Consider the following 56,181-nt stretch of genomic DNA (forward strand, 5'->3'; position numbering starts at 1 on the left):
GGGGCGTTGTTCGTCAACCAATCGTCATACCAGCGCTGCAATGCGGATTTGACGACAGCATATTCACTGGCGCTCAGCCTTTGATCCGCGGCGCGCCGCATGCCGTCGGTGATGTTTTGAAGAATTTTCTTTTCGTCGCACTTTTTGGCTTCGCCGTGCGAAACGACCAGTTGTCCGCCGGAGAAGACGCTCTGGATGTCTGTGGATTTTGCCGAGCTGACCAACAGCTCAACCGGATCAATGCCGGGGTCTAACCAGGGACCTTCAAGACGGCCCAGGCGCAGGATCACAAAGTCGGCGCGTTTGCCGAAGGACAGGCTTCCGATGCTGTGATCCATACCCATCAAACGCGCGCCACCCAAAGTGGCCATGTCGAAAACATCCTTCGCGGTCAGGCTAGGGTTCGCCCGATCACTTGACCAATAAAGGCTTTGCGCCAGACGCATTTCGGCGAACATATCGTCATCGCCTGCCAGGCTGGTCCCATCCATCCCCAGTGCGAGGTTGATGCCCATCCGCTTCATCAATGGCGCGGGTGCAATGCCGGACCGCAGCCGCAAATTGGAGCTGGGATTGCACACGATATGCGCGCGCGCCTCGGCCACTCGCGCCAGATCTTTTTCGTCCGGCCAGACCATATGAGCCAAGGACAAGCCGTCAATGAGCAGGCCAGCTTTGCCCAATTCCGCGATGGCACCCTGAAAACTCCAGGCTGTAGCCGACAGGTGCTGCAGCCGAGACTCCTCGGCATGTGTGTGTACGCGCTGGCCGCTTTCACAGACCTCCCTGGCGATGTCGCTCAGAGTCTCTCGACCCGTCCAATGCGGTGCCGTGGGGCCAAACCACACATCAGCGCATTCAGAAGCCGCGTATTCGCCATGCATCCGGGACAGAAGCCGCACAAAGCTTTGCGGTTCAATACGTGTACGCGCAACGTGCTGGCGTTGCAGTTTACATCGCAGAACCTCGGGCAAGGTGGTTAGAAACGACTGGCTTTGCCCATATGGATGCACAAGCTGGTTGTGCCATCTCTCGCCCGGCGCGATAGCACAGGACATGCCAAGCCCATTATATACGGCGATTTTGTCCCTTATCTTCGCTTCGGCGATGGCCGCTGTCTGACCCGCGGTGCAGGCATCCACAACAGCCGTTACCCCATTCTTCAGCAAGCGTATTGCCGCGTATTCGGTGGCGAGGCGCGGCGCAATGTCGGCTGCGCCAGCGGAGGCGAAATTCCAAGGCTCTAACAGGTCATCCCGTATCCCTTGGTTGATCAGGTTCACCCCATAACAATGGTGATGCGCATTCACAAACCCGGGCAGGATCGCCGTGTTTGTGTCCGAGTGCACCCTTGCGCTGGGATAACGTGACTTCAATACGGCCAGAGGTGCTAAGCCACCTATTCTACCGTCTAAAACATAAAGAGCGAAGTCGTTGTGACTGTGAAAAGCATCTTCGATGATCCAGCGGGCAGAAAATATGTCGCCGCCATCAGCCGTCATGAACAACAAATTCCAGCGCGCTTGGCTTGCCTTCGTCCCCGTTGACTGGAGTGATATCTTGCGGGCAGGCCGACATCACGGCGTAGACTGGCATCTCAGCTTTGAAGGTTAAGCTGTCCCCCGGCTTTGACACTGGCGCAGCCCAGGCAAGGCTGCCATCGGGGTGAATTGGTACGTTCATCCACAGATTGAAGGGCGCGGGCACATGCGGTGCTTTTTTCCCAATAGCAAGCAAGGCCTGCCTCAAGTTGTCGGCGCAATTGTCGTGATAATCTGTGACGCCCAATTGCTTGTATCGGTTGGCATCGCAAGCCGCGATCGTTGTGTCATGAACACCCGGCGATGTGTCGTGGGTCAGCGTCAGAAGAGGATTGCGTAAATTGCTGACCAACCTGTCACCGACCTTTGGGAAAACAGACAGAAGATCCGTATGCACATGCGGCATAGACAAATACTCATGCAGCTTTGCCGCATTGAACGCCCAGAAATCGCAGACTTGCCAGCCGGTCAGGTTGGTGATGGTCAAAGTCTGCCCGATAGTCAAACGCACCGCGACACCGCAACGTGCTGGCACGGTATACCGTTCTGCAATGATCGGGACGCCGTCGGCAGAGACCGTGCTGTCCAGAGTTTGATTGAAACCATCGGGTTGGGAAGGGTCAAAACTTTGCATGCGCAAGAACTCCTGATTAGGGCTTCAGAAACGCATGCTTCTCGGCAATTTAGAAATGACAAAAATTCAAGCGACGGATTAGATCGTTGCGGGCGCGTTATTCTTCAAAAAACCTTTGACCGACGGCGCTGTCGCGAAACTCATCTGCTTGGTCCAATAGCCATTCCCGGAACACACGAACGCGTGCACGATTGGCGTAAGTCTCCGGGCAGACGAGAAAATAGCTCTTGTTCTTCAATGCCGTGTCAAAGGGGGCGACCAGCATATTACGTTCGAGAAAACGCGCGGCGGCCAAAAGGCTGACCAGGGCCACACCATGACCATCGCTAGCGGTCAGCAAGCAGATGTGTTCCTCGGAATAGGTGACATAGGGCTCGACATCAGCAGTTTGCAAGCCAGCCGCGTCCATCCAGCGCTCCCAACTCGGATCCACATCAGAAAACCCGCTCCATTGGTATTCAATCAGACGAGACTTCAGAAGATCTTCGGCGGAATTCAGTGACTTCGCCTTTTCCACGCTGCAGACAGGCGCTACCCAGTCATTCAAGACCCATGCCACATTGCTGTCAGGATAATCGCCAAAGCCATACCGAATGGCCACATCCACATCGCTGGACTTGAAATCCACCAGTTGATCGCTAGACAGAACCCTTACCGAGATCTCCGGGTATTTCTCGTAAAAGCCTCGCAGCCGCGGGCTAAGCCAGTTGGCGGCAAAAGACCCGGTGGTTGAGATTGTCAATGTGCCCGCAAGGTCGTCTTCCTCCAGCGCGAGAGAGGCGGCTTCGATGTTCTTGAAGGCCTCAATGATGTGGGGCGCGTAGTTGGCCCCATCCTCCGTCAGTTTCAAGGCGCGGGTCAGCCGGTGAAACAGGGGCACCCCAAGTTGATCCTCCAGCGATTTGATCTGATGGGAAATGGCAGTCGGAGTGACGCATAATTCATCGGCAGCATCCTTGAAACTCAGATGCCGGCAGGCTGCTTCGAAGGCCTGAATGCTTTTCAACGACGGTATCTTGGCCATGTCGCGCGGCTTTGCTCTCCTGATGCGACGCTATTTCGTCGCTCTACTCTAACCCGATTGCCAGTTCACATGTGGGCAAAATTCTCAGCTGTGAGGTGAAAACATCTAATTTGAGAAGATTGGGCATTCTCTCTTGAATTTGCGCGAGAGTTGGGAGGTTGTCTTGGATTCATTTTTGAAAGTCACCGGCATCGACAAGTCGTTTGGCCCCGTTCGTGCATTGCACAATGTCAATCTACTGGCCTCGAAGGGCGAGTGCATTGCGATTTTGGGCGAGAACGGTGCGGGGAAAACCACGTTCGCGAGTGTTCTGATTGGTCTGTATCAGCCCGATAGCGGTGAAATCAAATTGGGCGGAACACCTGTTTCGGTGGCCAGCCCAGCAAAAGCTATTGAGCATGGGATCGGCATGATCCACCAGCATTTCAGCCTGGTCGGCGCAATGACTGCCGAAGAGAACATTCTGATCGGCTTGCCCAGCACAAAGAGGGGTGCCGAAGCGCGGGCGCGCATTCGGCAGCTTTGCAGCGACTTTGACTTTAACGTCGATTTCGACATCCGCGTCACGGAAATGCCTGTGGGCATGAAGCAAAGGGTGGAAATCCTTAAGGCGTTGTTTCGCGATGTATCGATCCTGATCCTGGATGAACCCACCAGCGTTCTCGCCCCGACCGAAATCGCGCCGTTTCTCAAAGGGGTGCGCAAACTGGTCGCCAACGGCTGCCTCGTCTTTTTCATCAGCCACAAGCTCGATGAAATCCGCGAAATTGCCGATCGCGTCATGATAATGCGCCATGGGCGTGTCGAGGGTGTTCTTTCGGTTGCGACCACGCCCATGGCGCAGATGTCAGCGCTTATGATGGGAGAAAAACCGACCGGCGAAACGGTCGAGACGCCCAAGGCCCAAAAGGTGCGCAACGACACCAGCTCAGCACCGAACGCTCTGGTTGTATCTGATGTCTGCCTGATCGATCCAGGCGGCGCGGAAATCCTGCAGGATGTGTCCCTCTCCGTGAAGGCTGGCGAAATTTTCGGAATCGCCGGGATCGACGGCAATGGCCAGACGGAGTTGAGCGAGGTGATCACCGGCCTCAAAAGACAAACCAGCGGCGCCATACACCTTAATGGCACGGAGATATCAAGCGCCTCCATCGCTTCGCGCATTGCAGATGGCATAGGCTTCGTGCCCGAGGACCGCCATGCCGAGGGTTTGGTCCTGTCACTCAGTGTCGAAGAAAATACGGCCTTTCGATCCATTGGCGAAGACAGGTTCATGTCTGGCGGTCTGATTTCCCGGCGCGCGATGCACGAGATCGCAAGCGACGTGGTTACGGCCTTTGACATTAGGCCCCCTGACCCAAAACTGAACGCCTCGGCTTTGTCCGGTGGCAATCAACAAAAAATTGTTCTGGCCCGTGAAGTGGCCCGAGCGCGCAATCTTTTGGTCGTCGTACAGCCGACGAAAGGGCTTGATGTCGGCGCAACGGAATTTGTTCAGAACCAGATCCGAGCCGTCGCCCAAAGCGGTGTGGGGGTTCTCTATATCTCCACTGAACTTGAACATGTGCTCGACATCTCTGACCGCGTCGCCGTGATGGCCTTTGGTCGGATCACGGGTGTTGTCGATCCAGAAAACACAACTCTTCAAGACATCGGGCTCTTGATGACCGCAGCGCCGGAGGAGGTACAATGAACAGATTCACCATGCAACGCCGGATTGCGATTGCTTTACTTTTAGCGCTGAGCGTTGGCGGCGTGCTGATCCTGCTCGACGGGCACAACCCGTTTGAGGCCTATAAGATTCTGTTTCTGGAATCCTTCCTGAATTACTGGGGTTTCTCCAATACTTTGGTCAAAGCCTCGCCGATGCTTCTGGCCGGGCTGGCCGTGATCATCCCGATGCGCGCCGGTGTGTTCAACATCGGTGGCGAGGGACAGATCTATTTTGGTGGGTTGTTTGGCACTGTCTTTGCTTTGGCGATCCCCGATCTGCCCGGTCTATTGGGCGTGCCGCTGATATTTATCGCCGCCGCCGCCGGCGGGGCGTTCTGGGCGGCAATTCCTGCGTATCTCAAGGCCTATCGGGGCACGAATGAAGTCATTGTCACGCTGTTGATGAACTTCATTGCGATCCACATCGTCAGCTATGCCGTGGCTGGGCCGCTATTGGCTGAAGGCGCGCCATATCCTTATTCGGAGGAAGTCTCAGAAGCCTATCGCCTGCCTATTCTGATGCCGCGATCTGATACCCATGTGGGCTTTGTATTCGGGCTGGCCATGACGGTTATCTTGTATTTCTGGCTGCGTTTCACGCCGTCGGGCTTCCACTTGGACCTAGTGGGGCGCAATGCGCGCGCTGCGGCCTATGCCGGCGTGGACCAGAAAAGGACCATCATTCGCGCCATGTTGATTGGCGGCAGCCTTGCCGGTATGGCCGGCGCAATCGAGGTGATCGGGTTGAAGTACCGCCTGTTCCACCTGTTTAGCGATGGCTACGGCTATGACGGAATTGTCGTCGCCTTCCTTGCGGCTCTTAACCCAATTGTCGCGCCTTTGACCGCGCTGTTCCTTGCTGGGCTTTCTGCCGGCGCGGGAACGATGCAACGTGCCGTCGGTGTCGACAGTTCCGTCATCGAAGTGGTCGAGGGGCTCGTTGTGGTTCTGGTCGCCGCCGCCCTCGTGACACCGCGAACCAGGTCAAAATCCATACTGAAGTCACTATCAGAAAACCTGGGACTGCGCAGTCAAATACAACGACAAAAGAAAGAGGCATAGGCTATGATTGATCTTGTTTTGCTGGGCGACATCCTTGCCGGAACCGCCCGATTGGGCACGCCAATTGCATTTGCTGCCCTCGGCGGGGTGATCGCGGAACGTGGCGGACTATACAACATCGGCCTCGAAGGTCAGATCCTCGCCGGAGCGCTTGGCGCCGCTGCTGGTTCTTTCGCAACGGGCTCTGCCGCGATCGGGCTTGGATGCGGGATCGTTTGCGGCCTGATCTCTGGCCTGCTGCTTGGGTATATGTCGATCCGGCTGCGCATCAACCAGCTTGTTGGCGGTATCGCGCTCAACCTACTGCTGGCCGGACTCACAGCTTTTCTGTCTCGTCAGATATTCGGGGCTCAGGCCGGAGGGGCGCGGGTAGACGGGTTCTCGCAGATCAATATACCCTTCTTGTCAGATCTTCCCGTCGTTGGCCCGTCCCTGTTTTCCCAGGATCCGCTGTTCTACCTATTGATCGGATTGGCAATAGCCGCCTGGTTCTGGCTGATGAAATCCCACAAGGGTCTGGACCTTCGCGCCGTTGGCGAAAACCCGAAGGCCGCGGACTTGGCCGGGGTTCCTGTCTTTCGCATGCAATATCTCGCGATTGCAGTCAGCGGTGCGCTCGCGGCGCTGGCCGGAGTGCATCTGGTCTTGTCGCAAGTCTATGTGTTTGCGGAGGGCATGAGCGCGGGCAAAGGCTTCATTGCGCTTGCGGCAATCATCTTGGGACGTTGGTCGCCCATCGGCGCGATCTGCGCGGCGCTTTTCTTCGGCTTTTGTGATGCTGTGCAATTCAAACTGCAATTCACCTCGCCAGAGATTCCCTATCAGCTCTTTCTGATCTTGCCTTACCTCGCATCGCTCATCGCACTCGTGGTCCTCGGAGCCAAAGCCAGCGCACCTGCAAGCGTCGGACTGCCTTACGACCGAGAGCATCGATAAATCTCAGCCGTGACGTGAGAAACCATCGTTTTTCACGTCACGATCCTCCCGTCACCCTGACAACACATATCCAGTATGGGAGAACAACAATGCAATTGAAGTCCAAACTATTGGCGGGGCTTGCGGCACTGATGTTGGCCGGGCCTGCGACTGCTGACGGGATCGACCGCGCCGCGATCGTTATGCCCGGATCGATTTCTGACAATGGCTGGAACCAAGCCGGATTCGAAGGTCTCACCAAGGCAGGTGAAGCGCTTGGCTTTGAAGCCGCCTTTTCCGAAAGCGTGCATCAGCCGGAACAAATCGAAGTCCTGAGCGACTACGCACGCCGGGGGTATGACCTTGTGATCGGTCACGGCGGAGAATTCCAGGACGCCGTGGAACGTGTCGCTGCACGCTTCCCGGAAACCATGTTCATGGTGAACAACGGACTGGGCACCAAAGACAACATTGCCAACGCGGATTTCTATTTCAGCCAAATCGCTTATCTGATGGGCTACGTTGCAGGCTCCATGTCAGACACCGGCACCATCGGCATCATCGCGGCGCAGCAGTTCAAGTTCACGACCGACACGGTTGCTGGCTATGAAGCGGGTGCCAAAGCGGCCAATCCGGAGGTCAGAGTTCTGGTTACCTGGACCGGTGACTGGGATGACATCGCCAAGGGCAAAGAAGCTGCCTTGAACCAAATTTCCCAAGGCGCCGATGTCGTCTGGCCGACAATGGACAGTGCGACGCTGGGCTCCATGCAGGCCGTTCAGGAAAAAGGCGTCTATGGTATCGGCATTTATCGTGATGCGATCAACGAATGGCCGGAAATCCTGCAATCCGCTATTCTGGATGTCCGAGGCAACATGCGGTTCTACCTGGAACTGGCAGCTTCTGGAAAACTGGAAGGTGCACTCTACCGGGCGGATATGGGCAATGAGCTGGCCATGCGGATAGGGTCTTTCCACCCTGATATCCCGGTGGACGTTGTGGATGAAGTCAACAATCTGATCGACGCCATGAAGTCAGGCACTTTGGTTGTAGATCCACAATAATGCATCCCTGATAATCGCTCTTCCCCCTAAACTCGCCCCCAAGTCTGGGGGCTTTTTTGTCAGAGAAATCAATGATTGAAGCCTTTCGCTTGTACCGCGTGGGACTGTGTTTCCCTCGATTTCGTCGGAGCCGCTGTGCTTTCTATTGATGTTTTTTGTTTTGTAATGCCCGAAAATGAACAATTCCAGGACTGCCTAAGATCCAACCATGCAAAACGCTCAATCAACATCGTCCTTGCAACATCTGTGACCAGACATTCCTGCGCATTGCAGCATCGGTCGAACTGTGCTCACTCCGCGGTTTAGGGCAAGCGCAGCGTGCAGCGACCAGAAAAGTCTCGCTTCGATGAGACGGCCCAATCCAGCCGTTCAAGAATATCCGACTCTGCACTACAGCATTCCCCGAAGAAGACATTGCCGGACTGCCCCGCACTTTGGGTGTTCTTGGTCGGTCCAGGTTTAATGTTAGAGTATCATCGGCCCTTGTCCCTAAAGCGGACCTGCATCCAAATCCCAATAGGGTGCGTCGTGCCCGATGCGTTCCATGACGAAATCCAAGAACGCACGAACTTTCGCTGGCATGTGCTTTCGTTCAGGGAAGACTGCGTACAGCGCCTGTTCAGGCAGGCGATAGTCGGGCAGCACCCTGACCAGACGGCCACTGGTCAGATGAGCTCCGGCAATAAAGGTTGGCAGGCGACCGATGCCAAGCCCGTCAAGCAGCACGGTGCACAGGGCCTCACTGTTGTTTACGCGCAGAACGCCGGATGTCTGAACGCGCACGTCACCCGCGGGCCCGGCTAAGCGCCATTCCGAAGGGTCGCGCGAATAGGCGTAGTGAAGGCAGGAATGCGCCAGAAGATCCTCGGGTGTTTCTGGCGTTCCGAACTTCGCAAGATAGACCGGCGAGGCGACGATCACGCTGTGGATCGGGGCGAGTTTGCGTGCGATCAGAGCCGAGTTCGGCAACGTTCCGGCGCGTAAGGCCACGTCGATGCCCCCTTCGACGAGATCGACAAATTTGTCATCCATCGTCAGGTCAATTCTAATCCCCGGATATTGCCTTAGGAATGCAGCAATCATAGGCGCAACATGCAGTTGTCCAAAGGACATGGGTGTACTAAGCCTTAGTAATCCAACCGGTTGCCCCTGCAACGCCGCAACCGCGTCTTCGGCGTCCTGCGCTGCGCCAAGCGCCTGCGCCGCGTGGGCCAGATAGATTTCGCCCGCCTCAGTAAGGGAAATGGACCGCGTCGACCGATGAAATAGCTGCGTTCCCAGATGGGCCTCCAGCACACCGATCCGCTTGCTGACCGCCGATTTTGTAAGACCCAGATGCCGGGCGGCGGCTGCGAACCCGCCATGGTCCGCCACAGCAACAAAAACGGGGATGGCGCCAATTTCAGTCATGTTTTGCGATCCTTTGGGCGAATTATTCTCACCTATAAGTTTCAAATTCACACAATTATCATCAAATAGAAAGCCTAATAGTTATCTGCATGTCCTGTTAACGCCGGAGGCTGCCATGCCCAAGATGCTTATCAACGGAGTTCTGCGTGACAGACCGCTCGCCTCGGACGGTCGTTTTCACCGCCTGCAAAGCCCATTCACGAGCCACATCAGCGTGCAACCGGGCGCCCCGTTTCCGAACACGCCCGGCCGGTACCACCTTTACCTGTCCAAAGCCTGCCCCTGGTGTCATGGCGTCGATCTGATTCTAACTTTGAAAGGCTTACGCAATGCGTTCAGCATCACATGGATGGACCCGGTCATGTCGGAAAACGGCTGGGTCATCGACCAGACGCTATTCGACGACCAAAGCGGTGTCGAACGCACCCGCTTCCTCTACGAAGTCTATCAGCACGCCAAGCCGGATTACACGGGTCCGATCAGCGTGCCTGTGCTGCTGGACAAAGTGACGGACCGGATCGTCAGCACCGAGTCGGCCGAGATCATGCGCATGCTTCAGACGGCGTTTCCCGATGCCGCGGGACCCGATCTTCGCCCGTCCCATCTTTGCGATGAAATCGACCGGATTGCCGAACAAATTCAGTCACCGATCCGCGAAGGCGTCTATCGCGCCGGGTTTGCAACCAGCCAGATCGCGTATGGCGAGGCCGTAAGGGCGCTCTTTGCCTGCCTCGACGCGATTGAAGAAACGCTTGGCCAACGCCGGTTCCTAGCCGGAGACGTGCTGACAGAGGTTGACCTGAAGCTGTTTCCGACACTTCTGCGGTTTGACCCGGTCTATGTGACCCACTTCAAGACCGACTACAAACGCATCAGCGACTATGTTGCCCTGTCCCGCTATCTGGCCGACATCATGCGGTTGCCGGGCGTGGCTGACACTGTGGACATGGCCCATATCCGTCAGCACTACTTCCTCAGCCATCGGCACATCAACCCCAGCGGAATTATCCCGATCGGCCCGGCTTCTCTGCGCTTAACCGATGTGCCGGAAGTGGGGGCCGCGTGATGCCTGATATTGTCAGAAGATCCCCTGTATCCGCGCTGATCTTGGCCATCGGTGTCCTGGTGGGGGTCAGTTTCACTTTGTCCAAATTCGTCTCGATGGCAGGAATATCAGCTCTGACCGCTTTGTTCTGGCAGGTTTTGCTGGCCAGCATTGCGCTGTTGGCGTTGTGTTTGCTGTCGCAGAAGCGCGTGGCGCTCAACACGCGGCACATTCCCTATTATGTCGGCGCCGGAGTTTTCGGTGTCAGCGGCCCCGCTGTGATCGGGTTTCTGGTGCTGGAGCATGTGAGCCTTGGGTTCTATTCCGCCCTCGTCACGCTGTCACCGCTGTTTACCTTTGCGATAACGGCACTGATCGCGCGCAGGTTGCTGCCGTTGCACCGCCTGGTTGGTATTCTGATCGGCCTTGCCGGGGTCAGCCTTGCCACCATGGGTGGGTTTGACCTGTCGGGAGTCGAGCCGGCGTGGATTGCCCTGTCGCTTTTGGGGCCCTTGTTTCTGGCCTGCGGCAACGTCTTTCGCAGCTATGCCTACCCGCCCGGCGGCGATCCGTTGGGGCTGGCGACCGGAACGCTTCTGTCACAGCTGTTGCTGATTTCCGCCCTGATACTGGGACGCGGCACCACAATCAGCGACGTCTCGGTGCCCCCTGCCCTGCTTGGCGCAATCTTCGGCATCGGATCCATCACTGCGCTCAGCTATGCGCTGACCTTCGAAGTACAGCGGCGCACGGATGGCGTTGGGTTCGCCCAAGTCGGCTATTTTGCCACGCTTTCCGGCATCGCAATCGGGGCAATTGTCTTTCGGGAACCTCTTGGCCTTGGGCTGCTGGGGTCCCTCGCAATCCTGTTCCTTGGGCTAGCCGTCACCAACGGTCACCTGAAACTCCCGCCGGTCCTGCACCGACGGTCACAGGCCAACCAGACTTAGACCCACCGATAACTTTCAAACAGAAAAGGAAACCAAAACATGCAAATCACTGCCCCCACCACAGCGGCCCACGCGCCCCGGATCGCATCCCTTTACACCGCTGTTGACGCGCTGGACGAAGCCGGCGTTGTCGAGCATGTCACCGAAGACGTGCAGTTCCAGCTTGGCAATTTCGAACAGATTGACGGGCGCACAGCCGTGCAAGCCGCGAACGCAGGGTTCTTTGCCACGATCCAGGGTATGCAACATACCATCACCGGCATCTGGTCCAGCGGCGATACTGCGTTCTGCGACGGCACCGTTCACTATACGCGCAAGGACCAAAGCACGCACGACGTGCGCTTTGCTGCACGGTTCAACTTTCGCGAGGACAGGATCGCGGATTACCGGGTGTATGTGGATATCTCCGGTCTTTGACGCCTTTGGCCAGGGCTGCGCGCGTTGCCTGCCGCTCTGGCCGACACGGGCAGAAACGGCCATAATTGCGATCCAGCTTCGGAAGAGGGTTCGATGACCGATCGCAGCATTCTGGAACAGCTCATGACGATGTCCGACGACGTCTGGGACCGGCACACCAACCCGTGGAGCGGCTGGAGCCGCCTGAGCATCCCGCCCCTGTTCGTTCTGGCCGTCTGGAGCCGGGTTTGGCTGGGCTGGTGGTGCCTTGTTCCGGTCGTTGTTGTTGTATTCTGGACATGGTGGAACCCCCGCGCCTTCCGCAAAACGGGCAATCCGGAAAACTGGATGTCCAAAGGTGTACTTGGGGAACGGATCTGGCTTGCGCGCGCGAAATCGCCGATCCCTGCAAGGCACCGCCGGATGCCTCTTATTCTGGCCGCATTCAGCGCGGTCGGAATCGGCCCCTTGGTCTGGGGGCTTTGGCAGCTTCAATTCTGGCCGACGCTTCTGGGGTTGCTGCTGGTTATGGGTGGGAAGCTGTGGTTTCTGGACCGCATGGTCTGGCTGTTTGAAGACACTCGGGCAGCAAGCACCTGGCAAGTAAAATAGCGGCGCTGTGAAAACGGAAAGCAGGAGCATCAGATGCCCCTGCCATTCCGGGTCTGTCAGGACACGCTTAAGCTTGTGGACCCCCATGCGCCGAGGACCGCTGCGACAGCCCCAAAGACATCAGGGACACACCGGCGAATAACAGATTCAGGCCGGCAAGTACCCCCAGCAGAACAAGGGAAGAGCCATTGACGATACCGGTCAGGATCAGGCCGCCAAGCAAAATGGCCATCGCGCCAGACGCAATCATCAGCGCCATACGCCGCTCCTGACGCGACCGAATGGCAATTACGATCCGTAACACGCCTTCAGCCAGAAAGATCGTGCCAAGCGCAAGGGTCAGTGCCAGAACGCCGCCGAATGGATCAAGCATCAGGACAAGACCCGCAAGCACGTTCAGAATACCGGTGGCCAATAGCCAAAAGAACCCTTTCCACGCCTTTTCCGCAAATGCCTGAATCGCCGCAACAATGCCTCCAACCAGCAGGGCCGCGCCGATAAAGGCTTCGACGGCGAGCGTGGACATCAGCGGGAAGACGATGGCGCACAGCCCGACGCAGAGCATGGCGACGCCGAGCACGATCATCCAGACCGGTCGAGGCTGCCAACCGGCGGCCTCTTCCATCAGGGTGGGTCTCGGTGCGGTATCAGTAACTGTGTCAGTCATTTCGACCTCCGGGATCAGGATTCAGGCGACCGAATTGTCGAGGTGATCGCGATAGGCGGCAACTGCTGCGTGCAGGGCCTCCCAATGGTTCTTTGCCTGATCATGTGCATCCGTGACGGCGTCTTCGCCTTCTTGCTGGATGCGGTCAGCCAGGTCGGTGACCTTGTCTTTTGCCTCCTGCAGATCGGATTGCAGCTTTGTTACCTGCTCCTGGGTCCACTTGTCGGTCGCGTCGCCTGCGTCCTTGACCTTCTGTTCGAACGATTTCAGCTCGTCCTCGACACGGGCATAGTCGTCTTTGGCTTTCTGTACGAATTCGGAAAATGTTGTCATGGTTCTGTCCTTTCATGGGTCATATGTTTTCTGGGCTCGTTTGAGCGCCATGACCCGGACCCTCGCAAATCCCCGGCCCGCATCCGAGTGAGTCACGGTTAAACCGTCGCGCTGTCTTGTGGCGCGGCTCGTCATCGGACAAAGTTGAGCGACGGAGGGAAACATGCTTGCCGAAGTAAGCTCTGCCATCGATCCAAGCGCTATTCAGGAACAGCTGAAGCGCATCCTCGTCAGTCCGCATTTCGCGGAAACCACGCGCCTGAACCGCTTTCTGTCGCACATTGTCAACGAGGCGCTGGCCGGCCAGTCCGAGGCGCTGAAAGGCTACGCAATCGGCATTGACGTGTTCGACAAGCCCGAGGATTTCGACCCAACAATCGACACGATCGTCCGGGTTCAGGCCAATAAAATGCGCAGTCGACTGGATCTCTACTACGCACAGGAAGGGCGCGAAGACCCGGTGAGGATTCACATTCCCAAAGGTTCTTACGCGCCGGTGTTTGAGATCGCATTTGATCCCGAACGCCGGGCGGATACCAGCCCGCCCCCGGCGGCAACAGGCCGGGTTGCGGTGGCCGTGATGCCCTTTGACAACCTGAGCGGAGACCCGTCGCAGGAATATTTGGCCGACGGTTTTACCGAGGAAATCATCTCGGCCATCGCCCGGTTTCGCGAGGTGAGCGTGTTGTCCCGGCACGTCACCTTTCGCTTTCGCGGGCGCGGCCGCGATCCGCGCGCGGTCGGAAGCGAACTGGACGTCCATTATCTGGTTGAAGGCAGCGTGCGCCATTGGGACAACAAGCTGCGCGTGACCGCCCAGTTGATTGATGCGGAAACCGGTCAACAGGTTTCCGCCGACACTTATGACCGCGACCTGAGCGCGGACAGCCTGTTTGAAATTCAGGACGACATCGCCGCCCGGATCGCCACGGAAATCGCGGAACCCCACGGAGTGATCCATCGAACAGGTGCAGTGCAGCGCAGGGCACAGACGCACACGCTGGATGCCTATCAGTGCAGGTTGCTGGCCACCGAATACTGGCGTGAACCCACGGTCAAAAAACACAAGAAGGTCCGCGACCTGCTGGAGCGCGCCGTTGAGATTGATCCCGAATATGCCGGCGCCTGGGGGATGCTCGCGATTGTCTACGGCGACGAACTGCGCGGCGGGTTCAATTTTCGCAAGTCCCCCCCGCCCTTTGATCGCGCGCTGGAGGCCGCACAGCGGTCGGTCGCTCTGGATCCGCTGAACGCAACCGGCCAGCACGCGTTGTTTTTGACCCATTTTCATCGTGGAGAGTTCGAAAGCTTTGAAGAAGCGGCCGCTAAAGCATTGCGGGCCAATCCGAATTATCCAGACATGTTGGCCGATCTAGCGGCCTGCTTTGCGTTGCGCGGCGATCTTGAACAGGCCGCGAGACTGAGCGCCCGCGCGATCGAGCTGAGCCCCAACCCGCCTGGCTGGTACCACGCAAGCACGTTCCTGATCTGTTTCATGAAAGATGATTACAGCGGCGCGCGTTCAGCGGCGCGCAAAGTCGGTGGTGGCATGTGGAATGGTTCTGAAGTGCTTGAGCTTATGTGCATCCCATACACGGAACCGGACGCCGACCTGGATTCAACCCTGTTGGCCCTGAAGACCAACATTCCCGATGTTGACCGTTTTATCCAGACGCTCTACGCGATCTGGCATGTGCCATCTGACATCTCACAGAAAATGACCGAGGCGCTGCGCACAACCGGGGCGTTGGACTGAGGTTCGGCCGTCAGGGATTTAACGGTGACTCACTCTGCCCGTTCAACCGCTGTGCGTAGGTTGGTCCTGACATCACAACCAGACCCGGAAACGACCAATGCTAACTTTGCCACAGCGCCTTGATCTGATGAAACTCGCAACGGACATCGCCAAGACCAAAGCCGGTTGGTCGGAAGAAAAGCCGGCCAAACTGGAAGAAGACATCCTGTCCATTTATGAGAGGCTCAGGCCAAGTGTCGAAAGCGGCAGCGCCTTTGAGAACACCAGCATGTCTGATGTGAAAACCGCCGTTGATGTCGCCTCGACCATTGACGGTTTCCTGGAATAGCCGGTCCTTGTTTTCAAGGTCAAACAATGCCGTTTCGCATCAGGATGTTGCGTGCTCACAATTCTAACAACTATCAAGTGCAATCGCCCCGACCCGAACCTTAAGCATGGTTCTCGCACACTTCGCTAGCGGCACGCTTTCCTGTATTCGCTGCGATTGCGAAAGCTAGCACCAAGATCGGATTTGAGGTTTTTGGCCCACTTGAGGATGCCGTTATAAACAATGGACTGCGAACCTTACGACCGAGCATCAAATCTGGACGACACAGCACAATGCCCCAGTTGCATCGCAAACCAGACCCTTCTCAATAGTGTTCTTAGAATTCTGATGACGAGCAAACACCGAACCTGGGCCCGAGTTGATCTTGCTCAGTGCTTTTTCGAGAAATTGGACGCGAACACCCGGCGCCCACGCAACGTTGTTGTTGGGAGCTGCAGGTTCCGCTGCACATATCGCCAACACGTCCTTATTCAAACTAATCAGTCTTTGTGACGAAGGTACGTTTCTAGCAGGTGAGAGATTCCATCCGAACATTTGATGGTAGAAGTTGTCCGGGAATGCGCCGCCGCGAGATAGGTAGTGTTCGTGCGTAAACTGACGAGCGGGGACAGGATATTCGTGCCGCGAAACCGATACACCGAAGAATGCGCCAAGCGGATCACGTAAGAGGCAGTTCCGACCAACCCCAGGAACTTCAAAGGGCGGTTTCACTACTGATCCTTCAAGCTTGACGGCGAGTTTGGCGGCCTGATCTGCATCTTCGACTTCAATATAAGGAATCCAGCCTTCAAAGGACACCTGATTTTGAGAAACGACCCCGGCCCCTGCCTCTCCATCGAGAGTGGCGAGGACAAAATCTCGATGGCCGCCGCCCCATGCGAAATCTGTGGCGTGTTCGACAATATAGCTCCAACCTGCCACGCTTTCGTAAAATGACCTGGAAGCTTCCACATCAGGCGTGAAAAGATCGTGCCAGACAACTCGGCCAACTTTTTCTTTTGTCACCGCGACTTCATCCAAACTGTTTCCGTTCGCCATAACTCTCGTTTGCGGTCCAAATATTGATGCAGATCAATTTGCGCGGTTCTGGTCCGTGAAGTCACTTAATTCAGTGGCTCCGTTGGCGGTCAGCCATTCTGCAAATTTACCCATAGCATCCGTTGCGGGGCGATCCGAAGGCTAGGCGAAGCAATATTTACCAGCGTTAACGGCTTCACTGAAGGGTTGTATCAGGCGGCCGTGTTCGGTGTAGCGTTCGAACATGGGCACAGATAACAAGGCCGCCCCAGTACCAAAGGTGGCCAACTCGGCAAAGGCCACTGATCTGTCCAGAATTGGTCGCTTTACACGCGGGCAAATCGTTCCAACTGCTTCGAACCAACCTGGCCATCCGGCACCCTGAATTACGACGGTACCGCGTCGGCTGCATATTGAGACAGGAATTCCTCTGAGGGTGGGATCTGAGTGATAACATCAATCAGTACCCCGTTTGGATCGCGATATATCGCATGGCGTTGGCCAAACGGCTCGCTCACAAGTGACTTTGCCACCGGAACTCCTTCCGACCGAAGTCGTTCATCCACTTTGTCGACATCCTCGACTTCAAAATTGAGGATAATGCCCGTAGACGCACCGCGGGAAACCTCCGGGATCGTCTCGTGGTCCGACTGGACGATCGCGAGATTGACCGACGGATCCGCTTCACTTTGTAGATGCACATACCAATCCGCCTCGAACGCTGCGCGGAAGCCAAAGTGACGTTTATAGAACTCTGCCGTCTCAGAAACCGTTTCAGACTGAATGACCGGATAATATTGAGTGACACGCATTTTGATCTCCTTAACTTACATGCATTGTGTATGTATCATCAATTTGCAAATACATGCAAGATGTATGTAAGGTGCATGTAGTGATATTCGGAGCCGTTAAATTTGCCCCCAGAAAAACCCGCCCGACGCAGCCAGGCAGACCGACGCGCCGAAACGCGTGCCAAACTCGTAGAGGCTGCCCGCGAATTGTTTGTGGATTCGGGATTTGCCGATACTGCAACCCCAGACATCGTACGTAAGGCCAGCGTCACCCGCGGCGCGCTGTATCATCATTTCAAGGACAAGGCTGACCTTTTCCGCGCTGTCGCAGAAGAGGAGGCCAAAGCAATCTCACATCATATTGACCAGGAAACGCGCAATGTGGCCGATCCCGAACAGGCCATGGTGGCAGGATCGAATGCTTTTTTTAAAGCAATGTTGGTTCCAGGTCGAGTGCGCCTCCTGATGGAAGAGGCACCAGCTGTATTGGGACACAACGCTGCTGTCGCGTTAACCCGGGCCAATGGAACAGAAGAACTTCGTGAAGGACTTTCGCGGGCTGTTCCTGAACATTCATCAAATCAGGTCGATGCTTTGACAAATCTATTGTCGGCCGCGTTTGATCGCGCTGCCCTTGAGATCGCCTATGGTGGCGATCCTAACGTCTACAAAGAGGTTATGAACCATTTGATTCGTGAAGTGCTCAAGGGCAACTAGCAGACCTCGGAAGCCCCGCAGTATGGGTCCCTACCCTTTCTTCCGTGAGTTACTCGGCCCAATGCGGACCTCCACCACCCGGTCGAGATGCTGCGGCGCGGCCCGTTGAACCGACCATTCGCTGCGACCGCAAAATCTCGAATTCTGCGAAATCACAGGATGCGGACAATGCGGCCGCTCAATGGTCACCGGCGCAACGACCGCTTTCTTTCGAATGCAATCTTGGCGTTCTTTCCAACATAGATTGTCCAGACGGAGACTTTCCAAAAAATTGGGCCATGCCTCAGCGACCCGCTACAGTGGCCTGATAAGCGTCAAGCTCAGTGATCAGCTCAGTACCTATAGGCGCGTCGTTTCTGGCGCAAAATTCAGACCAAACCGCTCCGTAGGGTAGGTCCTTCAGTTCCTCTGTCACAACAAACCGGCTTGTGAAATCCAGCGCGTCCTCCGCTGCTCGCAAGCGATCCCAGGGCTTCAGAAGCGCCTGCAGAAGCGCCTTTTGCATGTTGCGCGTGCCGATCACCCAAGCGGCCGTGCGGCTGATCGTGGCGTCGAAGAAATCAAGCCCGATATGGGTCTTGCCCAACAGGTCGCCGCTGACCAGTTCATGCGCCATCGCCAGGATGTCATCGTTCAGCATGATCACATGGTCGCTGTCCCAACGCATAGGGCGCGACACGTGCAGCAGAAGCTCGTCCAGAGACAGGGCCACGGCGCTCAGTTTGTCGGCGATATTCTCGGTCGGGTGGAAGTGCCCCATGTCGAGGCACAGCAGTGTCTTGTTGCGGATCGCGTAGCCCATGTAGAACTCATGGCTGCCCACCGTGCAGGCCTCGACCCCGATGCCGAAAAGCTTGGATTCGACCGCATCCAGCATATCCGATTTCGCCTCGGCCAACATGGTGTCGAGCGAGGCCTCAAGCCGGGCCCGTGCCGCCATACGGTCGATAGGAAGGTCCTTGAAACCATCCGGAACCCAAATGTTGTTGATGCAAGGTGAACCAAGCGCGGCTCCCATCTGCGCCGCGATGTCCCGAGTGCGTTTCCCATGTTCGATCCAAAAGTCCCTGATGCCCTTGTCGGGGTGCGCCAACGTCAGGTTGTCGTCGGCCTTTTTATGGGCAAAAAAGGTCGGGTTGAAATCCAGCCCGATGCCGATGCCCTTGGCCCAGTCAACCCATGGCTCGAAATGGCGGTACTCAATCTCATCCCGGTCCGGGGTATCGTCTGTGTCCATATACATCGCGTGCAGGTTCAACCGATGTGACCCGGGGATATTTGCATAGGCAAACTCAAGATCCGCCCGCAGTTCTTCGGGGTTGCGGGCCCGGCCCGGATGGTTTCCGGTTGCCTGAATGCCTCCGCCCGAGGTGCCGGTCTGGTTTTCGAACCCGACCACGTCATCGCCTTGCCAACAGTGAATGGAAATCGGGATGTCTTTCAGAGCCTTGATCGCAGCGTCAGTGTCGACACCCCAGTCAGCGAATTGCGCTTTGGCGCTCTCATAACCCATGGACCGTCTCCCTATCGCGTGAAAGCCTGAACGTTACCTGCATCAACGTTCAGAATGTTGCCCGTGGATTTGGCCGACATCTCGGCGGCGAAGAAATAACAGGCCTCGGCGATATCTTCTGGCAGGACTGAGCGTTTCAGCATGGATCGGTTGCGGTACATCTCTTCCAGCCCCTCCTTGTCCGTGCCATAGGTCGCAGCCCGCTGATCCAGCCAATCGCCTTCCCAGATCTTGGAGCCCCGCAACACCGCATCCGGGTTCACAACGTTGACCCTGATCCCGGCCTCAGAACCTTCCAGCGCAAGGCAACGGGCCAAGTGGATTTCCGAGGCCTTCGCCGTGCAGTAAGCCGAGGCATTGGGCGAGGCAGCAAGCCCGTTTTTCGAGGCCACGAAAACGATAGATCCTCCCATGTCCTGCACCCGCATGATCTTGAAAGTTTCCCGGCTGACGAGGAAATAACCCGTGGACAAGATGTCCATGTTCTTGTTCCAAAGGTCGAGGGACGTTTCCTCAACCGGGGCAGAGGATGCGATCCCGGCGTTCGAGACAAGGATGTCGATGCCACCAAATTCGACGGATGTTTCAGCCAACGCGTGGGCCACGGCATTTTCATCCGTGACGTCCATCAGAACTGTGCACACGACGTCCTTACCGAACTGCTGGGTCAGGACCCCTTCCGTCGCGGTGAGGCTTTCGGGATTGATGTCGGCCAGCATGACACAGGCGCCCTCGGACAGATAACGTTCTGCCGTTGCCGCCCCTATGCCACCGGCGCCGCCGGTGACCAGCGCGACGCGACCACCCAGCGATTTTGGTTTCGGCATGCGCTGCAACTTGGCTTCTTCCAACAGCCAGTATTCAATGTCAAAAGCTTCCTGCTCTGGCAGACCGCAGTATTCGCTGACGGCACTTGCCCCGCGCATAACATTGATCGCGTTGACGTAGAATTCGCCGGAAATACGGGCCGTGCCCTTGTCCTTGGCAAAGGTGATCATGCCGACCCCGGGGATCAGGTAGACAACCGCGTTGGGGTCCCTAAGCGCAGGCGAGTTATCGTGTTTGCAACGGTTGTAGTAGGCCGTGTAGTCCTCACGATAGGCCGCGACTTGCGCGGGCAGGCCTTCAAGCACTGCGTCGATGTTGTTCTGGGCCGGATCGAAGCCGACGACCAAAGGGCGGATCTTAGTGCGCAGGAAATGGTCGGGGCAGGACGTACCAAGGGCCGCCAGCGCCTCCATGTCCTTAGAATTCACGAACTCAAGCACCGAGTCGCTGTCGTTGAAATGCCCGACCATGTGCTGGTTGCCACTGACAAAGCCACGGATCGCGGGCATCAGCCGGGCGGCAATGGCCCGCCTACCTTCCCGGGCGAGGCTCTGGTGGACCGCTCCGCCAAAGGCCGGAACATCGGCGGTCTTTTCGGCCAACCACTTGGTCGCGACGTTGATCACGTCGATGGTGCAGTTATAGCAGTCTTTCGCCGTGTCAGCCCATGTGAACAATCCGTGACTTTCAAGGACAACGCCATCGGCATCCGGGTTTTCCAGGCAGAACTTTTCAAGCCACAGGCCCAGTTCATACCCTGGCCGTTTCCACGGCAGCCAACCGATCCGGTGACCGAAAATTTCCTGGGTCAGCTCCTTCGAATTCTTCGACGCTGCGATCGCAATAATCGCGTCGGCGTGGACGTGATCGACATGTTTGCGCGGCACATAGGCGTGCAAGGGCGTGTCAATTGAAGCCGCGCGCGGGTTCAGTTTGAAGGTGCAGTGGGGCAGATAGCCAACCATTTCATCTTCAAACTCGACCCCGCGATAAAGCCCCTTCAGCGCGTTCAGCTTGTCCATGTATAGCGTGGAGAAGCCGTCAAGTTTCATGGACCCGATGTCACCGCCGGAACCCTTGACCCAGAGCACCTCGACCTCTTTGCCGGACAGTGGGTCGGTTTCCATGACCTTCGCAGAGGTATTGCCACCGCCATAGTTTGTGACGCGCTTATCCGATCCCAGCGTGTTGGAGCGATAGAGAAGCAGTTCCGATTCGGACATACCACCTGCCACAGCGTCATCCCAGCGGTTCTCAAGAAGCTGATTTTCGATGGATTTCAACGTTCTGCCCTCCTCACGATGCAGCAATCGGTACTGCACCATCGCATTTAGGCTTAGTAGTGTGCATCGTTATGTCAATCAAAAACAATCACAAACAGTCATTCTGCAATGCAGAATGATTGAAAGTGATCGAAAATGATTGACAGCTGCGGCGAATCTGCGCAGCGTGGAGTGAATGGGAGGTGGCTTTGCACGAAAAAGAACGCCATAGGATCATCATTTCTGCGGTGCAGGATCGCCCCGTCGTGACGGTTGGGGACCTGTGCACCTTGACCGGCGTGTCCGAAGCCACCATCCGGCGCGACATTTCAACACTTCACATGAAACAGAAGGTACGCCGTGTCAGAGGCGGCGCTGAGGCGATAACGCCACCGCAGTTCGCCGGGCTGGCGGGCCGTCCGTTCGTCGTCAACGAAACCATGAATATCGCAGCGAAGCAGGCGATTGCGCGCGCGGCGGTTGAGATGTGTAGTGAAGGTGACAGCATCATCATCAACGGGGGCACAACGACCTTTCAGATGGTGCATCCGCTGGCCAACCGCAGGATGCAGGTCTTTACCAATTCGTTCCCGATTGCCGAGCACCTGCTGAAGCATTCGAAGAACACGATCATGTTGTCAGGCGGCGCGATCTACCGGGAACAGAACATAATCCTGTCGCCCTTTGACAACGATGTGACCCGCAACTTTTATGCAAAGCGCATGTTCATGGGGGCGCAGGGGCTGGGCCCCATCGGCCTGATGGAGGCCGATCCGCTTTTGATCCAGGCAGAACAGAAACTGATCGGACAGGCGGATGAGCTTATCGTTCTGGTCGACAGTTCGAAATTCGCGCAGCGCTCCAGCCTGGTGCTTTGCCAGTTGGACCGGATCACGACCGTGATCACCGACGAAGGAATTCCTGACAAGGCGGCGGCCATGCTTGAGGCTGCCGATGTGAATCTGATCGTTGCCCAGTCGGGCAGCGTTCAAGAAAACGAGGTGGCCTCTTGACCGCCTCCGAAACCCGAGACCCAAACATGACTTTCTGGGAGGAACTATCATGAAGCGTCGTACTTTCACATCACTTGTCGCAGGGATGAGCCTTGCTGCCGGTATGTTTGGCACCACGGCGATGGCGCAGGACAACATGCGCATCGCTCTGGTCGTAAAAGCGCTTGGGATCGGCTTCTTTGAAGCGGCCGCCGAAGGCGCTGAAGAGGCTGCCGGAGAGCTTGGCAATGTCGAGATCATCTACACCGGCCCGACCGACACCACTGCGGAAGGTCAGATCGAGGTCATCAACTCCCTGATCGCGCAGGGTGTCGACGCCATCGCGATTTCGGCAAACGACCCCGATGCACTTGTGCCAGCGCTTAAACGCGCGATGGACCGCGGTATCACCGTGATTTCCTGGGACTCGGGTGTGGCTGAAGGCGGGCGCCAGATGCACCTGAACCCATCCTCGACACCACTGATCGGCAATACGATCATCAAGCTTGCCGCGGATCACATGCCGGATGGTGGTGAAGTCGCGATCCTGTCGGCGTCGGCCACGGCAACCAACCAGAACGCCTGGATCGAGGCCGCGAAAGAGGTTCTTCCGAACTATGACGGCGTAGATCTGGTGGCCACGGTCTATGGCGACGACCTCAGCGACAAATCCTACCGAGAAGCACAGGGCCTCATGGCATCCTACCCTAACCTGAAAGCGATCATCGCGCCAACGACCGTTGGCATCCTGGCGTCCTGCCAGGCGGTGACCGACGCGGGCAAGATCGGTGAGATCAACGTGACCGGTCTGGGCCTCCCGTCCGAGATGGCAGGCTGTGTTGATAGCGGTGCAACCAAGAGCTTCGCGATCTGGAACCCGATTGACCTTGGCTACTCGGCCACCATGCTGGCGCACGCAATCGCCAACGGTGCTGAAACCGGTGCCGGTGCCGAAATCCCGATGGGCCGCATGGGCTCGGTGACGCTGGATGACACCGGCTCGGCAGCCATGGCTGATCCGTTCACCTACGACAGCTCGAACATCGAACAGTTCAAGTCGATCTTCTAATCTGAACGACGTGTCAGGGCGTGGGCGATGACCCGCGCCCCGACACCCTACTCTTCCCACATCCAGAAACACTGTCCATGCAGTTGGAATTGAGAGCAGACGTGTCGAACGCCGCCCCTACACCGCTTCTGAGCCTGTCCGGCGTGACCAAGACATTTCCCGGCGTGCGGGCCCTGTCAGATGTTTCGCTGAACCTCTACCCGGGCAAGGTCACGGCATTGGTGGGCGAAAACGGTGCTGGCAAGTCCACCGTGGTGAAGGTTCTGACGGGCATTTATCAACCCGACGAGGGTGACATCCGGATCGATGGCGAGGCTCTCAGTTTCCCGACACCGCAATCCGCCGAAACCGCTGGCGTGACCGCCATCCATCAGGAAACCGTCTTATTCGACGAACTGACGGTGGCGGAAAACATCTTTCTCGGCCATGCGCCAAAGGGGCGATTTGGCCTGATCGACAAACCCGCCATGGCGACCCGCGCGCGAGACATTCTGGATGAAATCGGGGCCAAGATTGATCCGGGCGCTACGCTCAAGGACCTTGGAACCGCGAACAAGCACCTGGTTGCCATTTCCCGGGCGCTGTCCATCGACGCGCGCGTTGTGATCATGGACGAACCGACCGCAGCCCTCAGCCAGAAGGAAATCGAAGAGCTTTACGAACTCGTCGAAAGCCTGAAGGCGCAAGGTAAGGCGATCCTCTTCATCAGCCACAAGTTTGACGAGATCTTCCGCATCGCCGATTTCTACACCGTCTATCGCGACGGCCAGATGGTCGGCGAAGGGGCGATTGTAGATGTCAGCGAGTCGGAACTGGTCAAGCTTATGGTGGGCCGCGACGTCAGCCAGATTTTCCCCGAACGCGACCACAACGTCGGCCACGATATCCTCGAAGTCGCGGGGTACGACCACCCGACCGAATTCGCGGACATCGGTTTCACGCTCAGGCGCGGCGAAATCCTCGGGTTCTACGGGCTGGTCGGCGCAGGTCGGTCCGAATTCATGCAGGCCCTTTTCGGGATCACCCGTCCCTCGGGCGGAACCGTGAAGATCGATGGGGCACCGATTTCTATTGCATCGCCCGCCGACGCGGTCGCAAGTGGCATCGTCTATGTCCCGGAGGACCGGGGCAAACAAGGCACAATCGGCGCGCTGCCGATTTTTCAGAACGTGACGCTGCCGTCACTCGCTCGCACCTCGCGCAAGGGTTTCATCAAGCTGGCCGAGGAATTCAAGCTGGCACGTGAGTATACCGAACGTCTCGACCTGCGCGCCGCTTCCCTGGACACCGATGTCGGCAACCTGTCGGGCGGCAACCAGCAAAAGGTCGTGATCGCCAAATGGCTCGCCACCCAGCCCAAAGTCATCATCCTGGACGAACCCACCAAGGGCATCGACATCGGGTCCAAGGCCGCCGTGCATGAATTCATGGCTGAGCTTGCCGCGCAAGGGCTCGCCGTCATCATGGTCAGTTCCGAAATCCCCGAGATCGTGGGCATGTCGGATCGTGTGATCGTCATGCGCGAGGGGCGCATCGTGGCGGAACTGGCCCGCGACCAGATCACGCCCGAAACGCTTGTCAGCCACGCCGCAGGGATCAGGGAGGCCGCGCAATGAAACGTATCCTCGCCTCTCGCGAACTTTTGCTGCTGGTCGCCATCGCATTTGTGCTTAGCATCATCTCAAGTCGCTTCCCGGCGTTCATCACGCTGTCGAACCTGGCTGCCGTCTTCAACGACACCTCGCCGCTGATCCTGCTGGCCATCGGCCAGATGATCGTGATCTTGACGAAGTGCATCGACCTCTCGGTCGCCGCCAACCTCGCGCTGACCGGCATGGTCGTGTCCCTGATCAATATCTCGGTGCCAGGTCTGCCGATTATCGTAACGCTGGTCGTGGCCACCGGGTTCGGGGCGAGCCTTGGAATGTTCAACGGCATCCTGGTGTGGAAACTGGGCATCCCACCTATCGTGGTGACGCTTGGCACCATGACCATCTTCCGGGGAACCATCTTCCTTCTGACCGAGGGCAAATGGGTCAACAGCCACGAGATGAGCGACACTTTCAAGGCATTCCCGCGCACCGAGCTTCTTGGCCTTCCGCTGCTAAGCTGGATTGCCATCGCGGCGGTGATCCTGTTCACCATCGTCATGACCCGCACCACCCTGGGCCGCGCCTTCTACGCTGCCGGGGGCAACCCCCATGCGGCGACCTATGCCGGGATCAACGTGGGCAGGACCCAGTTCTGGGCCTTCACGATCTCCGGCGCGATGGCCGGTCTGACCGGCTACCTCTGGGTCTCTCGTTTCGCGGTTGCTTATGTCGATGTTGCCGGGGGGTTTGAATTGACCGTCGTGGCGGCCTGCGTCATCGGCGGCGTGTCGATCATGGGTGGCATTGGCTCGGTCCCCGGCGCGCTGCTGGGTGCGCTGTTCCTCGGCATCATTGCCAATGCCCTGCCTGTCGTGAACATCTCTCCCTTCTGGCAAATGGCCATCTCGGGTGGCGCGATCATCATCGCGGTTGTTCTGAACGCCCAGGCCAACCGGACGAAGGGCCGCATCATCCTTAAACGCGCGGAGCACGCGACATGACCACGACGACACGCTCGATCCCCGATCGCCTGCGCTCGCCGCTGGAGCGGAACCTTAAAAGCTGGGAAAGCCTGCTGATGCTGGTCGCAATCGGCATCTTCATCGCCAACAGCTTCGCCTCACCTTATTTCCTGAACGCCTGGAACCTCTCCGACGCGACCTTCAACTTCACCGAAAAGGCGATGATCGCCTTTGCCATGGCCCTGCTTATCATCTCTGGCGAAATCGACCTCAGCGTCGCCGCGATCATCGCACTGGCCTCGACAGCCATGGGCGCCGCCGTGCAGGCGGGTGTCGGGACAGAGGGGCTGGTCCTGATTGGTCTGGCCGTCGGTCTGGCGTGTGGGGCGGTCAACGGTTTCCTCGTCACCGGCCTTGGCCTGCCATCCATCGTCGTCACCATCGGCACGATGAGCCTTTTTCGCGGGATCAGTTTCATCGTGTTGGGCGATCAGGTCTACAAGGGCTATCCAGCCGATTTCGCCTTCTTCGGGCAGGGCTATGTCTGGTGGGTGATTTCCTTCGAATTCGTCCTTTTCGCCATCATTGCGGTGATCTACGCGGTCATCCTGCACATGACCAATTTCGGCCGCGCGGTCTATGCCATTGGAAACAATGCCACCGGGGCGCTGTTTTCGGGCATTCGGGTGGGCCGGGTGAAGTTCACCCTGTTCCTGCTGACGGGACTGATGTCCGGGGTCGCCGCCGTCTGCCTGACATCCCGCCTCGGCTCGACCCGACCCTCCATTGCCTTCGGGTGGGAACTTGAGATCGTGACCATGGTCGTCCTTGGCGGGGTCAACATCCTCGGCGGCTCCGGCTCCATCCCTGGCGTAGTGATCGCGGCCTTTGTCATAGGACTTGTGACTTTCGGACTTGGCTTGCTGAACGTGCCCGGTATCGTGATGTCGATTGTTATCGGGGCGTTGCTGATCTCGGTCATCGCGCTGCCCCGGCTCTGGTCGATGTGGAGGGGCTAACATGGAAAAATACGCCTTCAAGATGAAGCTCAACCCGGGCTGTAGGGATGAATACGAAAAGCGCCACGATGAGATTTGGCCAGAGCTTGCCACGCTGCTGAAAGACGCGGGCGTGTCTGACTATTCGATCCATCTGGACGAAGAAACGAACATTCTTTTTGGCGTCCTTTGGCGCACCGACGACCACAAAATGGATGCCTTGCCTCGCAACGAAATCATGCAGCGATGGTGGGCGCATATGGCGGACATCATGGAAACCAAGCCCGACAACGAACCCGTGGCGGTGCCGCTGACGCCCGTCTTCCACATGCCATGACCCCCCGACACGTCGCCGTCATCGACATCGGCAAGACCAACGCCAAGCTTGCGCTGGTCGATGCGACTGACATGTCCGAAGTGGAAGTGCTGACCCGGCCTAACATCGTTCTCGCCGCTCCACCCTATCCGCACTTCGATGTTGAGGCGATCTGGCGCTTCCTTCTGGACGGGTTGGAGCAGTTTCAGAAGGCGCACGGCGTAGATGCCATTTCCATCACGACCCACGGGGCGTCTTGTGCCCTGATCGCGCCAGACGGCGCGCTTGCTGCCCCGATCCTCGACTATGAGCACACAGGCCCTGATGATCTGGCCGCGGCGTACGACGCCATCCGCCCGCCCTTTGAGGAAACCGGATCGCCAAGGTTGCCGATGGGTCTGAACCTGGGTGCGCAGTTGCATTGGCAATTTGAGCAGGACCCCGCGCTTCGCGAACGCACCGCCGCCATTGTTACCTATCCGCAGTACTGGGGGCATCGCCTGACAGGAGTGCCGGCCAGCGACGTGTCGTCCCTTGGTTGTCACACAGATCTGTGGAAACCGTCCAAGGCGCACTATTCTTCGTTGGTCGAACGGTTGGGCATATCTGAAAAAATGGCGCCCGCGCGCAAATCTGCGGAGGTTCTCGGACCCGTGTTGCCGCAGGTCGCATCGCAAACCGGCCTGCGCTTTGACACGCCTGTGCACTGCGGCATCCACGATTCAAACGCATCGCTTTTACCTCATGTACTGACCCGAACCGGGCCGTTTTCCGTCGTTTCGACCGGGACATGGGTCATTGCCATGACCATCGGCGGCGAAGAAGTAACTCTGGAACCTTCGCGTGACACGCTTCTTAACGTCAACGCACTGGGTGCCCCGGTACCCTCCGCCCGTTTCATGGGGGGACGCGAGTTCGAGTTGGCGATGAACGGTCAAACCACTCAATGTGCAGAGCAATTCCTTAACCTGGTCGCGAAAGACGGCCCCATGCTCTTGCCCGCAATGGTCCCGGACAGCGGACCGTTTCAGGGGCAAAAACACAGCTGGATGGGGTCAGAGCCTTTGCCCGGAACCCAGGAACGCGCGGCGGCGGTGAGTTTTTACCTCGGATTGATGACCGCGGAATGCCTGTCGCTTACCGGACACAAGGGCCCCATTATCGTCGAAGGTCCATTTGCCAGGAGCAAAGGCTTCGCCAGTATGCTCGCCGCGGCGACAAACTGCAGGGTCGACGCGACCGTCACCGCAACAGGGACGAGCCAGGGCGCCGCCCTTTTGGCAACAGGCGCACTCCCCGAGCGCGCGGCCTTCGACGTTGAGACCTATTTTCACAAGACCGACGTGAGCTACCAACGTTACGCGAACAGTTGGCACAGAGCCGCAAAAGCAGGCCTGGAACCACGCCCATAGATAGGATACCCCAACGACCTGCACGGAACTCCGATTGCAGACATTGGGGACCAGCGTGAAACTGAACGGAATGGGCTCTTTTTAGACCTCGGAGCAGATGCAGCATAAGCCCCTGCCCCGCTTGCCACGACCCAGCCATCGGCCCTTACCGGACCTTACCCCATAGTCTCCATGCTGCGGCGCGGCCTGTCGGACCTGCCGTTCGCTGCGGGCGCAAAATCAAAGGCTGCCTAAACTCGCGAAATACGGACAAAGCGCCACTTTACCGCGCTTGCGCCAAGGTCAGGCTTGCGCGCTACGGCGCGTTTGAGAATCTAGCAAATCCAGCGTGCTCCATCATCTCGAGCGCAGTCGCTTTGTCCTTCACAAATAGAAAATTGTGGTCGAGTTCCGTTTCAATCCTCCGGTTGAGGCTGTGGCGGCAGGCCGGATGCGACGCTTTTGGGTATCATGTGGCTCCGACTTACAGCCGTCGGATCGGTGAGCGCGTGCAGAAAGGCGATCAGATTTTCGATCTCTTCGCCAGTAAGCTTGATTGGTGAAAGCTCGTTCCTATCGGCAATGCGTTGACGAAGTTGAGGAGACGCCATCACCCATGTGTCTCGCTGTTCAAACGCATGGCGACGTTCCGCTTCCAAGGGAACGAAGCGCAATTGCGATCCTCGCGCGGCAATGCGCTTAAGGTGCTCAATTGGCGGTAGGGCGATATCGGATGGGTCGAAGGCCGCAAGACCTGCAAGGGGGTTGAGGTGGTGGCGAACCATATCCTCCAATGAAGTGAACGCGCCGCTGTGCCCCCACGGCCCCGTCAGCGCGACATTGCGCAAGGACGGTGTTCGGAAAGCAAATAGGTCTTCGGGGTTCCCCGTGACGCGATAGCGGCCCTCGTCCTCCATACGAGCCGCCAAACCAGTCTCAGCGAGGTATGTCATGTCGCCCCCATGCCCTTTGCCAGGGCCGATCTGCGGAATGGCGATGGCATGGAACTGGTGATCGGTCAGTAAGGGTCCACTGTGGCAGCTTGCACATCGCGCAGCCCCGTAGAAGAGAGTAAGGCCTTCTTGCGCATCCTGTGTGAGAGTCGACAGATCACCAGTGAGCAAAACCGTATCGAAGGGGCTCTCATCTGAGCGGAACGCCGTCGTTTGAAAGGCTGCAAGGGCGTCAGCGATATGACCGTATGTGACTTGCTCAGCACCCGTTATCTCGGGGTACGCGGCACGCAGCATCTCCAGATAGTCCGGTATGTCCGCTACCCGCGCTGCAAGGCTACCCCAGATCTTTGGCCTGTTTTCGTAATGGGCGGCATTTGCAATAGAACTTTCGCCATACTGGCCTGCCATTTCAATTGGTGATGTGACCGGAAAGAACGCCTGCGCAGCCAAGGGGCTGGCAACGTCTGAGGGAAGATCGGCTCCTGCCGGATTACGGATCGGGCCCGCAGCATCGCCCGGGTTCAGCGTTTCGACACGCCCGTCGTGAAACATCGAAACATAGCTGCGCGCGCCGATGTTCCATAGCGGTTGCGCGTTACGGGGCACGCGACCCGTGACCGGAACAGCTGTCACACGCTTTGGACCTGCACCGATGCCGCCCTCTCCGATGCCAAGCGCAAGACCGTCGCCCGATCCAAACGCTGGATCATGGCAAGTGCCGCAAGAAATGTTGCGGTTGCCCGACAGGACTGGATCGAAAAACAGGTTTCGTCCCAGTTCGACCAGCTTTGGATCGGGTGCGCCATCGTACAGATAGTCCTGATCCTTCAGCGGCGAAGGCAGCGAGAGTTCGGATGTAGCCCTGTCGCCCCGGGCGGGGGAAAGAACCGCGACAAACGCCACGCCGGAGAGCGCGGCACACAACACCGAGGACAGGCAGCGAGAGGTCATTTCAGTCACCAAGTTTACGTCAGCGCGATTGCGAGAAGAGCCAGATGCTGACGATGGCGAGGCCCAGGCCCCCTAATTGCGGCATCGCGAGGCGCTCTCCGAAGAGCACCACCCCAAGGAGGGACAGCGCGATGACCTGGCTCATGCTGGACATGACGGCCCCTTGCCCGAGACCGTGTGCCAGCAGACGAATATAGGCCAGATTGCCAAGCCCCAACGCAAGAACGGCGAGAAGCAGGACATAACCCAGACCTGTGTCCGCAAACTGTTTGAGAAGAACGCTGCCCAGCGTAAAGCTGGCACCAGCGGCCGATAATATGAGCCAATAGGAGGACATCGCAGTGTCTTTCGGACTTTCTGGCAGTTCAGTCGGTGCCGGTTGAGAGAGACTTCATGAGCAACAAGACTTCGCCTGTGTAGTAAGGCGGGCCGGGATGCAGGAGCACGGGTTCACTGGCGACGCGCAGGTAGCCTTGCCGCTCGTACAGGCGCACCGCGCCGGTGTTTTGCCCATAGACCTGAATGCTCATCTTGTTGAAACCATTCATGCGCGCGAGGTGCTCTGCGGCAGCCAAAAGCTGTGATCCGATCCCCTTGTTTTGACCTTCAGCAAAAACTGCGAGCGCATTGATGAACCATGTGTTCACCGACAGCTTTTCCAGCGCAATGAAGGGAGCAATCGGTGCTGGCAAATCATCCGGGTTGTCGGTTGGTGCTTCGGTGATCGCGTAGCTCAGCACCATTCCAGCGGGATACCCGTGTGGCTCTGCTACCAGCGCATTTGTGTAGGAAAACCCGCCGGTCTTGCGTTTGGCGCGTTCGATTCCGATTTCCAGCGGAGTTTGCCCTTCGACGCAGGCGCGGGTCCAAAGCCAATTCGGGATACCTTCACCTGCGAGATTGATCAGTTTGGCGAGGCTTTTGGCATCCGATAACTCGGCGTGCCGGATGAAGCCTGTGATCTGTGTATTCATTCTTCTGTTCTCATTGACATGTGGGATGGGGGTTGGGCGAAGATGCCGCCGCCCAACCATTTACATCTGGCGTCACGTGGACGGGATCATTCGTTCTTCAAAAATCGGTCCGACCGGAACACCGGAATCCCATTCCATGTGGTCGTCTTCATCGAGCGGGACCTGTTGATAACCATCGGCCCGGAAAGCCGCGTCCTGCGCGTTTGCCGCGCCTACCGCCGACGCTTCAAACGCGTATGTCGCGCTCAGGCCCCAGAAGTCGTTGAACCCGAGGGTTGTCTGGATGAGGCCACCCTCGATGTCGGCAAAGTCGCCGGTGGCACCGGTCACCGGGCGCAGGTTTGGCTGACCGATATCGGCGATCTCGGTGCCTTGCGTCACGACGGTCGCCCCGTCATTGAACGCAAAGGTCTGACGGCTGATGATCCAGACACCGGTGATCGCATTGCCACCTTCGCCAACGAAGTACCCGTCGCAAGTCCAGGTGCCCAGCACGAGATCCGGGAAGGCGGGGCTGCCGTCTTCCAGAACGCCAACGGTCCCATCGGCAAGCGTGCCTTCAGGATAGATGTAGCCCTGGCTAACAAAGGCGTTGCCGTGTGCGGGCATTCCGTTTTCATGGATCGGCTGCGCGGACATGAAGATGCGCGAATGATCTTCGGCCACGTCAAAAGCCATGGGCACCTCGGCGTGCGCGAAGGTGGCCAACGACAGCGCGATGGCGGTGGAGGTGATGAGTGTTTTGACCATGAGAAGTCCTTTCAGGGAGAGTTGGTTGGGTGGAGTTCAGGCTGCGGTCAGCGGATGGTCGTGACCCGCTATGCAGCCCACATGCCGGTGGTCGGTGCCGCAGCACCCGCCCAGTACCCGGATGTTCGGAAGGCGCGACACAAGCTCCGCGCTCAGTTTGCCAAGCTCAACCGGATCGCCGTCGTCGAGAACCTCGGCTTCGTCCAGTTCAGCATGGCTTTGACGGGACGCATTGGACCGGATACCGCCGATGCGCAGAGTCCAAGCCGCGGTCGTATCGAGAATCTCGCGGAAGTGGTCGGGGTGCGCGCAATTGATCATGTAATAAAGCGGGCCGCCATTGGTCGCGGCATCGACCTCTGCAATCGCTTCGCTTAAGGGCTGGCCTGATGGAAGATGTCCGTCGGTTTCCAGCGTGAAGGCGATAGCAACTGGTACATCGATCTCTTTTGCCGCCTGCACGATGCCGATGGCTTCACCTGCGTGAGTGAGAGTCATGGCACTGATTAGATCGACACCGGCCTTGCCAAGCGCATGGATCTGCGGCGCATGAATAAGCAGCGCTTCCTGTCGCGATATCTCGGCGTCCGGCGCATAAGCGTCACCTGCTGGTCCAACGAGCCCGTTGAGCAGGATCGGACAAGTTTCCGTCTCATGCTCAGCCCGGAGCAAGGACACGAAGGAAACAGCCTTTTGATTGGTCTCCATCACCTCTTTAAGCGTCAAACCAAGTGGTCCCGCCCAAGCCGTGCCGGCGCGCCATGTTGGTGCATCCAGTATAAAACCACGACCAGACGCCTTCGCGATATCGATAAAGCGTTGGTAATAGGCACGTAGATCAGCCCGGCCTTGATCGGTGTTCAGCAGTACTGCCGCCGAAAAGCAGGGCAGATCGTAGCCCTTATCAAAGATCAGGAATGTCTCCAGTCCTCCGTCAGAGAGGAAGAAACGGCGGGTCTCCTTTAATTTCTGAATACGCATCGAAGCTGTCCTTGTTCGTTGATACCAAGGGGATACCCTGAGCTTTCGCACGACAGATAGTTGCCGCGTGGTCCGGTTGTGCAGTTTGTCTTTTTGCTGTAATTTCAGGAGGGTAACCCGAAGCACACTGACCCCACCTTTCACTAGGACAAGGTCAACTGTACTCGTGGTACAGTGGGAGGCCGACATTGGAGCAAAAAGTCGACACGCGTAGCCGAATCCTCGATATTGCGGAGGCGGCAGTTCTGGATAAAGGGTTTGAGGCCACCTCGATCGAAGAGATCGTTGCCGGAGCCGAGATTTCGCGTGGCGGCTTCTTTTACCACTTCAAAGACAAGAACGCCTTGGCCCGCGCATTGCTGGAACGCTACATCGAAACTGAAGACGCGCTCTACGACGACCTCTTCGCGCGCGCCCGTGAGTTGAACGATGATCCGCTACACTGCATGCTGATCGGCTTGAAGTTGCTGGCCGAAATGCTCGAGGAGATGCCCGAGGGGCACCCGGGCTGCGTGATCGCGTCCACGGCCTATCAGGACAGGCTCTTCGACGAGGGGGTGCGAGAGTTGAACCGCCAAGCCATATTGGGGTGGCGCAAACGCTTCCGGGGGATGTTCGAAGAAATCGCTGCCAAATACGAACCTAAGGAGCCGGTCAACATGGATGCCTTAGGCGATATGGTCTCCGGGGTGGTCGAGGGTGGCTTGGTCCTTCAACGCGCGCTTCGAGAGCACAACAATGCCTCCGAGCAAATCATGCTATTTCGAACATATCTGAAGCTCTTGTTCGCTCCAAAACCAGACTAGCGACCGGTCAATTGAGTCTCTCTGCGCTCTAGATACCGCGAACTTCAATCGTGTGTTCAGCACATCGAGGAATATTTAAGCTATCACAGCAAGTAGACATTTGTGCAAAGTACAGCATTCAGTAGTTTGGACTCGCTCCGATCTTTCTGAACGCTATCGAAGAGTGGCAGATCTCAGCCCCAAATCCCATCAGTTTGTAAAGGTTCATCGCGAGGCTTTCTCGCAGCCTTCGTCTGAAAGGTTGGCTCAAACTTCAACCAATAAAGACGCCGACGCCATTGAAAGCCAACACGCCAAACAACATCGCGATGACGACGTTGTTTGTGAAATAGGTTGCTGCAAGAGCCGCCACCGCCGAGATCCAACCAACCACAGACTCATTTGCAAGCGACACCGAAACCAGACTGACAAGGATCAACCCAGGAAGCTCCTTCAGGATCCAGGAATGCTTGGACCGTCGAATCCATTGGCCGGCAACGAGCCCCGATATTCTGACCATTATCGTCGCTATCGCCAGAAATCCGATAAGATACAAATGAACCGAGGTCATGGATGCTCCTCCTGCAGAACTTTCTGAAGATAAATTGCGACTAATCCTGCGAAGGCACCGGCCAAAATTCCAAACGCGGAAGAGATGCCAATATTGCAGGTTCCCAAGGCGAATACTGCCGCGGTCAACCAGGGTAGCAACTGTGACTTTCTTTGCCATAGCCCATAAGTCATCGCTATGAATGCAGCCGTGAATGCAAAGCCAATTCCGAAGCGCTCTAGGCCAGGCAGCGCGTTTCCGACCGCAGCGCCCATCGTGGTGGACAAGACCCATACACCTATCATGACGAGGCCAGAACCATAAAGAAATGCCGCTCCAACATCGGGTGATCTTTCCCGTTGCGCCATCGTCAGTGCCCAGTTTTCATCACTGACCAAGTGGATGGCGAGTAGTTTTTGTTTGATGGAAAGACCGTCCAGGACCTCTGACAGAGACGCAACAATTGCAACATAGCGCAGATTGAGCACCGCCCCCGCGATGATTGCTGCAATAACCGAGCCGGTTGTGGATAACTGTTCGACGGCGACGATCTGCGATGATCCTGCATATACGGAAGCACTGAGTACGCCCACACTCCACCAAGTGAAACCTGCTTGAGCAGCCAGAATCCCGAATGCGAATCCGTAGAATGATGCAGCCAGTGCAAGCGGCAGAATTGCAATCGCGCCGCGTTTCATGTGCGGACGCCTACACCGACGCGAAGCTTGGTTAGCCATAGCCGAAAAAGTACAAAAAAAGCACGTTTATCCCGGTTTCGAACTTTAGGTGGATTGTGTTTCGTTCCAACAATCATCCCGTTTGCCTCCTTCGTTTTGGCAAACAAGACCTAACAATTGCCGAAGCGGCGAACTCGCAAAACGCACTGCCATCGCACTAAAATCTCGCATACAATCGCGATCTCTGCGAGATTTCCGCAGTAGAGCCGTTTATTGGGTGTCGGATTATGGAAGAAGTTGATGAATTCGACAGGCGCATTCTTGCGCTTATGAAGGTGGACAGTCGTCGGACCGGCGATCAGCTTTCCGGCGATGTCGGATTATCTCCGGCTGCTTGTCTGCGACGCGTGCAGCGGTTGCGAAGAATTGGCGCAATCGAGAGAGAAGTTGCTATTGTTTCGCCAAAGCTAGAAGATCGCCCCCTGGTTATTGTAGTTCTCCTTTCAATCGATGGGCATAATCCAAAAACAATGGATGAATTCTGTCGCGACCTTCGAAAAAGCCCGACAGTGAACAGAATGCTTTGGGTTACGGGCGACGACGATATCGTCCTTATCCTGCATTGCTCTTCCATGACGGAATTTGACGAGTTCGTAACGGCCTATTTGAATGACAGCCCTGTATCCGGCTACAAAACTCTGGTTTCGATGCGCGAGTACAAAGTATGGGACAAGCGGTGACAGGGTGGTCCTGGCCACACCGCGTGATGCCTACCGTTGAAAAACCAAAAACAGCTTTTAGGGCATGCTGCGCCTGGATGCGATCAGACAGATCAGTATTGTGCAGCTGACCCATTGCCGTTGGCGCACCCGAACACCTCATCCATGATGACAATGAAGTATGCTAGTTCTTCGTCATCCAGGTGGACAGCGATAGTACCGCCCGGCTCTTACATCTTCGTCACCGGTTAACCATCGGAGTGTGGGCATCTGCTACGTTCTTTTCGTTCTTGGCACCGGCTGCGTTGTGTCCACCTCCTGAATTCCTTCGCGACCGTTGCATCTTTCTTCCTTGTCCCATTTTTCCCGGCGTTGCTAAAGCCATGATGTTCAAGTGTACGCCTGAATGGCTTTTAGATAATCGTAGATTTCATAATGGGTTGCGCCATCGCGCTCATACTTGGACCGCTCTTTGATCTCATCCACAGTCATGTTCCGCATGACGTATGAGGTCAGGATGTGCTTGGTGTAGCGCTTGGACGCCCGCAGCCGTTCACCGTTGAGGTCAACAGGTTTGAACGTGAGACCCTTGTTGTCGATAGCGTCCCGCATCGCTGCGGCAAATGCCGTAGGTAGGTCACCAAAGTCGGGATCAAAGCCTTTTGGCAGCTCTATCAATCCATCGGACAACCGCGCGATTGTATCAGGGTGCACAAAGTTCTCCACTTCGCGCCTACTGGTCATGAATGCCGTTCGATCCTTCCAAGCGTTGATCTCATTAAAACGCTGCTGCTTGTCTTCATGAGCTGGCAGCGCTTCTGCTGTCCGATCCGAGTCAAAGATTACGACCTGTGGAAGATCAAGGTTGGACAGGTAGTCCCGCTCAACCCAGTCCTTGAGCGTCTCGCCGCCGCCAAGCGCCCAGAAGATTTTGTCATGGTCCAGAGGCGGCAGCTCGCCAGATTCAGACAAGACCAGTGATAGCGAAACTAGGGCGTCGATGTCAGTCTTACCTTCCACCAACACCGCAACCTTCACAGTCTGGCCAAGTATCGGGTCGGGCAGCACACCCAACGCCTCTGCCACTTCGGCATATACTTCTGGGTCACCAGAACGGATACGAACGTTTCCATCATCTCCCCGGTCAATGTACCGTAGGCAGTCCACCGGCATCAGTTCCGCCAAAGCAGGCATGTGCGTCGTGACAAGGACTTGGTCGCCCGCTTCAGCAACTTCCATAAGAGCGGTAACGATACGACGCTGGTTGTCCGGATGCTGCGACGTCTCAGGTTCTTCGATGGCGTAGATTACCGGCACTTCCCCGTCGAAGGCACCTTCACCTGCTTCCTTTCGCTTCTTTTCCGCTTCTGCCTGAAAGAAACTCATGAGTATCAATCGCCGGACGCCGGAACCGCGCTTGTTCAAAGGCACGCCGTCATCGCTCTCAAGATCAACCTTGAACATGTTGGCCCAAGACGGTGACCGGAACTGTGGCGTCAGTGAGTTCGCTAGGTCGGGATATGCCGCCTGAAGCTGTTCGAGAGTCCGCTTCGCAGTGTCTTCGGCCCGAACCCTCACCTTCTCAACAACATCCGCAAGATCATCCTGAATATCGGCCAGGGCCTTTTGCACGGCGGCCTTCATCGGGTTCTGTACTTCCGGGTCTTGGTCGCTCGACGCCCGATCAGAGCGGAACAATGCATATAGCGGAAGTCTAGCTTGGATTGCGCCCCACACGGCTTTGCCGTTGTCGTCGTTGAGAGGGACGTTTTGAAGTTCCAGTAACAGATTGCCACCGACGCTCTTATAGACAGCTTGCCGCATAGACGGGTTTTCGTTGAGGTTGCAGTCGTCTTGAAGACCCATCTCCTTCACGAGCGCCTTTAAGGCTGTGTTGTTTTTCTGAAGTAGACCTTGGACCTTCTCTTCTGTTGGGTGGACCGCCCGAGCGAAGACTTTCGCAGCACCTGGGCGTTGCACGGCGAGGTTAAAGATCTTGTGTATCTCGAGATCGCCATCCTGATTCAGCAGGTGTTCTGCCTCAAGCGTGCTTCTTGCCCCACGATCTAACGTCAGCTCAGAGGGCAACCGATCAAACACAACGCCAATCAAAACCTGCTTTGCATCCCCCGCGATGCTTGCGTCGCCCTGATCTGGCTTGGAATTCTCGAAGAAGTAGTCCAACGCTTCTAGGATGGTGGACTTACCGGCATCGTTTCTGCCGATAAGAGCCGTGAACTGTTCCAAAGTAACATGAGTGCGAGCTTTGTAGCCTCGGAAGTTTTCCAGAATAATGCCTTTGATACGCAACTTTGCCTCGCTTTCCTGGCCAAATAAGAACAATCAAAAAATGTTCGTCTAAAGATATAACAACCGTAACGCGATATTCTAAGAGTAGCCACATGAACTTAGAAAGGTGAGTTTGAGGTCGTGCCGCGGAGCCAAGTAACTCAAATACGTCAATTTTTCTGAATGACTTGGTGCCCTCACACAGACTCCAGCGGCGGACATACTGACTACAAATAGGTTGATCGAATGTCCGCTTTTCTATTTCGCGACCAGGCATTCCACGTTTGCAGCGAAGGTCGGCTTCCCGCCCACTTGGCTATTTCGCCTTGATAACAAAGGTGCATTTTCACGCTACCACGGGTGTTGGACACAGGCCGTCAGATTTCGAAAGCGCTCTTGCCTGGCATCAGAACCGCATGCGGTCTTCCCTTCTTGGTCGTTCGGGTCGATAGTTGCCTTGGCGGCGACCGGTGTAAGGATCTGTATCGAGATATGTGCCTTGGCTACGACGCATGTATTCGGCGAACTGGGTCAGGGCATCCACCTGGTCGTCTTTGAGGGCGTCGGGAAACGCCAGCAGTTCCCTGCGGAACTCATCAAACCAGGGCTTGTCGGTGGGGATGACTAACTTGCCAGATTTAATCCAGTCGGTCTGCGGGATGAAGCGATCCAGTTTGCTAGTGACCACATTGACCGGCATGTATACACCTGCTGCGGTGCGTTTCAATTCGTCCAGAAGGTGGATGCCCATCGCCGAGGACTCGATCAGCACCCGGTCCACGCGCCACTGTTTGCGTAAACGAAGAACAGCGTTCCGCACCTGTGTATAGTTCGTTCGGGCCCGAAAGACGTCAAGCAAATACCATCTCTCTTCATACGCATGCCAACCAAAGGTCAGCCCCACCGTAAAGTCAGAACGCGGACCATCCTTCGCCGCCGTATCCCAGCTTTGAACGCGTCTTACAAACACGCTTTCGTCCGGCAAGGTTTCCACCAGATGCAAGTCGGACATTGAGAGAAACTCGTTTTCTCCATCCGTGGGGTTCTGTTGATACTGTGCCTGGAAGGCAAAATTGCCTATGTCGGCCTTGATCCGATCAAGAACCTCCTGCGGTTCCCGCTCTGGGTTCAACAAGTCTCCTGGCCGACGCTTCAGCACCCGGTTGTTGTAGAGCGGGATCTCTTCTGGGATCTCCGCGATAGACGGCAGGCACAGATGGTCAAATGTGTCCTTTTCCAAGAGGTAGGCGGAAAAGTCATCCGGGTGTAGACGCTGCTGGATCGAGACAATGCGATCGGTGCGCTTGTCGTTCAGCCGCGAGAACAGGGTCTGGTCGAAGAAGTCGCGCAACTCCTGCCGGTACGTATCGTGACGCATTTCAGAGGGCTTACCCAGATCGTCGATGATAATGAGGTTTGCACCGAAGCCGGTGATACCACCGCCAAGAGAGACAGATTTGCGCCCGCCTCCTTTAGTGGTTTTCATATGTTCGAACCGGTTGTGTTTGGGATCGAACTTCATTTTCGGAAACAGGCGCTGATAATACGGGCTGGTCACCAGCCGTCGAAACTGTTCGGCATGTTCGCGGGCCAGATCTTTGCCGTAACTGACAACAACCACTTTCTTTGTCGGATCGCGTCCAAGCTCAAAGGCTGGCAACAAAACAGATCCACAGATCGATTTCAGATGGCGAGGGGCTATCGAGATCATCAACCGTTGGCACTCACTGGAGGCCACACGCTGAAGGGCGTAACACATAGCCTCCAGGTAAGGCGCCCGGGCAAGCTTTTCGCCCGGACACAAGATACCAAAACTACCCGCAAGGAACGCGTAGAGGTTTTCGCGCATCGCAGCCTCTGCCAACCTTTTGCGATCATCAGAATTCAGGGCATTCATCGTCGATGCCTCCCTGGATGCTGGCAAAAAGTTGATCCGGATCGCTGCCAAACATATCTGCCAGCACTTCCAGGGCGGCCAGGTCTGAACCGGGGTCGACCGAAGTTGCACCTTCGCCACCCGCCAACTCTGCGGCGCGCGCCTCCTGAACCGCGGGCAACAGTTTCAGAACCCGGTCAATCGAACGCATCTCGCCTTTAACTGCCCCATTCACCAGCTGGCGCAGGATTGCTTCCAGCATCGTGACCTCGCGGCGTGACCCGTTTTCGGTGATCGGGATTTTCCGAAAGAAGACCTCCTCAAGCATCGATCCAACATTTTTCGAGGCTTTCGGCCGCCCTTTCGGATTGCCGGATCTGCCTTTTTTGAACCGGGTTGCTTTGGGCGGTTTGCCGTAGCCCACCTCAAACTCTCTCGTATCGTCAGACATGACCCACCTCCTGTTCTGAAGTGGTATCGTTGGCCGCAGAAGATGCATCGAACGTCTGGCCTGTCACCGCGTGCACAGCGTTCTCACCGGTCATCTCCTGCCAGCGGCGGATGGCGACATCGACGTAAACAGGGTCGAGTTCAATCAAGCGCGCCTGGCGTCCGGTTTTCTCAGCCGCCAGCAAGGTCGCGCCGGACCCGCCAAAGGCGTCCAACACAACACCACCGCGATGGCTCACATCCATGACGGCATCTGCCACTAGGGCCGTTGGCTTCACCGTGGGATGATCAGCGAGATCCGCCTTGCGCCCTGCCCCAAAACTATTCACACCGGCATAGTCCCAGACATTGGTCCGGTTGCGACCATGCTTTCCCAGCTCGACATTGTTGGTATGCGAAGCCCCCGGCTTCTTAAAGATCGCAACCAGCTCGTGCTTGGAGCGGTAAAGGCTGCCCATCCCGCCGTTGGTCTTGTTCCAAACGCAGAGATTGATGAGATCCAATCCGCTTGCCTTGCCGGCCGCAATCAACTCTTCGATGTGACGCCAGTCCATGCAGATCATCGCAATGCCCCCGTCGGGCAGAATTACGAGCAAACGAGCAATCACGGCTGTGAGAAAGTTGCGGAACTCGCTGTCCGACATTTCTCCCGACGCCATGGCAAATTCGCGATGATCGCCGCCGATGCCGCAACGGACATGCCCATTGACCGGCACATTGTAAGGAGGATCAGTGAACACCATCTGCGGGGTCTCGCCATCCAGCAAGGTGTCGTAGCTCTGGGCTTGCAGGGCATCCCCGCAGAAGATGCGATGATCTCCGAGAACCCAGAGGTCGCCCGGCTGCGTGATGGCAGGTACCGCAGGGTTCGGCGTCTCAACAGATTCCGCTTCCGTCTCTGTGGCCTGGCCCGCACTATCGATGATGATGTCGATCTCCGGTGTTTCGAACCCGGTGATGTCCAGATCAAAGTCCAGCTCGCCATCAAGGCTAAGATCCATCAGCTCGGCAAATTCGATCTGGAGGGCCGCTTCGTTCCAGTCGGACAATTCCGCCAGCTTGTTATCCGCGATGCGCAGGGCGCGCACTTCTGCGTCTGACAAGTGATCCGCGACAACCGTCGGCACAGACTTCAACCCCAGAGCCTTGGCAGCCTCATAGCGGCCATGACCCGCGATGATTGTGCCCGAACCATCCAACAGGATCGGGGTGACAAAGCCAAACTTGGCCACCGACGCTTTGAGCTTGTCGATATTCTTGGCCGCATGCACGCGGTTGTTGTTGGCGTAGGGCTTGATCTGGCTGATCTGGGATTGGATGACTTTGTCCGGCATCCAGATCGGCGTGTTGGACGCCTGAACGTCACTTTGTGTTTTCTTGGCAGACATAGCCGCCTCCTTTCGTTTGACGCTCGCTAGCGTCGACAAGAAAGGATCGTGTTGGGAATTCGGAGAGAGCACGAGTAGCAACTCTCCGGACCAATCGATCCGGTTCGTTGCCCCTTCGAATGCTCTCGGTCTTATCCGCATCACAAATGCGGCGCCGAATGCTGCCTGGGAGATGTATTCACCTCCCCGTGGGACCTTGTCCCTTGCAGGGCTGAGTAGAATCTATGCATGGGCTTTTGCAATTGCAACCCCCAAACAAAAAGTAACCAATTAAGATTGTTGATGAATAATCGGGGTACAGCAGCAGCGCCCCGCAAAACACGCCTCTCCTAGGATTGCCCCAGAAAGAGCTGGACTGTTGCTGTGAACCACGCATCAGTGAACCAACGCCCGAGCCATTCGGGCGCTCCTCGGTACCAGGGTTCGGCATCTCGCTGACCCAAGATCAGAGGAGACAATACATGTCCAAATCCAAACAAACCAAAATTGACAAGGTACAAGCCTTGTTGCGCCGCCCGAGTGGCGCCAGCCTTGAGGCGCTCTGCAAAGCAACGGGATGGCAGCCTCATTCGGTCCGAGCAGCTCTAAGCGGTCTGCGGAAAAAAGGCGTCACAATTGAACGGCGAACATCCGACAAACCAAATGGACCATCCACATATCATTTAGCGGTGGGAACTGGAGAAACGTCATGACCAAGACGAGCGATGTCGCCGATCTCGCCGCCATGGGTCGATCGGATCTGGTCCCGCTTTGGCAGCAGCTGTTTGATCAGCCCGCCCCCGCCATGCTCAGCCAACCCTTCCTGCGCCGTTTCATTGCCTTTGAGATGCAGTCCCACCGTCATGGCGGGCTACCCCGGCAGGTCAAAGCCACGCTGGAAAAGGGCGCTGAGAAGAAACCCCGGCCGACATGCCCTGCCCTAAAACCCGGCGGGCGCCTGCTGCGCGAGTGGAATAGCGTGACCCATGTAGTGGACGTTACAGAAGACGGCTTCACTTGGAACGGTCGGTCCTATCGCTCGCTCTCGGCCATCGCCCGAGAGATAACCGGCGCGCATTGGTCAGGGCCGCGTTTTTTCGGACTCACCGGAAAGATCGCCAAATGAGCCCGCGCCGCAAAATCCGATGCGCCATCTACACGCGCAAGTCCTCAGAAGATGGACTGGATCAGGACTTTAATTCGCTGGACGCGCAATATGAGGCCTGCGCGGCCTATGTCGCCAGCCAGCGACACGAAGGTTGGACCCTTTTGCCAGATCGCTACGACGATGGAGGCCTGTCCGGCGGCACCCTAGAGCGCCCTGCCCTTCAGCGCCTTCTTGAAGAGATCGATGCCGGGCGTATCGACATGGTAGTAGTTTACAAGATTGACCGGCTGACCCGATCGCTCGCCGACTTCTCCAAGCTCGTCGAACGGCTGGAACAGGCGAACTGTTCCTTTGTGTCCGTTACGCAGGCCTTCAATACTTCTTCATCCATGGGTCGATTAACTCTGAATGTGCTGTTGTCCTTTGCTCAGTTTGAGCGGGAAGTCACTGCCGAACGTATTCGCGACAAGATTTCAGCGTCTAAGAAAAAGGGGCTTTGGATGGGTGGCAACCTGCCTCTGGGCTATGACCGCCACCCCGATCCAAAAGCAAGAACGCTGGTGGTGAATGAGGAGGAGGCCAGAACGGTCCGGCATCTCTTTCGGCTTTATGGCGAACTGGGTTGCCTGCGCCAAGTAGAAGAACGGGCAACGGCAGAAGACCTGCGATCAAAACGGGTTGTTCGGGCGGATGGCAGCGTGAAAGGGGATTGTCCGCTGTCACGGGGTCAAATCTATTACCTGCTGCGCAACCCGGTTTATCTCGGAAAAATCCGCCACAAGGATAAGATCTGGGACGGGCAACACCCGGCGATCATCGACCAAGGCGATTGGGACCGGGTGCAAGAGAAGATGCGGCGGGCCTCCAATCGTTCTCGGGCACGCGGCGACTCCGATGCGCGCCAACACTCCACTGACCCCGGGGCCTGGCTCACCGGTCTGCTTCAGGACGAAACTGGTGATCGGTTGACGCCGACCCACACCACACGCAAAGGCCGACGGCTGCGCTATTATGTCTCCAATCGACTAATCTCCGGCGGCAAGGATATCTCGGGTTGGCGACTGCCCGGCCCTGCGCTGGAGCACGCAGTCATTGATATCATCGTCAAACGTCTGCAAGAGGCCGCCGCCGCGCATCAGGTACTGGCGCAGCCGGAGGCCGGATCAGCCGAGGCAGTGCAGACTTCAGTTGCGAATTTGGTAACCCGGCTTCGAGGCCAAGGCGCTCAGGTCGGCGCTGACATTCTAGCCAGCGGCGGAATTGCACGAGGACAGATCGACCTCGAATTGAACCGAAAAGCACTGGCAAGCGCACTTGGCATTGCTGCGGACCATCTGCACCCGGATCTCATACACATCACCGCATCTTTCTTTCTGCGCCGCCGCGGCGTCGAGGCCAAGGTCATCGCCGGAGATATGGCACCCCAACCCGATCCCCACCTCCGGTCCATGCTGATCCGCGCCCATGGATGGGCCCGTGATTTGAAAGCCGGGCTTCAACTGATGGAAATTGCACGCCGCGAAAACCTCGCCGGCGCCTTCATCCGCACCCGCGCCCAGCTCGCCTTTCTCTCACCAAAGATTCAGGCCGCGATTCTCGACGGCACCCAGCCGCCCGAACTTACACTCAAGCGTCTGGTCAGCGTGACCCACCCAATTGACTGGTCCGAACAGGAACGCCAGTTCGGCTTTTGATAACTTCAGATCCTGCGTCCCTGATACAGGGTTCGCCCTCCCTGATCCGTCGGCACAATTCCCTGTTCCCACGAGAAAATTCCCTGTTCCACTTTTTAGGGAATTTGCAACCTAAGCTATTGGAAAAAATGGAGTTGTGACATCTGAAATGTCAGGTTCCAGACCTGTTTAGCAGAAATTCCCTGTAAATTGCCGCTTATCAGGGAAATCCAGCCCAAAGCGACCCCGCCAAAATGCGACACTGAGACTGCGGCCGAAATTGCGCTCTGAGTGTACGATTTGCTCCGTCTCTGATTGAAAGCACACGCGCCAACGCGCGGGAATTGCGGCACAATTCCGGGTCAGAAAACACAACTGAAGTGAGACAGGTATGAGTGGCGGGGAGACAGGGATTCGAACCCTGGGAACGCTCTCACGTTCAACGGTTTTCAAGACCGCCGCATTCGACCACTCTGCCACCTCCCCGCGTGAGGCTGGGTCTAAGACGAGTTGAGCGCGGAGGCAAGCCATAAAGCGGGAAATCTTGCCGAAGCGAATGTAGCAGTCTTTCCATGGCCCGATGCCCGCGCTATGATCTGCGGGAAAGACCGCGCAAGACTGGCAACCAGAACCAGCAATGACGCGGTGGGGCGCGGCCGGAATGGCCTTGTCAGGCAAGGGATTGAGAAAATGGAGCGAGCTACGGGCACACGCTTTGGGCCACAACGGCTGGCAATTTTGGTCGTGACCATGGCAGCATTGGCTGCATGCGAAGAAGGGCTACTTACTACAGAGGACCCGCCTGAGGATACGGCCGCCGAAGATGCGGACAACACAAACCGGTTCGAACTGTTCCCTGAGGCTGCCGCGACCAATCAGCGCGATGTTGAAGCCCCCGAGGTTTTTCAGGTCACCGAAGCAGGGTTGTGGGACGGGCGGCCATCGCTGGGTGGTATCTGGGTGGCGCATCCCGATGTGACTCAACCCGAGCGGGTGCTGATCAAGAATACAGCCAACAACAAATCGGTAACGGGTGCCCTGTTCCGCCGTGAGCGGAATTTGCCGGGACCCGCGCTGCAGGTCTCGTCATCCGCTGCCGAGCAATTGGGAATGCTGGCTGGTGCTCCAACCAGGGTGCAGGTTGTCGCATTGCGACGTGAGGCTATTGAAGAACCCCCTGCACCTGTCGCCGCGGAACCTGCCGAAGAGACAGATAGTGCAGAGAGTTCGGAAACAACCGACACTGCAGAAGCGTCGGAAGCGAGCGCTGCTGAAAAGCCTCAAAAGCGGAAATGGTGGCAGAAAAAGCCAAGCACCGAAGCAGCGACCGGAGCTGCGGTCGTTGCCGGGGCTGCCGTTGTTGCATCGTCGGATGAAGATGCGCCCAGTGCAGAAGCCCCGACCAATGCAGAAGCTCTGACCAATGCAGAAGCCCCGACCAGTGAATTGGCCGCGAATGAGGCCCCAGCCCCAGAGAAACCGGCCAAACGCAAATGGTGGCAGAAAAAGCCAAGCGACGAGACTGCAGTCGCTGCAGCTGGCGCAGCAACCGCAGCGGCTGCCGAGACCGAATCCCCTTCGTCAGAAACACAGACGGCAGCATTGTCGGATCCCGAACTGACGGCACCGGCTGAAAAACCGGCCAAGCGCAAGTGGTGGCAAAAGAAAGACCCTAACGCAATCACCGAAACGCCTCTGGACCCGATTGCCGGAGCGGCAGCGGCCATCGAGGCCTCTGAACCAACGGCGGCGGCACCAGCGACGGCGAGTGCTGCGACGACAAGTGGGTTGGCAAAACCTTTTGTTCAGGCGGGCACCTTCAGCGTAGAATCCAACGCCAAGAGCGCGGCGGACAAGATCCGGCGCAATGGCATGGCCGCCGAAGTCATGGAACTGAAAAGCGAGGACAAGTCGGTCTGGCGCGTTTTGGTTGGACCCGTTGCAACCCGCGCGGAACGTCGGGCGATGTTGAACGATGTGAAAGACCTTGGGTTTACCGATGCTTTCACGGCAAAGAACTGATCAAACAGGAGGCCCATGATGCTTTCCGCTTTGCGATCCACCACACTGGCCCTCGGGTTGGCGCTGTTGACACTGCCTGCCCATGCCTTCGACACCACCGCGCGTGCGGCTTATGTGATGGACCAGAAAACCGGCACTGTGCTGTTGTCTAAAGACGCCGATCAGCCTCTGCCCCCAGCGTCCATGTCGAAGCTCATGACGCTTTATGTGGCGTTTGAAGCCTTGCGCGATGGCCGTTTGACGCTGGACGAAACTTTGCCCGTCTCGGAACATGCAATGAGCTATGGCGGCTCGACCATGTTCCTCAACACGCAGGATCGTGTCCGGGTCGAGGATCTTTTGCGCGGGATCATCGTGCTTTCGGGCAATGACGCCTGTGTCGTGATCGCCGAAGCGCTCAGCCCCGACGGAAGCGAAGCCGGATTCGCCCGTTTCATGACTCAGCGGGCGCAGCAGATGGGCATGAACAACTCGAACTTTGCCAATTCCAACGGCTGGCCTGCTGCTGGGCACATGATGTCAGTGCACGATCTGGCAGTTCTGGCCGACCGGTTGATCACCGATTTCCCCGAGTACTATCCCCTGTTTGCCGAAGAAGAGTTCGAATTCGATGGCCGAGCGCCCTCGAACGCGCGAAACCGCAATCCGCTGCTGAAGCTTGATATCGGGGCCGATGGCCTCAAGACTGGCCATACCCAAGAGGCAGGATATGGTTTGGTCGGTTCTGCCAAACAAGGCGACCGACGGGTTGTCTTTGTTCTTTCAGGGCTCGACAGCACTGCCAAGCGCGCAGAGGAGGCTGAGGCCGTGGTTAACTGGTCGTTTCGAAATTTTGTCGAGAGGACAGTTGCCAAATCAGAAGAACCGGTAGCCCAGGCCAAGCTTTGGATGGGGGCGGAAAAGACTGTGGGATTGGTGCCCGAGGGTGATCTGACCTTGCTGTTCCCCGTTTTGGGCGACAAGGACATCAAGGCCGAGGTTGTTTATGACGGCCCTATCAACGCACCGGTCAGCAAAGGCCAGCAATTGGCCGAGCTTGTGATCCAACCCGAGGGATTGCCCGAAATCCGCCGCCCGCTGGTTGCGGAAAAGGATGTTCCCTTGGGCGGGTTTGTCGTGCGTATGTTGACTGTGGGTGGCATCGTTCTGAAAGAAGTGATCAACACTCCTCTGGAGCAAATGTGACAGCGCGCGGAACGTTTCTGACCTTCGAAGGCATTGACGGATCAGGCAAGTCCACGCAGGCGCGCCTGCTGGCCGAGCACTTGCGGCATCAAGGCCGCGACGTCGTTCTGACGCGCGAGCCCGGCGGATCGGACGGGGCAGAAGAAATTCGCAGCCTTGTGCTGCAGGGTGATCCGGACCGCTGGTCGGCCGAGACCGAGATCCTGCTGTTCACCGCTGCCCGGCGCGATCATCTTGAGCGCACGATTGAACCCGCGTTGGCAGAGGGCAAGGTTGTGATCTGCGATCGCTTTGCCGACAGTACCCGGATGTATCAAGGTCTGTCGCGCGGCGATCTGCGGGGTTTGGTGGATCAGTTGCACAGCTTGATGATCCGGCGAGAGCCAGATATGACCTTGCTGATCGATATGGACCCGGAAACCGGTCTGTTGCGCGCCAAAGGTCGTCAGGGCACCGAAGAACGATTCGAAGATTTCGGTTTGGATCTTCAACAACAGATGCGGGCAGGTTTTCTGGGTCTGGCCCAAGAATTCTCTGACCGATTCCACGTGGTCGACGGCAATCGGGACATGGACAGCGTTGCGCGGGATGTGACAGATATTGTCATGGCGTCCCTGCAATTGAGCTGACATGAGCGACGATATCCAAACACCGGATCAGGCCCCTGGTGCCCCGCATCCGCGCGAAACTCTCAAGCTGTTCGGACAGGATGCGGCCCAAGAGGCGTTTTTAACCGCGTATAACTCGGACCGGCTGCACCACGGCTGGTTGCTAACGGGGCCGCGCGGCGTGGGCAAGGCTACCCTTGCCTGGCGCATTGCACAGTTTTTGTTGGCCACACCTCCGGCAGATGAAGGCGGGTTGTTTGGTGCCCCTCCTGCGCCTGAGACGTTGGACATCGACCCGGACCACCCCGTCGCACACCGTATCCAGGCGGGGGCCGAGCCCGGCCTTGCCGCAATCACCCGGTCCGTCAACGATCAGGGACGGCTGCGCAACGAAATCGTTGTCGATGACATCCGCAAACTGGGCAAGTTCTTCGGCCTGTCCTCTGCCGATGGTGGTCGCCGGATTGTTATCGTCGATTCAGCGGATGAAATGAATGTCAGCGCCGCCAATGCGCTGCTGAAAATGCTCGAAGAACCCCCAGCGCGCACGACGCTGCTGCTGGTTTCACACCAACCTTCGCGCCTGCTGCCGACCATCCGTTCGCGTTGCCGCACGCTGCGGCTTTCACCCCTTGGCGCAGATGACATGCAGGCCGCGCTAGCGCAGACCGGCACAGAAATCCCTAGTCGGGCCGAGCATTTGGCAGCCCTCGCCGCCGGTTCAGTGGGTGATGCCGTCCGCTTGATCAATCTCGGCGGGCTAGAGCTTTATGCCGAGCTGATTGCAATTCTGGGCTCCCTTCCCCGGCTCGACCGCCAGCGCGCCCTGAAACTGGCAGAAGCGGCTGCTCAGCGAGGTGCTGCGGAACGGTTTGATCTGCTGCTTTCGCTGATCGACGTTGCGCTCTCGCGTTTGGCGCTGACAGGTGCAAAAGGTGCCGCCCCCATACCCGAGGCCGCCCCGAATGAGGCTGAAACTCTGTCGCGCCTCTCTAACTCGCAGCACAAGGCCCGCCAATGGGCGGAGGTCGCCGCGCTCATCACGGCGCGCGCACGACACGGGCAGGCGGTGAACCTTGACCCTGCCTCGCTTGTCCTAGATACGGTGTTCAAGATACAGGAAACCGCCGGTCACAGCTGATGAGCCTCACCCCCGAAATTACCGACAGCCACTGCCATCTGGATTTCCCTGATTTCGACGGTCAGTTGGATGATATCGTCGCCCGCGCTGCCGAGGCTGGCGTGACCCGCATGGTGACCATCTGCACCCGGCTGCGCAACGAACCCGCTGTGCGCGCCATCGCCGAGGCTCACGCCCCAGTCTTCTACGCTGCAGGCACCCACCCGATGAGCGCCGCTGATGAGCCGATGGCCACGGTCGATGAGCTGGTCGCATTGGCTAAGCATCCCAAGTTCGTGGGCATTGGGGAAAGCGGGCTTGATTATCACTACACGGCCGAGTCGGCAGATGTTCAGAAACAATCGCTGCGCATCCATATCGAGGCCGCCCAGCGCACTGGCCTGCCATTGATCATCCACGCGCGCGCTGCTGATGACGACATGGCCCGCATTCTGACCGAAGAGCATCGTAATACGCCCTATTCCTGTGTCATGCATTGTTTCTCTTCATCGGCTGAACTGGCCCGGGCCGCGCTTGATCTGGGCTTTTACCTGTCCATGTCCGGCATCGCGGCCTTCCCAAGAAGCCAAGAACTACGCGATATCTTCGCTTCAGCTCCGGTTGATCGTATTCTGGTCGAAACCGATGCGCCCTATCTTGCCCCCCCACCATATCGCGGTAAACGGAATGAGCCCGCCTATACCGCACACACCGCCCGTAAAGGGGCTGAGGTCTTCGGATTGGATTACGCAGATTTCGCCGCAAAAACGCAGGCCAATTTTGATCGGCTCTTCACTAAAGCCGCCACATACAAGGCGGCTGCATGAGCGAGCTGCGCCTGACAATTCTGGGCTGCGGGTCATCCGGTGGCGTCCCCCGTCTCGGGGGACATTGGGGCGATTGTGATCCGGAAAACCCGAAAAACCAGCGTCGGCGATGCTCGTTACTGGTCGAACGGGACGGGCCGGACGGGACTACGTCGGTTCTGATCGACACCTCACCGGATATGCGTAGCCAATTGCTGGACACCGGGACTGGGCGATTGGATGGTGTCGTCTATACGCATTCCCACGCGGACCACATGAATGGGATCGACGATCTGCGGATGATCGTTTTCAATATGAAAACCCGCGTCCCCGTCTGGGCCGATGGTGACACGCAGAACGATCTGCTCAGCCGGTTTGGCTATGCCTTCGTTCAGCCCGAGGGATCGCCCTATCCGCCCATACTCGACCTCAAGACAATCAATGGGCCGTTCGAAATTCCCGGCCCAGGCGGCACGATCCCGCTTCGGCCATTTCGCGTGAACCACGGATCGATTGATGCGCTTGGTTTCAGAATGGGAAACATCGTCTATCTGCCTGATGTAGCAGAGCTTTATGATGAGAGCATGACTGAACTGGCGAATCTGGACTGCCTGATTATTGACGCTCTGCGTCGTTCCCCGCATCCGACACATGCCCATCTGGAAAAGACGCTGGAGTGGATCGACCAATTGAAACCAAAACGCGCCGTTTTGACCAACATGCATATCGATCTGGATTATGCGACGGTCGATGCGGAAACACCGGATCATATCACGCCTGCCTATGATGGCATGGTGATCCGGCACGCCCTGTAAGGCATGCTGCTACACGCGCTTACGATACCCCGTATGGCTCCGCCATGTTACAAAGCCTGATTGATGTCATCCTGCCGGTGTTTCTGGTCATCGGTGCCGGATACACGGCGACGAGGTTCGGCTATTTTCGCGAAACCCATATCGATGGGTTAATGAGTTTCACGCAGAACTTTGCCATTCCTTGCCTACTGTTTCTCGCCATTGCCAATCTCGATCTCGGCACCAGCTTCGATCCTCGGCTTTTGGTCAGTTTCTATTCAGCAGCTGGTCTGTGTTTTGTCGCTGGTATGATCGGTGCGCGCCTGATCTTCGGACGAGCGTGGGAGGATTCGGTTGCTATTGGATTTTGCTGTCTGTTTTCAAACTCGGTCCTCTTGGGGTTGCCTATTACCGAGCGCGCCTATGGGGTCGAAAATCTAGTTGGCAACTTCACAATCATCGCGTTCCACTCACCCTTTTGCTATTGCCTCGGCATCACGGTGATGGAGGTGCTTCGAAACCGCGGCAACGGCGGAGTGCTGATGTTGAAATCCGTGCTGTCGGCCATGTTCAAGAATGCACTCATTCTTGGGATCTCGTTGGGGTTTGTCGTAAACCTCACTGGACTGGCCATACCCGGAGTTGTGGACGAAGCCTTGAACCTGATCACCCGCGCGGCCTTGCCCGGTGCCCTGTTCGCGCTGGGGGGCGTGCTGGTTAAGTACCGACCCGAGGGCGATCTGCGTACCATTATTTTCGTCTGCTGTATCTCATTGATGCTGCACCCGAGCCTGGTTTGGTTCTTCGGGTCATCTCTGGCGTTGCCGCAAGACCTGTTCCGCTCGGGCGTTCTTACCGCAGCGATGGCGCCGGGGATCAATAGCTACATCTTCGCAAACATGTACGGACATGCCAAACGTGTGGCCGCGTCGTCGGTTCTGATCGGAACGACCGCGTCAATATTGACGGTCTGGTTGTGGCTGACCCTCTTGGGATGACGAAAGTGCCGACACAACATTGACTCTGCCAGCCAGCAATACATCTATCGCAGAACCTATCCGGAGCCCTGCATGACACACGCCGTTATCGTCGCCCATGGCCAACCCTCGGACCCTGCAGCTGCAGAAGCTGCGCTAGCAGCCTTTGCGCGAGAGGTAGATGAGTTATGTCAACGGGTTTCGGTATCGTCGGCCACATTGGCAGCCCCGCAGGCGTTGGAAAATTGCCTTGATGGATTGACCAGCGACACGGTTATCTACCCCTTATTCATGGCGCGCGGCTGGTTTGTCACCAGCGCTCTGCCAAAGCGGATTGGCCAGCGTTCTGTCACGATTCTGGACCCCATGGGTATCGATCCCGAACTGCCTGCCCTGATTACAGCGGCCATACATCAGGAACTGACGCACAGGGTTTGGAGCGCGGCGGACACAGATCTTGTGATCGCTGCACATGGCTCGGGCCGCAGCGCCAATCCGGCCATTGTCGCAAAGGGTTTCGCCGAGAATCTGGGTCGGCTTACCGCGTTCAATAGCATTCGCACCGGGTTCGTTGAGCAAACCCCATCAATTGCGGACGCCGCCACCGGGTGCGGTGGCAAGGCGCTGTGCCTGCCGTTTTTTGCCTGCACCGGAGGCCATGTTTTGGAAGATGTACCCGAGGAACTTGCCCGCGCCAGCTTTCACGGACACGTAATGCCCGTGATTTCAGAGCTTCCTCAGGTCAAGCGACACATCGCGGCGATGTTGGATACACTTTAGCGAAGCAATGGGGGGCCACCTGCGTCAACCGGAATGCTGCGCATCCGATAGCTCGCAATAGAAACGGTGGCAGGATCGCCCGCTTCGTTTCGCTGCGTATAAAGCCAGATCGGCGGCATGAAGAATATCTTCGGCCTTGGGCACTTCGAATTGTGTCGAGAGTGCTGTACCAATACTTGCCGATATACGGCAGGTTGCCCCATCGAACTGCATCGGCTTGCACAGGCGTGAAATCAGGCGCCCTGCAATACCATCAAGCTTTGTACGATCGTTCATGCCCTTAAAAATCAAGACAAACTCATCACCCCCGACTCGGGCAACCGTGTCGTCGCTGCGTGTGACGTCCAGCATGATCTTTGCGGCTTGCTGCAGAACATAGTCCCCTGCAGCATGCCCCAATCGATCATTGACCGATTTGAAGAAATCCAGATCCAGATGCATCATTGCAAAACTCGATTTCGACGAAATCAAATGCCCCAGTATATGATCCATCGCGCGTCGATTTTTCAGCCCGGTCAACGTGTCCGTATAGGCTTGTTCTTCTGCCGCCAGCATCGCACCTTGCAGACGCAAGTTCAGCGAGCGTGACGCTTCCATCGCGGCAGAATTTGCCTCGACCAGATACAACAATTCTATGGCCAGATCAGTGCCCGGGAAATCGGTGCTGGTCAGAGAATAGTCGCGTACCGCGTCCAGTATCGAAATTCCAAACGACAGGTTGATGACCGCCCCGCTACCGCCAGGAAACGGCGCGATCAGACCTTTGAACGCAGTCTGCGGCCGGTCTTGAAACCTGAGGTGTAGCTTTCGGTCCGGCACCATCATCAGCGCAGCTACTGTCGTGATTGAGCGAGGGCGCACCAGTTCAAAGACATCCAGAAAGCTTCGGCCGACCATAGGCCGATCCGGACGTAGCTTCTGCAGAGTTGGTCCAACCTGCCCGATCCGCCCCATGTCATCTACAAGGACGAACATCGGACATAAGGTGTCCAGCAACTGTCCAAGATCTGCGGTCTTGATCATGATTTACGTGCCCCAAGATCAAAGTGACGCCCTTCGGCAAACGCGCTTTCGATCAATGTGATTGAAATCAACTCAGCCCCGTTTTGGCACCCTTCATTGGACAGGATCACCAACGCCCCATAGTCATCCGCCATGGCTCGTAGTACACCTGTCATGACGCTGGAATACCCCGGCAAATCAGGAGTACAGTGCAGGTGATATTCCCCGGGCGAGTGTTCCTGCAGTTCCAAATCCGGCAATCTCAGATCGGACACAGCGAGGCGGACGCGATCCGACAGATCATCAAGCGAATGCAGAAACTCCAAATAGGTGACCCCGCCAAAACGCAATAACCTGCGTAAATCTTCCATGTTCGAGTGTGAGACCAGATAAGTGCCCAGATCCTCAAGAAATTCGGATTTTGGGCGGTTCAAGTCAGCGCACAAAGCGTCGAGCACTCGGGTCGATATCTCCGTGTCATAGATCAACATCGCCTCGAACTCGTCAAATCCCAGCCCGGCCGTATGAGTCGCGCGCAACCAGCATTGACGCCCGTAGGTGGCGCAGACAAAGGATTGGATCGCCCTGTTGATCAGCCCGTGCATGAGTCGCCTCAGATTGAAAGACACTCTCAAGTGATCGCAGAAAACTTAACAAACACCCAAAATCCGATACGGGATTATGAGAATCCGATCTAATCCCAAACTGAGGGGCGGATTGGGAAGCGATCAGAAATCGGTCGGCGCACCGCCTTCGGCCTTGCGGCGCTCAACAAACTCGGCCAGCTCCTCGCGGATCGCCTCATCCATCTTCGGGGCTTCGAAATTGTTCACGATCTCCTTGAACATCCGATGGGCACGTTCCGCAGTCCAGATACCACCAGCTGCTTCCCAGGCTTCGAAGTTTTTCCAGTCACTCAGGAACGGCTGATAAAATGCGGTGGTATAGCGATCTTGCGTATGTTGGATGCCAAAGAAATGCCCGTCGTTTCCAACAGACCGGATCGCTTCAAGGGCGATGTCATCCGGGCCCGTCGCTGTCAGTTCCGGCTGCATATACCGCTGAATCTGCTGCAGGATTTCGCAATCCATGATGAATTTCTCGGGGCTTGCGATAAGGCCTCCTTCAAGCCAGCCTGCCGCATGATATACCATGTTGGTGCCTGACTGCACCGCCGCCCAAAGGGAATTCGAGGTTTCCCAAACCGACTGCCCATCGGGCACATTTGCCGCGCAAACGCCCGAGGACCGCATAGGCAAGCCATAATACCGTGCCATCTGCCCAGTCATCTGGGTCGAGCGCATGTATTCCGGTGTCCCGAATGCAGGCGCACCGGATTTCATATCGACATTCGAAGTAAAGGTCCCGATCACGCATGGAATACCCGGGCGAACGTACTGAAACAACGCAATCGCGCACAGCGCTTCGGCAAGCGATTGTGCCACTGCGCCAGCCATCGTCACAGGGGCCATCGCCCCGGCCAGAGTGAAAGGCGTCACGACAATTGCCTGCCCACGCCGCGCCAACCGCAGGCAGCCATCGATCATTGGATGGTCGTGTTTCAACGGTGAGGTCGAGTTGATGTTAGTGTACATCCGGGGCGTGGCCTCGAATTCCTCGTGGCTCAGGCCACCCGCGATACGCACCATCTCCATCACGTCTTCGACGCGCTCTTTCCCCAGCGAATAGGCATGCATTGCCTTATCAGTCAGGGTCAGCTTGTCATAAAGCACATCAAGGTGCCGTATGCTGGCGTGGATATCGACCGGCTCAACCGGATATCCACCTGCAAAGTGGATACAGTTGAAGTATTGCGTCAACTTCAGCAGGTCCTGACACATCCGCCGGGTGCCGGGCACTTTTTTTCCGATTTCCATGTCCCA

The 56,181-nt window shown here is 57.1% G+C and carries 55 protein-coding genes and 1 tRNA gene (2 of these 56 running past the window's edge); 31 read left to right on the top strand and 25 right to left on the bottom strand.

Annotated features, from left to right (window positions below; all coding sequences use genetic code 11):
• From AC2TEM_RS07985 to gcvA, 3 genes are all read right to left on the bottom strand, one after another.
• On the bottom strand, positions 1 to 1,349 hold the 5' portion of the coding sequence (locus AC2TEM_RS07985) for an amidohydrolase family protein (protein ID WP_480856092.1). 10 nt of this gene lie to the left of the window's left edge; the window shows 1,349 of its 1,359 coding nt (coding positions 1-1,349); it begins with the start codon at positions 1,347 to 1,349; its stop codon lies beyond the left edge, outside the window.
• 142 nt (positions 1,350 to 1,491) lie between these two features.
• Entirely contained in the window at positions 1,492 to 2,175 is a 684-nt protein-coding gene (locus AC2TEM_RS07990) for a DUF1989 domain-containing protein (protein WP_480856093.1), read from the bottom strand.
• Between the two features lie 97 nt (positions 2,176 to 2,272).
• Positions 2,273 to 3,199, bottom strand: coding sequence for a transcriptional regulator GcvA (gene gcvA, locus AC2TEM_RS07995; protein ID WP_480856095.1), 927 nt, complete (start codon positions 3,197 to 3,199; stop codon positions 2,273 to 2,275).
• Between the two features lie 163 nt (positions 3,200 to 3,362).
• Here gcvA and AC2TEM_RS08000 point away from each other — a divergent pair, with 163 nt between their 5' ends.
• From AC2TEM_RS08000 to AC2TEM_RS08015, 4 genes are all read left to right on the top strand, one after another.
• Positions 3,363 to 4,892 (top strand): ABC transporter ATP-binding protein, encoded by a 1,530-nt coding sequence (locus AC2TEM_RS08000; protein ID WP_480856096.1) that lies wholly within the window; start codon positions 3,363 to 3,365, stop codon positions 4,890 to 4,892.
• Positions 4,889 to 5,974 carry an ABC transporter permease gene (locus AC2TEM_RS08005; protein ID WP_480856098.1) on the top strand — a complete coding sequence of 362 codons (1,086 nt, stop codon included), beginning with the start codon at positions 4,889 to 4,891 and terminating at the stop codon, positions 5,972 to 5,974. The genes AC2TEM_RS08000 and AC2TEM_RS08005 overlap by 4 nt, the downstream gene beginning before the upstream one ends.
• A gap of 3 nt (positions 5,975 to 5,977) precedes the next feature.
• A complete protein-coding gene (locus AC2TEM_RS08010) occupies positions 5,978 to 6,910 on the top strand; it encodes an ABC transporter permease (protein ID WP_480856099.1) in 933 nt (310 codons plus the stop codon).
• A gap of 89 nt (positions 6,911 to 6,999) precedes the next feature.
• On the top strand, positions 7,000 to 7,953 hold the full coding sequence (locus tag AC2TEM_RS08015; RefSeq protein WP_480856100.1) for a BMP family protein: 954 nt from the start codon (positions 7,000 to 7,002) through the stop codon (positions 7,951 to 7,953).
• Between the two features lie 489 nt (positions 7,954 to 8,442).
• Here the strand turns inward: AC2TEM_RS08015 and AC2TEM_RS08020 are convergent, their stop codons facing one another.
• Positions 8,443 to 9,363 (bottom strand): LysR family transcriptional regulator, encoded by a 921-nt coding sequence (locus tag AC2TEM_RS08020; RefSeq protein WP_480856101.1) that lies wholly within the window; start codon positions 9,361 to 9,363, stop codon positions 8,443 to 8,445.
• A gap of 115 nt (positions 9,364 to 9,478) precedes the next feature.
• Between AC2TEM_RS08020 and AC2TEM_RS08025 the strand changes: the two genes are divergently transcribed.
• The 4 genes from AC2TEM_RS08025 to AC2TEM_RS08040 all read left to right on the top strand — a co-directional run bounded on the left by AC2TEM_RS08025 (position 9,479) and on the right by AC2TEM_RS08040 (position 12,366).
• Complete coding sequence (locus AC2TEM_RS08025) at positions 9,479 to 10,429, top strand: glutathione S-transferase family protein (RefSeq protein ID WP_480856102.1); 951 nt, start codon at positions 9,479 to 9,481, stop codon at positions 10,427 to 10,429.
• On the top strand, positions 10,429 to 11,358 hold the full coding sequence (locus AC2TEM_RS08030; RefSeq protein WP_480856104.1) for a DMT family transporter: 930 nt from the start codon (positions 10,429 to 10,431) through the stop codon (positions 11,356 to 11,358). The genes AC2TEM_RS08025 and AC2TEM_RS08030 overlap by 1 nt, the downstream gene beginning before the upstream one ends.
• Before the next feature lie 39 nt (positions 11,359 to 11,397).
• Positions 11,398 to 11,775: a nuclear transport factor 2 family protein gene (locus tag AC2TEM_RS08035; protein WP_170511100.1), complete on the top strand. Its 378-nt coding sequence runs from the start codon at positions 11,398 to 11,400 to the stop codon at positions 11,773 to 11,775.
• Between the two features lie 93 nt (positions 11,776 to 11,868).
• Positions 11,869 to 12,366 carry a DUF6653 family protein gene (locus tag AC2TEM_RS08040; RefSeq protein ID WP_480856106.1) on the top strand — a complete coding sequence of 166 codons (498 nt, stop codon included), beginning with the start codon at positions 11,869 to 11,871 and terminating at the stop codon, positions 12,364 to 12,366.
• Between the two features lie 67 nt (positions 12,367 to 12,433).
• On the opposite strand, the gene AC2TEM_RS08045 is transcribed toward AC2TEM_RS08040, so the two are convergent.
• Positions 12,434 to 13,033 (bottom strand): HdeD family acid-resistance protein, encoded by a 600-nt coding sequence (locus tag AC2TEM_RS08045; protein WP_480856107.1) that lies wholly within the window; start codon positions 13,031 to 13,033, stop codon positions 12,434 to 12,436.
• Between the two features lie 21 nt (positions 13,034 to 13,054).
• Positions 13,055 to 13,366, bottom strand: a complete 312-nt coding sequence (locus tag AC2TEM_RS08050; protein WP_170671023.1) for a hypothetical protein — start codon at positions 13,364 to 13,366, stop codon at positions 13,055 to 13,057.
• 163 nt (positions 13,367 to 13,529) lie between these two features.
• On the opposite strand from AC2TEM_RS08050, the gene AC2TEM_RS08055 reads away from it, so the two are divergent.
• Together AC2TEM_RS08055 and AC2TEM_RS08060 are read left to right on the top strand one after the other, a co-directional pair.
• Entirely contained in the window at positions 13,530 to 15,122 is a 1,593-nt protein-coding gene (locus AC2TEM_RS08055) for a tetratricopeptide repeat protein (RefSeq protein WP_480856108.1), read from the top strand.
• 127 nt (positions 15,123 to 15,249) lie between these two features.
• A complete protein-coding gene (locus AC2TEM_RS08060; RefSeq protein WP_170451076.1) occupies positions 15,250 to 15,450 on the top strand; it encodes a hypothetical protein in 201 nt (66 codons plus the stop codon).
• Positions 15,451 to 15,699: 249 nt separating this feature from the next.
• Here the strand turns inward: AC2TEM_RS08060 and AC2TEM_RS08065 are convergent, their stop codons facing one another.
• A complete protein-coding gene (locus AC2TEM_RS08065) occupies positions 15,700 to 16,488 on the bottom strand; it encodes a VOC family protein (protein WP_480856110.1) in 789 nt (262 codons plus the stop codon).
• A 365-nt stretch (positions 16,489 to 16,853) separates the two neighbouring features.
• Positions 16,854 to 17,279, bottom strand: a complete 426-nt coding sequence (locus tag AC2TEM_RS08070; protein WP_170687540.1) for a VOC family protein — start codon at positions 17,277 to 17,279, stop codon at positions 16,854 to 16,856.
• Between the two features lie 102 nt (positions 17,280 to 17,381).
• On the opposite strand from AC2TEM_RS08070, the gene AC2TEM_RS08075 reads away from it, so the two are divergent.
• On the top strand, positions 17,382 to 17,975 hold the full coding sequence (locus tag AC2TEM_RS08075; protein WP_480856112.1) for a TetR/AcrR family transcriptional regulator: 594 nt from the start codon (positions 17,382 to 17,384) through the stop codon (positions 17,973 to 17,975).
• A 283-nt stretch (positions 17,976 to 18,258) separates the two neighbouring features.
• Here the strand turns inward: AC2TEM_RS08075 and AC2TEM_RS08080 are convergent, their stop codons facing one another.
• Together AC2TEM_RS08080 and AC2TEM_RS08085 are read right to left on the bottom strand one after the other, a co-directional pair.
• A complete protein-coding gene (locus tag AC2TEM_RS08080; protein WP_170687711.1) occupies positions 18,259 to 19,488 on the bottom strand; it encodes an L-rhamnose isomerase in 1,230 nt (409 codons plus the stop codon).
• 11 nt (positions 19,489 to 19,499) lie between these two features.
• A complete protein-coding gene (locus AC2TEM_RS08085) occupies positions 19,500 to 21,641 on the bottom strand; it encodes a bifunctional rhamnulose-1-phosphate aldolase/short-chain dehydrogenase (protein ID WP_480856113.1) in 2,142 nt (713 codons plus the stop codon).
• Between the two features lie 146 nt (positions 21,642 to 21,787).
• Between AC2TEM_RS08085 and AC2TEM_RS08090 the strand changes: the two genes are divergently transcribed.
• The 7 genes from AC2TEM_RS08090 (at position 21,788) to AC2TEM_RS08120 (ending at position 28,919) form a co-directional block, all read left to right on the top strand.
• Entirely contained in the window at positions 21,788 to 22,591 is an 804-nt protein-coding gene (locus AC2TEM_RS08090) for a DeoR/GlpR family DNA-binding transcription regulator (RefSeq protein WP_170758944.1), read from the top strand.
• A 49-nt stretch (positions 22,592 to 22,640) separates the two neighbouring features.
• A complete protein-coding gene (gene rhaS / locus AC2TEM_RS08095; RefSeq protein WP_058272419.1) occupies positions 22,641 to 23,639 on the top strand; it encodes a rhamnose ABC transporter substrate-binding protein in 999 nt (332 codons plus the stop codon).
• 77 nt (positions 23,640 to 23,716) lie between these two features.
• Positions 23,717 to 25,255, top strand: coding sequence for a sugar ABC transporter ATP-binding protein (locus AC2TEM_RS08100; protein ID WP_480856114.1), 1,539 nt, complete (start codon positions 23,717 to 23,719; stop codon positions 25,253 to 25,255).
• Complete coding sequence (locus AC2TEM_RS08105) at positions 25,252 to 26,232, top strand: ABC transporter permease (RefSeq protein WP_480856116.1); 981 nt, start codon at positions 25,252 to 25,254, stop codon at positions 26,230 to 26,232. The genes AC2TEM_RS08100 and AC2TEM_RS08105 overlap by 4 nt, the downstream gene beginning before the upstream one ends.
• Positions 26,229 to 27,212, top strand: coding sequence for an ABC transporter permease (locus AC2TEM_RS08110; RefSeq protein WP_480856117.1), 984 nt, complete (start codon positions 26,229 to 26,231; stop codon positions 27,210 to 27,212). Before AC2TEM_RS08105 ends, AC2TEM_RS08110 begins: the two co-directional genes overlap by 4 nt.
• A 1-nt stretch (position 27,213) precedes the next feature.
• On the top strand, positions 27,214 to 27,528 hold the full coding sequence (gene rhaM, locus AC2TEM_RS08115; RefSeq protein ID WP_058272415.1) for an L-rhamnose mutarotase: 315 nt from the start codon (positions 27,214 to 27,216) through the stop codon (positions 27,526 to 27,528).
• The gene (locus AC2TEM_RS08120) at positions 27,525 to 28,919 is read left to right on the top strand and encodes an FGGY-family carbohydrate kinase (RefSeq protein ID WP_170687705.1); all 1,395 of its coding nucleotides are present in this window, start codon (positions 27,525 to 27,527) and stop codon (positions 28,917 to 28,919) included. The genes rhaM and AC2TEM_RS08120 overlap by 4 nt, the downstream gene beginning before the upstream one ends.
• A 395-nt stretch (positions 28,920 to 29,314) precedes the next feature.
• Here the strand turns inward: AC2TEM_RS08120 and AC2TEM_RS08125 are convergent, their stop codons facing one another.
• The 5 genes from AC2TEM_RS08125 to AC2TEM_RS08145 all read right to left on the bottom strand — a co-directional run bounded on the left by AC2TEM_RS08125 (position 29,315) and on the right by AC2TEM_RS08145 (position 33,510).
• Positions 29,315 to 30,805: a cytochrome-c peroxidase gene (locus tag AC2TEM_RS08125; protein WP_480856118.1), complete on the bottom strand. Its 1,491-nt coding sequence runs from the start codon at positions 30,803 to 30,805 to the stop codon at positions 29,315 to 29,317.
• 19 nt (positions 30,806 to 30,824) lie between these two features.
• On the bottom strand, positions 30,825 to 31,142 hold the full coding sequence (locus AC2TEM_RS08130) for a hypothetical protein (protein ID WP_480856119.1): 318 nt from the start codon (positions 31,140 to 31,142) through the stop codon (positions 30,825 to 30,827).
• 28 nt (positions 31,143 to 31,170) lie between these two features.
• Positions 31,171 to 31,779 carry a GNAT family N-acetyltransferase gene (locus AC2TEM_RS08135; RefSeq protein ID WP_480856120.1) on the bottom strand — a complete coding sequence of 203 codons (609 nt, stop codon included), beginning with the start codon at positions 31,777 to 31,779 and terminating at the stop codon, positions 31,171 to 31,173.
• A gap of 72 nt (positions 31,780 to 31,851) precedes the next feature.
• Positions 31,852 to 32,529 (bottom strand): hypothetical protein, encoded by a 678-nt coding sequence (locus AC2TEM_RS08140; RefSeq protein ID WP_480856121.1) that lies wholly within the window; start codon positions 32,527 to 32,529, stop codon positions 31,852 to 31,854.
• Positions 32,530 to 32,565: 36 nt separating this feature from the next.
• A complete protein-coding gene (locus tag AC2TEM_RS08145; RefSeq protein ID WP_480856122.1) occupies positions 32,566 to 33,510 on the bottom strand; it encodes a homocysteine S-methyltransferase family protein in 945 nt (314 codons plus the stop codon).
• A 188-nt stretch (positions 33,511 to 33,698) separates the two neighbouring features.
• On the opposite strand from AC2TEM_RS08145, the gene AC2TEM_RS08150 reads away from it, so the two are divergent.
• The gene (locus tag AC2TEM_RS08150; RefSeq protein ID WP_209256096.1) at positions 33,699 to 34,316 is read left to right on the top strand and encodes a TetR/AcrR family transcriptional regulator; all 618 of its coding nucleotides are present in this window, start codon (positions 33,699 to 33,701) and stop codon (positions 34,314 to 34,316) included.
• 253 nt (positions 34,317 to 34,569) lie between these two features.
• On the opposite strand, the gene AC2TEM_RS08155 is transcribed toward AC2TEM_RS08150, so the two are convergent.
• Together AC2TEM_RS08155 and AC2TEM_RS08160 are read right to left on the bottom strand one after the other, a co-directional pair.
• The gene (locus tag AC2TEM_RS08155) at positions 34,570 to 34,866 is read right to left on the bottom strand and encodes an AzlD domain-containing protein (RefSeq protein WP_480856123.1); all 297 of its coding nucleotides are present in this window, start codon (positions 34,864 to 34,866) and stop codon (positions 34,570 to 34,572) included.
• Positions 34,863 to 35,543, bottom strand: a complete 681-nt coding sequence (locus AC2TEM_RS08160) for an AzlC family ABC transporter permease (protein WP_480856124.1) — start codon at positions 35,541 to 35,543, stop codon at positions 34,863 to 34,865. Before AC2TEM_RS08160 ends, AC2TEM_RS08155 begins: the two co-directional genes overlap by 4 nt.
• 266 nt (positions 35,544 to 35,809) lie before the next feature.
• Here AC2TEM_RS08160 and AC2TEM_RS08165 point away from each other — a divergent pair, with 266 nt between their 5' ends.
• The gene (locus AC2TEM_RS08165) at positions 35,810 to 36,262 is read left to right on the top strand and encodes an Lrp/AsnC family transcriptional regulator (protein ID WP_480856125.1); all 453 of its coding nucleotides are present in this window, start codon (positions 35,810 to 35,812) and stop codon (positions 36,260 to 36,262) included.
• A gap of 369 nt (positions 36,263 to 36,631) precedes the next feature.
• Here the strand turns inward: AC2TEM_RS08165 and AC2TEM_RS08170 are convergent, their stop codons facing one another.
• The 4 genes from AC2TEM_RS08170 to AC2TEM_RS08185 all read right to left on the bottom strand — a co-directional run bounded on the left by AC2TEM_RS08170 (position 36,632) and on the right by AC2TEM_RS08185 (position 42,244).
• Entirely contained in the window at positions 36,632 to 38,551 is a 1,920-nt protein-coding gene (locus AC2TEM_RS08170) for an ATP-binding protein (RefSeq protein ID WP_480856126.1), read from the bottom strand.
• Between the two features lie 385 nt (positions 38,552 to 38,936).
• Positions 38,937 to 40,427, bottom strand: coding sequence for a phage terminase large subunit (gene terL / locus AC2TEM_RS08175; RefSeq protein WP_480856127.1), 1,491 nt, complete (start codon positions 40,425 to 40,427; stop codon positions 38,937 to 38,939).
• Positions 40,408 to 40,857, bottom strand: coding sequence for a DUF5681 domain-containing protein (locus AC2TEM_RS08180; RefSeq protein WP_480856128.1), 450 nt, complete (start codon positions 40,855 to 40,857; stop codon positions 40,408 to 40,410). Before AC2TEM_RS08180 ends, terL begins: the two co-directional genes overlap by 20 nt.
• Positions 40,850 to 42,244: a site-specific DNA-methyltransferase gene (locus tag AC2TEM_RS08185; RefSeq protein WP_480856129.1), complete on the bottom strand. Its 1,395-nt coding sequence runs from the start codon at positions 42,242 to 42,244 to the stop codon at positions 40,850 to 40,852. The genes AC2TEM_RS08180 and AC2TEM_RS08185 overlap by 8 nt, the downstream gene beginning before the upstream one ends.
• Before the next feature lie 461 nt (positions 42,245 to 42,705).
• Between AC2TEM_RS08185 and AC2TEM_RS08190 the strand changes: the two genes are divergently transcribed.
• Genes AC2TEM_RS08190 through AC2TEM_RS08200 form a run of 3 tightly spaced genes read left to right on the top strand, consistent with a single transcriptional unit; the run spans position 42,706 to position 45,025 of the window.
• On the top strand, positions 42,706 to 42,936 hold the full coding sequence (locus tag AC2TEM_RS08190; RefSeq protein ID WP_480856130.1) for a DUF3489 domain-containing protein: 231 nt from the start codon (positions 42,706 to 42,708) through the stop codon (positions 42,934 to 42,936).
• Complete coding sequence (locus AC2TEM_RS08195) at positions 42,933 to 43,349, top strand: DUF2924 domain-containing protein (protein WP_480856131.1); 417 nt, start codon at positions 42,933 to 42,935, stop codon at positions 43,347 to 43,349. The genes AC2TEM_RS08190 and AC2TEM_RS08195 overlap by 4 nt, the downstream gene beginning before the upstream one ends.
• Complete coding sequence (locus AC2TEM_RS08200; RefSeq protein ID WP_480856132.1) at positions 43,346 to 45,025, top strand: recombinase family protein; 1,680 nt, start codon at positions 43,346 to 43,348, stop codon at positions 45,023 to 45,025. Before AC2TEM_RS08195 ends, AC2TEM_RS08200 begins: the two co-directional genes overlap by 4 nt.
• Positions 45,026 to 45,400: 375 nt before the next feature.
• On the opposite strand, the gene AC2TEM_RS08205 is transcribed toward AC2TEM_RS08200, so the two are convergent.
• Positions 45,401 to 45,490: transfer RNA gene (locus AC2TEM_RS08205), tRNA-Ser, on the bottom strand.
• A 204-nt stretch (positions 45,491 to 45,694) separates the two neighbouring features.
• Between AC2TEM_RS08205 and AC2TEM_RS08210 the strand changes: the two genes are divergently transcribed.
• The 8 genes from AC2TEM_RS08210 to AC2TEM_RS08245 all read left to right on the top strand — a co-directional run bounded on the left by AC2TEM_RS08210 (position 45,695) and on the right by AC2TEM_RS08245 (position 53,296).
• Positions 45,695 to 47,026, top strand: coding sequence for an SPOR domain-containing protein (locus tag AC2TEM_RS08210; protein WP_170424069.1), 1,332 nt, complete (start codon positions 45,695 to 45,697; stop codon positions 47,024 to 47,026).
• Positions 47,027 to 47,044: 18 nt separating this feature from the next.
• Positions 47,045 to 48,211 (top strand): D-alanyl-D-alanine carboxypeptidase family protein, encoded by a 1,167-nt coding sequence (locus AC2TEM_RS08215; protein WP_170424071.1) that lies wholly within the window; start codon positions 47,045 to 47,047, stop codon positions 48,209 to 48,211.
• Entirely contained in the window at positions 48,208 to 48,840 is a 633-nt protein-coding gene (gene tmk, locus AC2TEM_RS08220; protein ID WP_170403915.1) for a dTMP kinase, read from the top strand. The genes AC2TEM_RS08215 and tmk overlap by 4 nt, the downstream gene beginning before the upstream one ends.
• A gap of 1 nt (position 48,841) precedes the next feature.
• Positions 48,842 to 49,960: a DNA polymerase III subunit delta' gene (locus tag AC2TEM_RS08225; protein WP_170424073.1), complete on the top strand. Its 1,119-nt coding sequence runs from the start codon at positions 48,842 to 48,844 to the stop codon at positions 49,958 to 49,960.
• Complete coding sequence (locus tag AC2TEM_RS08230; protein ID WP_170424075.1) at positions 49,960 to 50,766, top strand: TatD family hydrolase; 807 nt, start codon at positions 49,960 to 49,962, stop codon at positions 50,764 to 50,766. Before AC2TEM_RS08225 ends, AC2TEM_RS08230 begins: the two co-directional genes overlap by 1 nt.
• Positions 50,763 to 51,560 carry an MBL fold metallo-hydrolase gene (locus tag AC2TEM_RS08235; RefSeq protein WP_170396999.1) on the top strand — a complete coding sequence of 266 codons (798 nt, stop codon included), beginning with the start codon at positions 50,763 to 50,765 and terminating at the stop codon, positions 51,558 to 51,560. The genes AC2TEM_RS08230 and AC2TEM_RS08235 overlap by 4 nt, the downstream gene beginning before the upstream one ends.
• A 44-nt stretch (positions 51,561 to 51,604) precedes the next feature.
• Positions 51,605 to 52,537 (top strand): AEC family transporter, encoded by a 933-nt coding sequence (locus AC2TEM_RS08240; RefSeq protein ID WP_170424079.1) that lies wholly within the window; start codon positions 51,605 to 51,607, stop codon positions 52,535 to 52,537.
• Between the two features lie 72 nt (positions 52,538 to 52,609).
• Complete coding sequence (locus tag AC2TEM_RS08245) at positions 52,610 to 53,296, top strand: CbiX/SirB N-terminal domain-containing protein (protein ID WP_170424081.1); 687 nt, start codon at positions 52,610 to 52,612, stop codon at positions 53,294 to 53,296.
• Between the two features lie 24 nt (positions 53,297 to 53,320).
• On the opposite strand, the gene AC2TEM_RS08250 is transcribed toward AC2TEM_RS08245, so the two are convergent.
• The 3 genes from AC2TEM_RS08250 to AC2TEM_RS08260 form a co-directional block, all read right to left on the bottom strand.
• On the bottom strand, positions 53,321 to 54,319 hold the full coding sequence (locus AC2TEM_RS08250) for a GGDEF domain-containing protein (RefSeq protein WP_170403937.1): 999 nt from the start codon (positions 54,317 to 54,319) through the stop codon (positions 53,321 to 53,323).
• Complete coding sequence (locus tag AC2TEM_RS08255) at positions 54,316 to 54,903, bottom strand: heme NO-binding domain-containing protein (protein WP_170424083.1); 588 nt, start codon at positions 54,901 to 54,903, stop codon at positions 54,316 to 54,318. The genes AC2TEM_RS08250 and AC2TEM_RS08255 overlap by 4 nt, the downstream gene beginning before the upstream one ends.
• A 123-nt stretch (positions 54,904 to 55,026) precedes the next feature.
• Positions 55,027 to 56,181: the 3' portion of a trimethylamine methyltransferase family protein gene (locus AC2TEM_RS08260; protein ID WP_170424085.1), read on the bottom strand. It continues 405 nt past the right edge of the window; the window shows 1,155 of its 1,560 coding nt (coding positions 406-1,560); the start codon falls outside the window, past its right edge; it ends in the stop codon at positions 55,027 to 55,029.

Source organism: Ruegeria sp. HKCCD3925 (assembly GCF_057221175.1).

Bases quoted from the DNA above. Each gene is read 5' to 3' on its own strand.
- AC2TEM_RS08215 (WP_170424071.1), top strand. From the start codon at position 47,045: ATGCTTTCCGCTTTGCGATCCACCACACTGGCCCTCGGGTTGGCGCTG.
- AC2TEM_RS08210 (WP_170424069.1), top strand. From the start codon at position 45,695: ATGGAGCGAGCTACGGGCACACGCTTTGGGCCACAACGGCTGGCAATT.
- AC2TEM_RS08105 (WP_480856116.1), top strand. From the start codon at position 25,252: ATGAAACGTATCCTCGCCTCTCGCGAACTTTTGCTGCTGGTCGCCATC.
- AC2TEM_RS08230 (WP_170424075.1), top strand. From the start codon at position 49,960: ATGAGCCTCACCCCCGAAATTACCGACAGCCACTGCCATCTGGATTTC.
- rhaS (WP_058272419.1), top strand. From the start codon at position 22,641: ATGAAGCGTCGTACTTTCACATCACTTGTCGCAGGGATGAGCCTTGCT.
- AC2TEM_RS08250 (WP_170403937.1), bottom strand. From the start codon at position 54,319: ATGATCAAGACCGCAGATCTTGGACAGTTGCTGGACACCTTATGTCCG.
- AC2TEM_RS08060 (WP_170451076.1), top strand. From the start codon at position 15,250: ATGAAACTCGCAACGGACATCGCCAAGACCAAAGCCGGTTGGTCGGAA.
- AC2TEM_RS08120 (WP_170687705.1), top strand. From the start codon at position 27,525: ATGACCCCCCGACACGTCGCCGTCATCGACATCGGCAAGACCAACGCC.
- AC2TEM_RS08165 (WP_480856125.1), top strand. From the start codon at position 35,810: ATGGAAGAAGTTGATGAATTCGACAGGCGCATTCTTGCGCTTATGAAG.
- AC2TEM_RS08080 (WP_170687711.1), bottom strand. From the start codon at position 19,488: ATGGGTTATGAGAGCGCCAAAGCGCAATTCGCTGACTGGGGTGTCGAC.
- AC2TEM_RS08065 (WP_480856110.1), bottom strand. From the start codon at position 16,488: ATGGCGAACGGAAACAGTTTGGATGAAGTCGCGGTGACAAAAGAAAAA.
- terL (WP_480856127.1), bottom strand. From the start codon at position 40,427: ATGAATGCCCTGAATTCTGATGATCGCAAAAGGTTGGCAGAGGCTGCG.
- AC2TEM_RS08050 (WP_170671023.1), bottom strand. From the start codon at position 13,366: ATGACAACATTTTCCGAATTCGTACAGAAAGCCAAAGACGACTATGCC.
- AC2TEM_RS08040 (WP_480856106.1), top strand. From the start codon at position 11,869: ATGACCGATCGCAGCATTCTGGAACAGCTCATGACGATGTCCGACGAC.
- AC2TEM_RS08030 (WP_480856104.1), top strand. From the start codon at position 10,429: ATGCCTGATATTGTCAGAAGATCCCCTGTATCCGCGCTGATCTTGGCC.
- AC2TEM_RS08010 (WP_480856099.1), top strand. From the start codon at position 5,978: ATGATTGATCTTGTTTTGCTGGGCGACATCCTTGCCGGAACCGCCCGA.
- AC2TEM_RS08140 (WP_480856121.1), bottom strand. From the start codon at position 32,529: ATGGTCAAAACACTCATCACCTCCACCGCCATCGCGCTGTCGTTGGCC.
- AC2TEM_RS08100 (WP_480856114.1), top strand. From the start codon at position 23,717: ATGCAGTTGGAATTGAGAGCAGACGTGTCGAACGCCGCCCCTACACCG.
- gcvA (WP_480856095.1), bottom strand. From the start codon at position 3,199: ATGGCCAAGATACCGTCGTTGAAAAGCATTCAGGCCTTCGAAGCAGCC.
- AC2TEM_RS08200 (WP_480856132.1), top strand. From the start codon at position 43,346: ATGAGCCCGCGCCGCAAAATCCGATGCGCCATCTACACGCGCAAGTCC.
- AC2TEM_RS08045 (WP_480856107.1), bottom strand. From the start codon at position 13,033: ATGACTGACACAGTTACTGATACCGCACCGAGACCCACCCTGATGGAA.
- AC2TEM_RS08015 (WP_480856100.1), top strand. From the start codon at position 7,000: ATGCAATTGAAGTCCAAACTATTGGCGGGGCTTGCGGCACTGATGTTG.
- AC2TEM_RS08160 (WP_480856124.1), bottom strand. From the start codon at position 35,543: ATGAAACGCGGCGCGATTGCAATTCTGCCGCTTGCACTGGCTGCATCA.
- AC2TEM_RS08110 (WP_480856117.1), top strand. From the start codon at position 26,229: ATGACCACGACGACACGCTCGATCCCCGATCGCCTGCGCTCGCCGCTG.
- AC2TEM_RS08025 (WP_480856102.1), top strand. From the start codon at position 9,479: ATGCCCAAGATGCTTATCAACGGAGTTCTGCGTGACAGACCGCTCGCC.
- AC2TEM_RS08255 (WP_170424083.1), bottom strand. From the start codon at position 54,903: ATGCACGGGCTGATCAACAGGGCGATCCAATCCTTTGTCTGCGCCACC.
- AC2TEM_RS08085 (WP_480856113.1), bottom strand. From the start codon at position 21,641: ATGGTGCAGTACCGATTGCTGCATCGTGAGGAGGGCAGAACGTTGAAA.
- AC2TEM_RS08055 (WP_480856108.1), top strand. From the start codon at position 13,530: ATGCTTGCCGAAGTAAGCTCTGCCATCGATCCAAGCGCTATTCAGGAA.
- AC2TEM_RS08195 (WP_480856131.1), top strand. From the start codon at position 42,933: ATGACCAAGACGAGCGATGTCGCCGATCTCGCCGCCATGGGTCGATCG.
- AC2TEM_RS08240 (WP_170424079.1), top strand. From the start codon at position 51,605: ATGTTACAAAGCCTGATTGATGTCATCCTGCCGGTGTTTCTGGTCATC.
- AC2TEM_RS08235 (WP_170396999.1), top strand. From the start codon at position 50,763: ATGAGCGAGCTGCGCCTGACAATTCTGGGCTGCGGGTCATCCGGTGGC.
- AC2TEM_RS08225 (WP_170424073.1), top strand. From the start codon at position 48,842: ATGAGCGACGATATCCAAACACCGGATCAGGCCCCTGGTGCCCCGCAT.
- AC2TEM_RS08035 (WP_170511100.1), top strand. From the start codon at position 11,398: ATGCAAATCACTGCCCCCACCACAGCGGCCCACGCGCCCCGGATCGCA.
- AC2TEM_RS08180 (WP_480856128.1), bottom strand. From the start codon at position 40,857: ATGTCTGACGATACGAGAGAGTTTGAGGTGGGCTACGGCAAACCGCCC.
- AC2TEM_RS08070 (WP_170687540.1), bottom strand. From the start codon at position 17,279: ATGCGTGTCACTCAATATTATCCGGTCATTCAGTCTGAAACGGTTTCT.
- AC2TEM_RS08190 (WP_480856130.1), top strand. From the start codon at position 42,706: ATGTCCAAATCCAAACAAACCAAAATTGACAAGGTACAAGCCTTGTTG.
- AC2TEM_RS08155 (WP_480856123.1), bottom strand. From the start codon at position 34,866: ATGACCTCGGTTCATTTGTATCTTATCGGATTTCTGGCGATAGCGACG.
- AC2TEM_RS07990 (WP_480856093.1), bottom strand. From the start codon at position 2,175: ATGCAAAGTTTTGACCCTTCCCAACCCGATGGTTTCAATCAAACTCTG.
- AC2TEM_RS08145 (WP_480856122.1), bottom strand. From the start codon at position 33,510: ATGCGTATTCAGAAATTAAAGGAGACCCGCCGTTTCTTCCTCTCTGAC.
- AC2TEM_RS08125 (WP_480856118.1), bottom strand. From the start codon at position 30,805: ATGACCTCTCGCTGCCTGTCCTCGGTGTTGTGTGCCGCGCTCTCCGGC.
- AC2TEM_RS08135 (WP_480856120.1), bottom strand. From the start codon at position 31,779: ATGAATACACAGATCACAGGCTTCATCCGGCACGCCGAGTTATCGGAT.
- AC2TEM_RS08020 (WP_480856101.1), bottom strand. From the start codon at position 9,363: ATGACTGAAATTGGCGCCATCCCCGTTTTTGTTGCTGTGGCGGACCAT.
- AC2TEM_RS08185 (WP_480856129.1), bottom strand. From the start codon at position 42,244: ATGTCTGCCAAGAAAACACAAAGTGACGTTCAGGCGTCCAACACGCCG.
- AC2TEM_RS08245 (WP_170424081.1), top strand. From the start codon at position 52,610: ATGACACACGCCGTTATCGTCGCCCATGGCCAACCCTCGGACCCTGCA.
- rhaM (WP_058272415.1), top strand. From the start codon at position 27,214: ATGGAAAAATACGCCTTCAAGATGAAGCTCAACCCGGGCTGTAGGGAT.
- AC2TEM_RS08130 (WP_480856119.1), bottom strand. From the start codon at position 31,142: ATGTCCTCCTATTGGCTCATATTATCGGCCGCTGGTGCCAGCTTTACG.
- AC2TEM_RS08005 (WP_480856098.1), top strand. From the start codon at position 4,889: ATGAACAGATTCACCATGCAACGCCGGATTGCGATTGCTTTACTTTTA.